The organism is Streptomyces sp. NPDC052101 (assembly GCF_040680235.1).
Classification (GTDB): Bacteria; Actinomycetota; Actinomycetes; order Streptomycetales; family Streptomycetaceae; genus Streptomyces.
In genome coordinates this window covers 282,427-337,597 of the sequence record NZ_JBFAWH010000005.1, presented here as the reverse complement: position 1 = coordinate 337,597, position 55,171 = coordinate 282,427, and the positions used below count along the sequence as shown (strand labels likewise).

The 55,171-nt window shown below is 71.9% G+C and carries 56 protein-coding genes and 1 pseudogene (2 of these 57 running past the window's edge); 25 read left to right on the top strand and 32 right to left on the bottom strand.

Annotated features, from left to right (window positions below; all coding sequences use genetic code 11):
• Together AB0L75_RS13340 and AB0L75_RS13335 are read left to right on the top strand one after the other, a co-directional pair.
• Positions 1 to 504, top strand: the 3' portion of a protein-coding gene (locus tag AB0L75_RS13340) for a YbhB/YbcL family Raf kinase inhibitor-like protein (RefSeq protein WP_365179795.1). 36 nt of this gene lie to the left of the window's left edge; the window shows 504 of its 540 coding nt (coding positions 37-540); its start codon lies off the left edge, out of view; it ends in the stop codon at positions 502 to 504.
• Positions 505 to 672: 168 nt separating this feature from the next.
• Positions 673 to 1,179, top strand: a complete 507-nt coding sequence (locus AB0L75_RS13335; protein ID WP_365179792.1) for an HNH endonuclease — start codon at positions 673 to 675, stop codon at positions 1,177 to 1,179.
• Between the two features lie 110 nt (positions 1,180 to 1,289).
• On the opposite strand, the gene AB0L75_RS13330 is transcribed toward AB0L75_RS13335, so the two are convergent.
• The 3 genes from AB0L75_RS13330 to AB0L75_RS13320 form a co-directional block, all read right to left on the bottom strand.
• Positions 1,290 to 2,249: an SPFH domain-containing protein gene (locus AB0L75_RS13330; protein ID WP_365179789.1), complete on the bottom strand. Its 960-nt coding sequence runs from the start codon at positions 2,247 to 2,249 to the stop codon at positions 1,290 to 1,292.
• A 133-nt stretch (positions 2,250 to 2,382) separates the two neighbouring features.
• Entirely contained in the window at positions 2,383 to 2,814 is a 432-nt protein-coding gene (locus tag AB0L75_RS13325; protein ID WP_365179786.1) for an NfeD family protein, read from the bottom strand.
• 60 nt (positions 2,815 to 2,874) lie between these two features.
• The gene (locus AB0L75_RS13320) at positions 2,875 to 3,666 is read right to left on the bottom strand and encodes an ABC transporter ATP-binding protein (RefSeq protein ID WP_365179783.1); all 792 of its coding nucleotides are present in this window, start codon (positions 3,664 to 3,666) and stop codon (positions 2,875 to 2,877) included.
• A gap of 150 nt (positions 3,667 to 3,816) precedes the next feature.
• Between AB0L75_RS13320 and AB0L75_RS13315 the strand changes: the two genes are divergently transcribed.
• A complete protein-coding gene (locus tag AB0L75_RS13315) occupies positions 3,817 to 4,605 on the top strand; it encodes a hypothetical protein (protein ID WP_365179780.1) in 789 nt (262 codons plus the stop codon).
• 141 nt (positions 4,606 to 4,746) lie between these two features.
• Here the strand turns inward: AB0L75_RS13315 and AB0L75_RS13310 are convergent, their stop codons facing one another.
• The 3 genes from AB0L75_RS13310 to AB0L75_RS13300 form a co-directional block, all read right to left on the bottom strand.
• Positions 4,747 to 4,992 (bottom strand): chaplin, encoded by a 246-nt coding sequence (locus AB0L75_RS13310; RefSeq protein ID WP_365179777.1) that lies wholly within the window; start codon positions 4,990 to 4,992, stop codon positions 4,747 to 4,749.
• 160 nt (positions 4,993 to 5,152) lie between these two features.
• Positions 5,153 to 5,794: a response regulator transcription factor gene (locus AB0L75_RS13305; RefSeq protein WP_365179775.1), complete on the bottom strand. Its 642-nt coding sequence runs from the start codon at positions 5,792 to 5,794 to the stop codon at positions 5,153 to 5,155.
• Positions 5,787 to 6,932, bottom strand: a complete 1,146-nt coding sequence (locus tag AB0L75_RS13300; RefSeq protein WP_365179773.1) for a GAF domain-containing sensor histidine kinase — start codon at positions 6,930 to 6,932, stop codon at positions 5,787 to 5,789. The genes AB0L75_RS13305 and AB0L75_RS13300 overlap by 8 nt, the downstream gene beginning before the upstream one ends.
• A 229-nt stretch (positions 6,933 to 7,161) precedes the next feature.
• Between AB0L75_RS13300 and AB0L75_RS13295 the strand changes: the two genes are divergently transcribed.
• From AB0L75_RS13295 to AB0L75_RS13285, 3 genes are all read left to right on the top strand, one after another.
• Positions 7,162 to 7,857 carry an SDR family oxidoreductase gene (locus AB0L75_RS13295; protein ID WP_365179770.1) on the top strand — a complete coding sequence of 232 codons (696 nt, stop codon included), beginning with the start codon at positions 7,162 to 7,164 and terminating at the stop codon, positions 7,855 to 7,857.
• A complete protein-coding gene (locus tag AB0L75_RS13290) occupies positions 7,854 to 9,014 on the top strand; it encodes an S-adenosylmethionine:tRNA ribosyltransferase-isomerase (protein WP_365179767.1) in 1,161 nt (386 codons plus the stop codon). Before AB0L75_RS13295 ends, AB0L75_RS13290 begins: the two co-directional genes overlap by 4 nt.
• Before the next feature lie 300 nt (positions 9,015 to 9,314).
• Entirely contained in the window at positions 9,315 to 10,067 is a 753-nt protein-coding gene (locus tag AB0L75_RS13285; RefSeq protein ID WP_365179764.1) for a transglycosylase SLT domain-containing protein, read from the top strand.
• Positions 10,068 to 10,153: 86 nt separating this feature from the next.
• Here AB0L75_RS13285 and AB0L75_RS13280 read toward each other — a convergent pair whose 3' ends face one another.
• Entirely contained in the window at positions 10,154 to 12,736 is a 2,583-nt protein-coding gene (locus AB0L75_RS13280; RefSeq protein ID WP_365179761.1) for an FHA domain-containing protein, read from the bottom strand.
• Positions 12,737 to 12,998: 262 nt separating this feature from the next.
• On the opposite strand from AB0L75_RS13280, the pseudogene AB0L75_RS13275 reads away from it, so the two are divergent.
• Together AB0L75_RS13275 and serB are read left to right on the top strand one after the other, a co-directional pair.
• Positions 12,999 to 14,809, top strand: a pseudogene (locus tag AB0L75_RS13275) (streptophobe family protein).
• Between the two features lie 276 nt (positions 14,810 to 15,085).
• Entirely contained in the window at positions 15,086 to 16,309 is a 1,224-nt protein-coding gene (gene serB, locus AB0L75_RS13270) for a phosphoserine phosphatase SerB (protein ID WP_365179758.1), read from the top strand.
• A gap of 71 nt (positions 16,310 to 16,380) precedes the next feature.
• On the opposite strand, the gene AB0L75_RS13265 is transcribed toward serB, so the two are convergent.
• The 4 genes from AB0L75_RS13265 to AB0L75_RS13250 form a co-directional block, all read right to left on the bottom strand.
• The gene (locus tag AB0L75_RS13265; RefSeq protein WP_365179755.1) at positions 16,381 to 16,899 is read right to left on the bottom strand and encodes a histidine phosphatase family protein; all 519 of its coding nucleotides are present in this window, start codon (positions 16,897 to 16,899) and stop codon (positions 16,381 to 16,383) included.
• A 78-nt stretch (positions 16,900 to 16,977) separates the two neighbouring features.
• Positions 16,978 to 17,184 (bottom strand): hypothetical protein, encoded by a 207-nt coding sequence (locus AB0L75_RS13260; protein ID WP_365179753.1) that lies wholly within the window; start codon positions 17,182 to 17,184, stop codon positions 16,978 to 16,980.
• A 184-nt stretch (positions 17,185 to 17,368) separates the two neighbouring features.
• The gene (locus tag AB0L75_RS13255; RefSeq protein ID WP_365179750.1) at positions 17,369 to 17,488 is read right to left on the bottom strand and encodes an SGM_5486 family transporter-associated protein; all 120 of its coding nucleotides are present in this window, start codon (positions 17,486 to 17,488) and stop codon (positions 17,369 to 17,371) included.
• Positions 17,489 to 17,580: 92 nt separating this feature from the next.
• Positions 17,581 to 18,930, bottom strand: a complete 1,350-nt coding sequence (locus tag AB0L75_RS13250) for an MFS transporter (protein ID WP_365179747.1) — start codon at positions 18,928 to 18,930, stop codon at positions 17,581 to 17,583.
• An 81-nt stretch (positions 18,931 to 19,011) separates the two neighbouring features.
• Between AB0L75_RS13250 and AB0L75_RS13245 the strand changes: the two genes are divergently transcribed.
• Entirely contained in the window at positions 19,012 to 19,704 is a 693-nt protein-coding gene (locus AB0L75_RS13245) for a FadR/GntR family transcriptional regulator (RefSeq protein ID WP_365179745.1), read from the top strand.
• On the opposite strand, the gene AB0L75_RS13240 is transcribed toward AB0L75_RS13245, so the two are convergent.
• The 3 genes from AB0L75_RS13240 to fabG all read right to left on the bottom strand — a co-directional run bounded on the left by AB0L75_RS13240 (position 19,682) and on the right by fabG (position 21,666).
• Positions 19,682 to 20,032 carry a hypothetical protein gene (locus tag AB0L75_RS13240; RefSeq protein WP_365179742.1) on the bottom strand — a complete coding sequence of 117 codons (351 nt, stop codon included), beginning with the start codon at positions 20,030 to 20,032 and terminating at the stop codon, positions 19,682 to 19,684. The genes AB0L75_RS13245 and AB0L75_RS13240 overlap by 23 nt on opposite strands.
• 156 nt (positions 20,033 to 20,188) lie before the next feature.
• A complete protein-coding gene (fabI, locus tag AB0L75_RS13235) occupies positions 20,189 to 20,956 on the bottom strand; it encodes an enoyl-ACP reductase FabI (protein ID WP_365179739.1) in 768 nt (255 codons plus the stop codon).
• Between the two features lie 5 nt (positions 20,957 to 20,961).
• Entirely contained in the window at positions 20,962 to 21,666 is a 705-nt protein-coding gene (fabG, locus tag AB0L75_RS13230) for a 3-oxoacyl-[acyl-carrier-protein] reductase (protein WP_365179736.1), read from the bottom strand.
• A 250-nt stretch (positions 21,667 to 21,916) separates the two neighbouring features.
• Between fabG and AB0L75_RS13225 the strand changes: the two genes are divergently transcribed.
• From AB0L75_RS13225 to tyrS, 3 genes are read left to right on the top strand one after another with little or no spacing between them, the layout of a single operon-like run.
• Positions 21,917 to 23,440 (top strand): TldD/PmbA family protein, encoded by a 1,524-nt coding sequence (locus AB0L75_RS13225; RefSeq protein WP_365179734.1) that lies wholly within the window; start codon positions 21,917 to 21,919, stop codon positions 23,438 to 23,440.
• Entirely contained in the window at positions 23,437 to 24,831 is a 1,395-nt protein-coding gene (locus AB0L75_RS13220) for a TldD/PmbA family protein (protein ID WP_365179731.1), read from the top strand. The genes AB0L75_RS13225 and AB0L75_RS13220 overlap by 4 nt, the downstream gene beginning before the upstream one ends.
• Before the next feature lie 56 nt (positions 24,832 to 24,887).
• Positions 24,888 to 26,156 (top strand): tyrosine--tRNA ligase, encoded by a 1,269-nt coding sequence (gene tyrS / locus AB0L75_RS13215; protein WP_365179728.1) that lies wholly within the window; start codon positions 24,888 to 24,890, stop codon positions 26,154 to 26,156.
• Between the two features lie 134 nt (positions 26,157 to 26,290).
• Here the strand turns inward: tyrS and AB0L75_RS13210 are convergent, their stop codons facing one another.
• Complete coding sequence (locus tag AB0L75_RS13210; protein ID WP_365179725.1) at positions 26,291 to 26,578, bottom strand: GlsB/YeaQ/YmgE family stress response membrane protein; 288 nt, start codon at positions 26,576 to 26,578, stop codon at positions 26,291 to 26,293.
• Positions 26,579 to 26,821: 243 nt separating this feature from the next.
• Here AB0L75_RS13210 and AB0L75_RS13205 point away from each other — a divergent pair, with 243 nt between their 5' ends.
• Complete coding sequence (locus tag AB0L75_RS13205) at positions 26,822 to 27,214, top strand: DUF3099 domain-containing protein (RefSeq protein ID WP_365179723.1); 393 nt, start codon at positions 26,822 to 26,824, stop codon at positions 27,212 to 27,214.
• Positions 27,215 to 27,430: 216 nt separating this feature from the next.
• A complete protein-coding gene (locus AB0L75_RS13200; RefSeq protein WP_365179720.1) occupies positions 27,431 to 27,649 on the top strand; it encodes a hypothetical protein in 219 nt (72 codons plus the stop codon).
• Between the two features lie 193 nt (positions 27,650 to 27,842).
• Here the strand turns inward: AB0L75_RS13200 and moaA are convergent, their stop codons facing one another.
• The 3 genes from moaA to AB0L75_RS13185 form a co-directional block, all read right to left on the bottom strand.
• Complete coding sequence (gene moaA, locus AB0L75_RS13195) at positions 27,843 to 28,832, bottom strand: GTP 3',8-cyclase MoaA (protein WP_365179717.1); 990 nt, start codon at positions 28,830 to 28,832, stop codon at positions 27,843 to 27,845.
• Between the two features lie 171 nt (positions 28,833 to 29,003).
• Positions 29,004 to 30,629, bottom strand: a complete 1,626-nt coding sequence (locus AB0L75_RS13190; protein WP_365179714.1) for a cation acetate symporter — start codon at positions 30,627 to 30,629, stop codon at positions 29,004 to 29,006.
• Positions 30,626 to 30,982: a DUF485 domain-containing protein gene (locus AB0L75_RS13185; RefSeq protein WP_365179711.1), complete on the bottom strand. Its 357-nt coding sequence runs from the start codon at positions 30,980 to 30,982 to the stop codon at positions 30,626 to 30,628. The genes AB0L75_RS13190 and AB0L75_RS13185 overlap by 4 nt, the downstream gene beginning before the upstream one ends.
• 259 nt (positions 30,983 to 31,241) lie before the next feature.
• Here AB0L75_RS13185 and AB0L75_RS13180 point away from each other — a divergent pair, with 259 nt between their 5' ends.
• From AB0L75_RS13180 to AB0L75_RS13165, 4 genes are all read left to right on the top strand, one after another.
• Positions 31,242 to 32,771, top strand: a complete 1,530-nt coding sequence (locus tag AB0L75_RS13180) for a S8 family serine peptidase (RefSeq protein ID WP_365179709.1) — start codon at positions 31,242 to 31,244, stop codon at positions 32,769 to 32,771.
• A 74-nt stretch (positions 32,772 to 32,845) separates the two neighbouring features.
• A complete protein-coding gene (locus tag AB0L75_RS13175) occupies positions 32,846 to 34,369 on the top strand; it encodes a S8 family serine peptidase (RefSeq protein ID WP_365179706.1) in 1,524 nt (507 codons plus the stop codon).
• A 67-nt stretch (positions 34,370 to 34,436) separates the two neighbouring features.
• Positions 34,437 to 35,813: a CoA transferase gene (locus tag AB0L75_RS13170; protein ID WP_365179703.1), complete on the top strand. Its 1,377-nt coding sequence runs from the start codon at positions 34,437 to 34,439 to the stop codon at positions 35,811 to 35,813.
• A 99-nt stretch (positions 35,814 to 35,912) separates the two neighbouring features.
• Complete coding sequence (locus AB0L75_RS13165) at positions 35,913 to 36,923, top strand: CopD family protein (protein WP_365179700.1); 1,011 nt, start codon at positions 35,913 to 35,915, stop codon at positions 36,921 to 36,923.
• A 21-nt stretch (positions 36,924 to 36,944) separates the two neighbouring features.
• Here AB0L75_RS13165 and AB0L75_RS13160 read toward each other — a convergent pair whose 3' ends face one another.
• Positions 36,945 to 37,991: a zinc-dependent alcohol dehydrogenase family protein gene (locus AB0L75_RS13160; protein ID WP_365179698.1), complete on the bottom strand. Its 1,047-nt coding sequence runs from the start codon at positions 37,989 to 37,991 to the stop codon at positions 36,945 to 36,947.
• 171 nt (positions 37,992 to 38,162) lie between these two features.
• Entirely contained in the window at positions 38,163 to 38,873 is a 711-nt protein-coding gene (locus tag AB0L75_RS13155) for a VIT family protein (protein WP_365179695.1), read from the bottom strand.
• A gap of 324 nt (positions 38,874 to 39,197) precedes the next feature.
• Between AB0L75_RS13155 and AB0L75_RS13150 the strand changes: the two genes are divergently transcribed.
• The 5 genes from AB0L75_RS13150 (at position 39,198) to AB0L75_RS13130 (ending at position 43,975) form a co-directional block, all read left to right on the top strand.
• A complete protein-coding gene (locus AB0L75_RS13150; RefSeq protein WP_365179693.1) occupies positions 39,198 to 40,190 on the top strand; it encodes a DEDDh family exonuclease in 993 nt (330 codons plus the stop codon).
• A 79-nt stretch (positions 40,191 to 40,269) separates the two neighbouring features.
• Complete coding sequence (locus AB0L75_RS13145; protein ID WP_365179690.1) at positions 40,270 to 40,503, top strand: hypothetical protein; 234 nt, start codon at positions 40,270 to 40,272, stop codon at positions 40,501 to 40,503.
• Positions 40,504 to 40,519: 16 nt separating this feature from the next.
• Positions 40,520 to 41,344, top strand: a complete 825-nt coding sequence (locus tag AB0L75_RS13140) for an SURF1 family protein (RefSeq protein WP_365179687.1) — start codon at positions 40,520 to 40,522, stop codon at positions 41,342 to 41,344.
• An 85-nt stretch (positions 41,345 to 41,429) separates the two neighbouring features.
• A complete protein-coding gene (locus tag AB0L75_RS13135; protein WP_365179684.1) occupies positions 41,430 to 43,214 on the top strand; it encodes a glycoside hydrolase family 15 protein in 1,785 nt (594 codons plus the stop codon).
• Positions 43,215 to 43,219: 5 nt separating this feature from the next.
• Positions 43,220 to 43,975, top strand: a complete 756-nt coding sequence (locus tag AB0L75_RS13130) for an SDR family oxidoreductase (RefSeq protein WP_365179681.1) — start codon at positions 43,220 to 43,222, stop codon at positions 43,973 to 43,975.
• A 15-nt stretch (positions 43,976 to 43,990) separates the two neighbouring features.
• Here the strand turns inward: AB0L75_RS13130 and amaP are convergent, their stop codons facing one another.
• From amaP to AB0L75_RS13105, 5 genes are read right to left on the bottom strand one after another with little or no spacing between them, the layout of a single operon-like run.
• Positions 43,991 to 44,572 (bottom strand): alkaline shock response membrane anchor protein AmaP, encoded by a 582-nt coding sequence (gene amaP, locus AB0L75_RS13125; RefSeq protein ID WP_365179678.1) that lies wholly within the window; start codon positions 44,570 to 44,572, stop codon positions 43,991 to 43,993.
• A 5-nt stretch (positions 44,573 to 44,577) separates the two neighbouring features.
• Positions 44,578 to 45,189 carry a DUF6286 domain-containing protein gene (locus AB0L75_RS13120; RefSeq protein ID WP_365179675.1) on the bottom strand — a complete coding sequence of 204 codons (612 nt, stop codon included), beginning with the start codon at positions 45,187 to 45,189 and terminating at the stop codon, positions 44,578 to 44,580.
• A complete protein-coding gene (locus AB0L75_RS13115) occupies positions 45,189 to 45,545 on the bottom strand; it encodes a hypothetical protein (RefSeq protein WP_365179673.1) in 357 nt (118 codons plus the stop codon). Before AB0L75_RS13115 ends, AB0L75_RS13120 begins: the two co-directional genes overlap by 1 nt.
• Before the next feature lie 6 nt (positions 45,546 to 45,551).
• The gene (locus tag AB0L75_RS13110; RefSeq protein ID WP_365179670.1) at positions 45,552 to 45,746 is read right to left on the bottom strand and encodes a hypothetical protein; all 195 of its coding nucleotides are present in this window, start codon (positions 45,744 to 45,746) and stop codon (positions 45,552 to 45,554) included.
• A 48-nt stretch (positions 45,747 to 45,794) separates the two neighbouring features.
• Positions 45,795 to 46,268, bottom strand: a complete 474-nt coding sequence (locus AB0L75_RS13105; protein WP_365179668.1) for an Asp23/Gls24 family envelope stress response protein — start codon at positions 46,266 to 46,268, stop codon at positions 45,795 to 45,797.
• A gap of 109 nt (positions 46,269 to 46,377) precedes the next feature.
• Between AB0L75_RS13105 and AB0L75_RS13100 the strand changes: the two genes are divergently transcribed.
• Entirely contained in the window at positions 46,378 to 47,100 is a 723-nt protein-coding gene (locus AB0L75_RS13100) for a nucleopolyhedrovirus P10 family protein (RefSeq protein WP_365179665.1), read from the top strand.
• Positions 47,101 to 47,127: 27 nt separating this feature from the next.
• On the opposite strand, the gene AB0L75_RS13095 is transcribed toward AB0L75_RS13100, so the two are convergent.
• The 4 genes from AB0L75_RS13095 to AB0L75_RS13080 form a co-directional block, all read right to left on the bottom strand.
• Positions 47,128 to 47,931 carry an enoyl-CoA hydratase/isomerase family protein gene (locus AB0L75_RS13095; protein WP_365179662.1) on the bottom strand — a complete coding sequence of 268 codons (804 nt, stop codon included), beginning with the start codon at positions 47,929 to 47,931 and terminating at the stop codon, positions 47,128 to 47,130.
• Positions 47,932 to 48,048: 117 nt separating this feature from the next.
• Positions 48,049 to 48,270, bottom strand: a complete 222-nt coding sequence (locus tag AB0L75_RS13090) for a helix-turn-helix domain-containing protein (protein WP_023551707.1) — start codon at positions 48,268 to 48,270, stop codon at positions 48,049 to 48,051.
• Between the two features lie 348 nt (positions 48,271 to 48,618).
• The gene (locus AB0L75_RS13085; RefSeq protein ID WP_365179659.1) at positions 48,619 to 50,217 is read right to left on the bottom strand and encodes an ABC-F family ATP-binding cassette domain-containing protein; all 1,599 of its coding nucleotides are present in this window, start codon (positions 50,215 to 50,217) and stop codon (positions 48,619 to 48,621) included.
• A gap of 117 nt (positions 50,218 to 50,334) precedes the next feature.
• Positions 50,335 to 51,159, bottom strand: a complete 825-nt coding sequence (locus tag AB0L75_RS13080) for a hypothetical protein (protein ID WP_365179656.1) — start codon at positions 51,157 to 51,159, stop codon at positions 50,335 to 50,337.
• A gap of 305 nt (positions 51,160 to 51,464) precedes the next feature.
• Here AB0L75_RS13080 and AB0L75_RS13075 point away from each other — a divergent pair, with 305 nt between their 5' ends.
• On the top strand, positions 51,465 to 51,878 hold the full coding sequence (locus tag AB0L75_RS13075) for a VOC family protein (protein ID WP_365179653.1): 414 nt from the start codon (positions 51,465 to 51,467) through the stop codon (positions 51,876 to 51,878).
• A gap of 16 nt (positions 51,879 to 51,894) precedes the next feature.
• On the opposite strand, the gene AB0L75_RS13070 is transcribed toward AB0L75_RS13075, so the two are convergent.
• From AB0L75_RS13070 to AB0L75_RS13060, 3 genes are all read right to left on the bottom strand, one after another.
• Positions 51,895 to 53,355 (bottom strand): hypothetical protein, encoded by a 1,461-nt coding sequence (locus AB0L75_RS13070; protein ID WP_365179650.1) that lies wholly within the window; start codon positions 53,353 to 53,355, stop codon positions 51,895 to 51,897.
• Positions 53,356 to 53,598: 243 nt separating this feature from the next.
• The gene (locus AB0L75_RS13065) at positions 53,599 to 54,726 is read right to left on the bottom strand and encodes an alpha/beta fold hydrolase (protein WP_365179647.1); all 1,128 of its coding nucleotides are present in this window, start codon (positions 54,724 to 54,726) and stop codon (positions 53,599 to 53,601) included.
• A gap of 114 nt (positions 54,727 to 54,840) precedes the next feature.
• Positions 54,841 to 55,171, bottom strand: partial view of a class II aldolase/adducin family protein gene (locus tag AB0L75_RS13060; RefSeq protein ID WP_365179644.1) — the final stretch only. 332 nt of this gene lie beyond the right edge of the window; 331 of the gene's 663 nt are visible here — the last part of the coding sequence; its start codon lies beyond the right edge, outside the window — the gene reads right to left on this strand; it ends in the stop codon at positions 54,841 to 54,843.

Here is a 55,171-nt window from a genome sequence, read left to right as displayed (position 1 = left end):
TTCCATCCGCCCGTGCCGTCGTTCACGGTGACGAGCGCGGACATCGAGGAGGGGGCGACGCTCAAGAGCGCCCAGGTCTATGCGGAGGGCAACACCTCTCCGCAGCTGCGCTGGGAGGGCTTCCCGCCGCAGACCAAGAGCTTCGCCGTGACCTGCTACGACCCCGATGCGCCGACCGGCAGCGGGTTCTGGCACTGGGTCCTGTTCGACATCCCGGCCTCCGTGACGGAGCTGCCGGCGGGTGCGGGCAGCGGCAAGTTCGAGGGCCTGCCCGACGGCGCGGTGCATGTGCGCAACGACTACGGGGCGAAGGACTTCGGCGGTGCCGCGCCGCCGCCCGGGGACGGGCCGCACCGGTACGTCTTCACGGTGTACGCGGTGGACCAGGAGAAGCTGGGTCCGGGTGCCGATGTCTCGCCCGCCGTGGTCGGCTTCAATCTGCGGTTCCACGCGATCGCGCGGGCTCAGCTCATCGGTGAGTACGAGAACCCCGCGCGCGGCTGACGGCATAGTACGGATTCAGCCGAGCGTTCATTGAACGTTTGCCCGCCTCCGGTCTTGGAAGTGATCGGGGGCGGGCATTTTTTATTGCGTTGTCCATCTCGGCGCGCCCGTCCAGAGTTGATCCAAGCCCGCCGGGGGGTGGGCAGGTGCGCACAGGAGGTGGGCTGGATGCGGGACACGCTGGTGCTGAACGCGAGCTTCGAGCCGCTGTCGACGGTGACGCTGAATCGAGCCGTCGTTCTGGTGCTGCAGGACAAGGCCGTCGTCGAGCAGGCCCATCCCGAACTGCGTATGCGCGGTGCCGATCTGGACATACCGGCGCCCCGGGTGATCAGGCTGTGCAGATACGTACGGGTGCCGTTCCGAAGACAAGCGCCGTGGTCGAGGCGGGGTGTGCTGGTCCGGGACCGGCACCGGTGCGCGTACTGCGGGCGCAGGGCCACGACCGTGGACCATGTGGTCCCTCGGGCGCAGGGCGGTGCGGACGCGTGGCTGAATACCGTCGCCTCGTGCGCGGAGGACAACCATCGCAAGGCGGACCGGACTCCGGAGCAGGCGGGTATGCCGTTGCTCCGGCAGCCGTTCGAGCCGACGCCGCAGGACGCGATGCTGCTGGCGCTGGGTGCCGATGAGTTCGAGGCGCTTCCGGAGTGGCTGTCACAGAGCGCCGCGTAGCTGATACGGGCGTGGCTGATACGGCGTAGCTGATACAGGCGTAGCTGATAGGTGCAGGGGCTCGCCTTCCGAGGAAGGCGAGCCCCTGTCTGTGTCCACGTCCAAGGACGTCAGTCGATCTGCGGCTTCTCTCGGCGCTCCGATCCCCCGCCGTTGCCGTTGGACGATGAGCCGTTGTTGCCCGAACCGCCGCCCAGGGGGCCGAAGTTGCCCATGGCGCCGGAGAGGCCCTTGAGGGCGTCGCCGATCTCGCTGGGGACGATCCAGAGCTTGTTGGCGTCGCCCTCGGCGATCTTCGGGAGCATCTGGAGGTACTGGTAGGAGAGAAGCTTCTGGTCCGGGTCGCCGGCGTGGATCGCCTCGAAGACCGTGCGGACCGCCTGGGCTTCGCCTTCCGCGCGGAGGGCCGCCGCCTTGGCCTCACCCTCGGCGCGCAGGATCTGGGACTGCTTCTCGCCCTCCGCGGTGAGGATGGCGGCCTGGCGCGTGCCTTCGGCGGTGAGGATCGCGGCGCGCTTGTCACGGTCGGCGCGCATCTGCTTCTCCATCGAGTCCTGGATGGAGGTCGGGGGCTCGATGGCCTTCAGCTCGACGCGGTTGACGCGGATGCCCCACTTGCCCGTCGCCTCGTCGAGGACGCCGCGCAGGGCCGCGTTGATCTCCTCGCGGGAGGTCAGGGTGCGTTCCAGGTCCATGCCGCCGATGATGTTGCGGAGCGTGGTGACCGTCAGCTGCTCGATCGCCTGGATGTAGCTGGCGACCTCGTAGGTGGCCGCGCGGGCGTCGGTCACCTGGTAGTAGATGACCGTGTCGATGTTGACCACCAGGTTGTCCTGGGTGATCACCGGCTGGGGCGGGAACGGCACGACCTGTTCACGCAGGTCGATGCGGTTGCGGATGGTGTCGATGAACGGGACCACGATGTTGAGGCCCGCGTTCAGGGTGCGTGTGTAGCGGCCGAAGCGCTCGACGATGGCGGCGCTGGCCTGTGGGATGACCTGGATGGTCTTGATCAGGGCGATGAAGACCAACACCACCAGAATGACCAGGACGATGATGACCGGTTCCATCGTGTTCCCCGTACCCCTCTCCGCCTCGGCGCCTTCGGCAGATCTCGTGCCTGTAGAAGATCTTGCTGGTCGAGTCTGACAGACCTTCGCCCCGCTCGTGGGCCGGATGCACCCAACTCATGGGCCGGATGCCTCAGATGACGATGGCGGTGGCCCCTTCGATCTCCACGACGTCCACCTCCTGGCCCACTTCGTAGGCGCTGTCGGTGTCGAGGGAGCGGGCCGACCAGATCTCTCCGGCGAGCTTGATACGGCCGCCGGAGCCGTCGACGCGCTCCAGGACGACCGCCTGCCTGCCCTTCAGGGCGTCGACACCGGTGACGAGTCGGGGGCGTTGTCTGCTGTGCCGGGCCGCGATGGGGCGGACCACGGCGATGAGTGCGACGGAGACGACGACGAACGCGAGGACCTGGATCACGGTGTTGAGGCCGAGTCCCGCCACGATCGCGGCCGCGACGGCTCCCACCGCGAGCATGCCGAACTCCGGCAGGGCGGTGACCACGAGCGGGATTCCGAGCGCCGCCGCGCCGACGAGCCACCACACCCATGCGTCGATGTCGTTCACATGGTCATGGTAGGGCCGGGGCCGGTCGGCGGACAGGGCGCGAAGGTGAAGCGCGCAGGGTCAGGACAGGGGGAGGCCCTGGGCGGTCCAGCGGTCGCCGACCTGCTCGACGACGAGCGGGAGACCGAAGCAGCGGGAGAGGTTGCGGGAGGTCAGTTCCAGCTCGATCGGGCCGGCGGCGAGGACCTTGCCCTGGCGGATCATGAGGACGTGGGTGAAGCCCGGGGCGATCTCCTCGACATGGTGGGTGACCATGATCATCGAGGGGGCGATGGGGTCGCGGGCGAGCCGGCCGAGGCGGCGGACGAGGTCCTCGCGGCCGCCGAGGTCGAGACCGGCGGCGGGCTCGTCGAGCAGGAGCAGCTCGGGGTCGGTCATCAGGGCGCGGGCGATCAGGGTGCGCTTGCGCTCGCCCTCGGAGAGGGTGCCGAAGTTCCGGTCGAGGTAGTCGCTCATGCCGAGGCGGTCGAGGAAGGCGCGGGCGCGCTGCTCGTCGACGTCCTCGTACTCCTCCTGCCAGCCGGCGGTCATGCCGTAGGCGGCGGTGAGGACCGTCTGCAGGACCGTCTGGCGCTTGGGGAGCTTCTCGGCCAGGGCGATGCCGGCCACGCCGATGCGGGGGCGCAGCTCGAAGACGTCGACCCTGCCGAGGGTGTCGCCGAGGACGGTGGCGGTGCCCTTGCTGGGGAAGAGGTAGCTGGAGGCGACGTTCAGGAGGGTGGTCTTGCCGGCGCCGTTGGGGCCGAGGATGACCCAGCGCTCGCCCTCCTTCACCGACCAGGAGACCTGGTCCACCAGAGCCCGGCCCTCGCGGACCACGGATACGTCCTGAAGCTCCAGAACATCGCTCATGAGCGCGTTGTCTCCCCTTGCAGTGTGGCCGGTCTCGGCTGTCGCGTACGCCTGTGGCTCGGTCCGCCGCGCCGATGGGCGCAGCCCTTATGAAATCTACGCCACGAGTGCCCGGCTCCATTCCATCGGTCCGGTCCTTAGGGTGGGGGCATGCTCTCGGAACCGCGTTCAGGACGCCTTGCCGCTTGGGGAAATGCCCTTTTGGCCGGACTTGTCTCGCCGGATGACGCCGTGCTCGCCATTGTGGGCGAGGACACGGTGCACCGGGTGGAAGGGCTGCCCGGGGAGTCCGCGCCGGTCGGCCTCACGCTCGCGCTGGGGCGGCTGCGGACGCTGGGGGTGACCGGCCTGCGGGTGGCGCTGCCCGCGCCGGGGCATCCGCTGGGTCTGAGCGGGCCGCCGGAGTTCAACGCGCGGGCTCTGGAGGCCGAGGAGGCGGTGGTCTGCTTCGGGGCCGCGTTCGGGCTGGTGCCTGAGGTGTACGAGGCCGGGCCCGAGGGTGATGTACATGCCGAGGTGGTCTGGCGTGTGCTGCCCGTACGGGAGGCGCCGCCGGCGGACGTGCCGTCGCTGGGCGAGGCCGAGCGGGAGCTGGCGGAGGCCTTGCGGGAGGCGACCGTCCTGCTGTCGAAGCTGGACGTCGCCGGGTCGGGCCCGGTGGCGGAGGCGGCGATCGACGCGTACCGGGCGCGGGCCGAGCGCGGGCGGGAGGTGCTGGCGCCGGGATACCCGCCGCGTGCGGTGCGGGTGTTGGAGCTGGCGCAGCGGGTGGCCCTGCTGGTTTCGCTGGCGCACGGCAACGGGCACGGGGCGGCGGTCACCTCCGCGGAGATGGCTGCTCGGTCCGAGGCGCTGCGGCCTGTGGAGCGGACGGCCCGGCGGGCGCAGGTCGCGGCGTACAACTCCATTGTGGAGGAGCGGGAGCGGGGCGTTCGGTGAGCGTTGGCCGTCCGGTCCCGCTGCCGACACGGGCGCGCCTGGGGGCCGCGGCCCCCAGACCCCCTCATCGGCCCTGAACGGGCCTCGTCCTCAAACGCCGGACGGGTTGTTCTCTGCCCGACCGGCGCCGAGACGCGGACCTCAGTAGTTGATGCCGCTGTTGCCGAAGGCCGGGTTCAGCAGGCCGATCACGTTCACGCTGTTGCCGACCACGTTCACCGGGACGTGCACCGGGGCCTGGATGACGTTGCCCGAGACGACGCCCGGGGAGCCCACGGCGTTACCGCAGGCGTGGGCGCCCTCCGTGGCGGAGGCCATCCCCGCACCGGCGGCCACCAGGCCACCGGCCACCAGCGTCACGGCCGCGGCCTTCTTCAGGTTCTTCACTTTCCAACCCCTCCTAGACGTTCACCGCGACGGTTCGCCGCAGCACGCACTGGAGAACGGCGGATATCGTCGGATGGATACGCCATCCGGGTTACATTCCCACGACGGTATGAATCTCAGCCTGGGCGGTTGCCGTGGGTGAGGCGCTGGGGAGGGCGTTTCAGCCGGTCACACCATGACGAACGGCCCACAGCGCGGCCTGCGTGCGATCGGCGAGGTCGAGTTTCATGAGGATGTTGGAGACGTGTGTCTTGACGGTCTTCTCGGACAGGACGAGGGCGCGGGCGATCTCCCGGTTGGAGCGGCCGTCCGCGATCAGCCCGAGCACCTCGCGTTCCCGTTCGGTGAGCGAACCTCCTCTGCCCTGAGTGGAGTTGGCCTCCTCCTGTGAGAGCAGGGCGCCCGCGACCTCCGCCTGGAGCAGGATGTGGCCGGCGTGCACGGAGCGGATGGCCCCGGCGAGGGCGTCGGGGTCCACGTCCTTGTAGACGTATCCGGCGGCGCCCGCGCGCAGGGCCGGTACGACCGTGCGCTGCTCGGTGAAGCTGGTGACGATCAGCACGCGCGCGGGGTTGTCGAGTTCGCGCAGCCGGCGCAGGGCGTCGACGCCGTCCATGCCCGGCATCTTGACGTCCATCAGCACGACGTCCGGGCGCAGTTCCTCGGCGCGGGCGACGCCCTCGGTGCCGTCGGCGGCCTCTCCGACGACCTCGATGTCGTCCTGTACCTCCAGGAAGGTGCGCAGACCCCGGCGGACGACCTGGTGGTCGTCGACCAGCAGCACCCTGATCGCGTCAGCCACCGGGGACCTCCATCTCGATCGTGGTGCCCTTGCCGGGCACCGATTCCACGGTCAGCGTGCCGCCGGCGCCGCTCGCGCGGTCCCGCATCGAGACCAGGCCCAGATGCCGTCCGGCACGGCGGACCGCCGTCGGGTCGAAGCCGCCCCCGTCGTCGGTGACGCGCAGCACGGCTCCGCTGCCGTGCCGCTCCACGCTCACGTCGACGTGTTCGGCGCCGGAGTGGCGCAGTGCGTTGTGCAGGGCCTCCTGGGCGACCCTGAGCAGGGCTTCCTCCTGGACGGCGGGCAGGGCGCGAAAGCCGCTGCTGGTGAAGGTCACGCGCGCGGTGTGGGCGCGGTCGAGCACCTGGGTCTGGGTGCGCAGGGTGGCGATCAGGCCGTCCTCGTCCAGAGCGGCGGGGCGCAACTCCACGACGGCGGCGCGCAGTTCGTCGGCGGCCTCGGCGGCGAGCGCGGCGACCTGGTGCAGTTCGCCCTTGGCGCGGGTGGGGTCGCGGTCGACGAGGGCCGCCGCGGCCTGCGCGGTCAGGCGCAGCGAGAAGAGCTTCTGGCTGACCGCGTCGTGCAGTTCGTGGGCGAGGCGGGAGCGCTCCTCGGCGATGGTCAGTTCGCGGCTGCGTTCGTAGAGCCGGGCGTTGGTGAGGGCGATGGCGGCGTGCTGGGCGAGGATGCCGAGCAGTTCCTCGTCCTCGGCGGTGAAGCCGCAGCTCCCCTCCGGCTTTTGACAGTTCTTGTTGGCGAGGAACAGGGCGCCGATGACCTCGTCGCCGTCGCGGATGGGCAGGCCCAGGAAGTCGGCCAGGTCCGGGTGCGCGGCCGGCCAGCCCTCGAAGCGGGGGTCCTTGCGCACGTCGGCGAGGCGCTCGGGGCGGGCCTCGTGCAGCATCGCGGCGAGGATGCCGTGCTGCCGGGGCAGCGGGCCGATCGCCTTCCACTGGGCGTCGCTGACGCCGTCGACGACGAACTGGGCGAAGCCGCCGTGGTCGTCGGGGACGCCGAGGGCGGCGTACTGCGCGTCGAGCAGCTCGCGGGCGGAGGCGACGATCGTCTTGAGGACGTCGCGCACCTCCAGATGCCTGCTCATGGCCAGCAGCGCGGAACTGACCGCGGCGAGGCCGGACCGGGGGCCTTGACTCATGTCCTCACGGTACCGGCGGGGTGTGACAGCGCGGATCGGGCCGGTGACGGCCGGGCCCGGTCCGCTGGTCCTAGGGCCGCCGGTGTAGGTCCCCGGGCCCGGGGCATGCGGTGTACGCCCAAGGGCCCCTCCGGTTTGCGGCCCGCGTCCGAGGCGGCCGGGGCGGTGCCGTTCCTACGTTGTGGTCACCGTCCGACGGTGGGCGGTGGACGACGAGGGGACGGTAGTCATGCCGGTGGCGATCATCACGGGGGCCTCGAAGGGGCTGGGGCGGGCGCTGGCCGAGGCGCTGGCCGCGCGGGGCTGGGACCTGGTGCTGGACGCGCGGGGCGCCGCGGCGCTGAAGGAGGCCGCGGAGAGCGTCGCCGGGCACGGCACGCGCGTGGAGGCGCTGGCGGGCGATGTGACGGATGCCGGGCACCGGACCGCGCTGGTGGCGGCCGCGCGCCGGCTGGGCGGTGTGGACCTGCTGGTGAGCAATGCGAGCGCGCTGGGCGCCGAGCCGCTGGTCCGGCTGGCCGAGCTGCCGCTGGAGGGGCTGCGGCGGGCGCTGGAGGTGAATGTGGTGGCCGCGCTGGGCCTGGTCCGGGAGGCGCTGCCGCTGCTGCGCCGGGCGCCGGCCGGGGCGGTGGTCGCGGTCAGCTCGGACGCGGCGGCCGAGGCGTACGGGACATGGGGCGGCTACGGCGCCTCGAAGGCGGCCCTGGACCAGCTCGCGGCGGTGCTGGCGGTGGAGGAGCCCGGCCTGCGGGTGTGGGCGGTGGATCCCGGGGACATGGCGACGGAGCTGTACGCGGCGGCCGTACCCGACGACGACGCTCCGCGTCCGGCGCCGGCCGGGGTCGTACCGGCGTTCCTGCGGTTGCTGCGGGAACGGCCGGCCAGCGGGCGGTATGCGGCGCCGGCGCTGCTGGAGGGGGAATGAGGACGGGCACGGGGGTCCCCCCGCGCGAGGGGATTCGAGCGTGGGGCAGGGTGCCGGAGGCGCTGTCCGCGCGCGTGCCCGCCGAGCAGCGCGGGCCGGGGCTGGACCGGGACGCCGTACGGCTGCTGGTGTCACGCGGTACGGAGGTGACGCATCACGCGTTCGGCGAGCTGCCGCGGCTGCTGCGGGCCGGGGACCTGCTGGTGGTGAACACCTCGCCCACGCTGGCGGCGGCGGTGGACGGACGGATCGGGCACGCGCGCGTGGTGGTGCATTTCTCCACGCGCGGGGACGACGGCCGGTGGGCGGTCGAGCTGCGGAAACCGGACGGGCGGGGCACCACGCGCGCGTGTGCGGGCACGCGTGCGGGTACAGAGGTGGTGCTGCCGGGGGCGGGACGGCTGGTGCTGGAGGAGCGGCTGAGTCCGCGTGGGGAGCGGCTGAGTCCGCGTGGGGAGCGGCTGAGTCCGCGTGGGGAGCGGCTGTGGTGGGCTCGGGCGGCCGGGGACGTCCTTGAGGTGCTGCGCGCGTACGGGCGGCCCATTCGTTACTCCTATACAGAGCGGGACCAGCCGCTCTCGGCGTACCAGACGGTGTTCGCGCTCCCGTCGCCGGACGGGTCGGGCAGTGCGGAGATGCCGAGTGCGGCGCGGCCGTTCACGGCGCGGCTGGTGGCGGAGCTGGTGAGCCGGGGGGTGCTGTTCGCGCCGATCACGCTGCACACGGGGGTGGCGTCGGCGGAGGCGCACGAGCCGCCGTATCCGGAGCGGTTCGCGGTGCCGGCGGCCTCGGCGGGGCTGATCAACGCGGCCAGGGCGGGCGGCGGGCGAGTCGTCGCGGTCGGTACGACGGCCGTGCGGGCCGTGGAGTCGGCGGCCGGGCCGGACGGGGCGGTGCGACCGGCCGAGGGGTGGACGGATCTGGTGGTGACGCCGGAGCGCGGGGTGCGGGTGGTGGACGGGCTGCTGACCGGGCTGCACGAGCCGGAGGCCTCGCATCTGCTGATGCTGGAGGCGGTCGCGGGGCGGAGGGGGATCGACCGGGCGTACGAGGAGGCGGTCCGTGGGCTCTACCTGTGGCACGAGTTCGGCGACGTCCATCTCATCCTCCCGGAGGAGGGCCCTCACTCAGAGCGTTGCGTCGGCAACTCCTGGTGAAACTGTTACGTGTCCGATGTGAGCCCGCACATAGGGTCCACATCACGTACGAACGGGCATAGGAGATAAACCATCCCCGCATGAACGGGGCAGACGGCCCAGTCTGTCCCGTTTTGCCCTTCCCGGCTCCACTACCGGGGATCGTAGGTCACACCTTTGCCTGGGCATTTTGCGCCCGCTAAGAATTGCTCCCGTCGCTCAACGCCGCGGGTCTTCGGACCACGGCGTTCGTGTGGGAGGAGCCGATTCCCCCGGCGGACGCAGGAGCGACCTCCGCGCCAACGAAGAGGTCCATCAGCCATGCCCAAGAACATCCTCGACCGTGCTCATAGCCGTGCCCTGAGCAAGCAGTACAAGGTCGCCATCGCCGGTGTCGCCGCTCTCGGTACCGCCGCCCTGGCCTTCTCGGCCGTCCCCAGCAACGCGGAGACCGTCACGACCGGTGCCCCCGCCACTGCCGCCCAGGTCGCCGCCGGCACGACGCTGAAGAACGTCAAGGGCACGGTCACCGACCAGCTCGCCACCCAGTCGGTCAAGCTCGACGCGTTCGCCACGCAGAAGAAGGCCGCCGACGAGGCCGCCGCGAAGCTGGACGCGGTCAAGCAGGCCGCGGCGAAGAAGGCCGCCGCCGACGCCGCCGCCAAGAAGGCCGCGCAGGACCGCGCCGCCAAGGAGGCCGCGAGCCGCTCGACCCAGCGTGTCGACATGCAGCCGGTCGCCGCGAAGACCTACGCGAACAACCTCGACGGCTGGATCCGGCAGGCGCTGGACATCATGCAGCAGCACAACATCCCGGGCTCCTACAGCGGCCTGCACCGCAACATCATCCGTGAGTCCTCGGGCAACCCGATGGCCATCAACAACTGGGACATCAACGCCGCCAACGGCATCCCGTCCAAGGGCCTGCTCCAGGTCATCCAGCCGACCTTCAACTCGTACCACGTGTCCGGCACGTCGTGGAACATCTACGACCCGGTCGCCAACATCACCGCCGCCGCCAACTACGCGGCCCACCGGTACGGCTCGATGGACAACGTCAACAGCGCGTACTGAGGTCGGCGCGGACCTCTGACGTACGCGAAAAGGGCGGCACCCCGTTGCGGGGTGCCGCCCTTTCACGTTGCGGCGCGGTGCGCAGGCTACTTGCGCATGACCTCCGGCTCGTGGCGGCGCAGGAAGCGGGCCACGAAGAAGCCGCAGACCACACCGAGGGCGAGCAGGATGATCATGTCCATGCCCCAGGCACCGGCCGTGTGGTTCCACAGCGGGTCGGTGCTGCCCGGGTCATCGGTGTTCGGGGCGATGTTGTTGAAGTCCAGCGTGGTGCCGGCGGCGGCCACACCCCAGCGCGACGGCATCAGGTACGAGACCTCGTTCACACCGAGCGTGCCGTGCAGGGTGAAGAGGCAGCCGGTGAAGACGACCTGGATGATCGCGAACATCACCAGCAGCGGCATGGTCTTCTCGGCGGTCTTCACCAGCGAGGAGATCACCAGGCCGACCATCATCGAGGTGAAGCCGAGCGCCATGATCGGCAGGCACAGCTCCAGCAGGGTGGAGGCGCCGAGGACGAGCCCCTGGTCGGGGACGGCGCGGCTGGAGAAGCCGATCACGCCGACCAGCAGTCCCTGCAGCACGGTGACGGCACCGAGCACGACCACCTTGGACATCAGGTACGCCGACCGGGACAGGCCGGTCGCCCGCTCCCGCTCGTAGATCACCCGTTCCTTGATCAGCTCACGCACGGAGTTCGCGGCACCCGCGAAGCACGCGCCGACCGCGAGGATCAGCAGGACCGTGGTGGCCGTGCCGTTCGGGACGTGCAGGCCGGTCTGCGGGTTGATCGCCGCGTTGACCTTCAGGCCGCGGTTGTGCTGGATCGGCAGGCTGACCGCGCCGAGGACCGCCGGCAGGACCACCGACAGCAGCAGGAAGCCCCGGTCGGAGGCGATGACCGACACATAGCGCCGGATCAGCGTCAGCAGCTGCGAGCCCCAGGCCTGCGGCTTGGGCGGCCTGATGGCCTGCGGCGGAGGCATGTGGTGGACGGACTGCGGAGCGCCGGAGTCAACGTCCGCGGCATACATCTGGTAGTGCTGCGAGCCCTTCCAGCGGCCCGCCCAGTCGTAGTCGCGGTAGTTCTCGAAGGCGGAGAAGACATCGGCCCAGCTGTCGTAGCCGAAGAAGTTCAGCGCCTCCTCCGGCGGGCCGAAGTAGGCCACCGAGCCGCCCGGGGCCATCACCAGCAGCTTGTCGCACAGCGCCAGCTCCGCCACCGAGTGGGTGACCACGAGGACCGTACGGCCGTCGTCGGCGAGGCCGCGCAGCAGCTGCATGACATCGCGGTCCATGCCCGGGTCGAGACCGGACGTCGGCTCGTCCAGGAAGATCAGCGACGGCTTGGTGAGCAGCTCCAGGGCCACCGAGACACGCTTGCGCTGGCCGCCGGAGAGGGAGGTGACCCTCTTGTCCTTGTGGATGTCGAGCTTCAGCTCGCGCAGCACCTCGTCGATGCGGGCGTCGCGCTCCTGGGCCGTGGTGTCGGCGGGGAAGCGCAGCTTGGCCGCGTACTTCAGGGCCTTCTTGACGGTCAGTTCCTTGTGCAGGATGTCGTCCTGCGGGACCAGACCGATGCGCTGGCGCAGCTCCGCGAACTGCTTGTACAGGTTGCGGTTGTCGTAGAGCACCTCGCCCTGGTTGGCGGGCCGGTAGCCGGTGAGCGCCTTGAGCAGGGTGGACTTGCCGGAGCCGGACGGGCCGATGACCGCGATCAGGGACTTCTCCGGCACGCCGAAGGAGACGTCCTTCAGGATCTGCTTGCCGCCGTCGACCGTGACGGTCAGGTGGCGCGCGGAGAAGGAGACCTCACCGGTGTCGACGAACTCCTCGAGACGGTCGCCGACGATACGGAAGGTGGAGTGGCCGACGCCGACGATGTCGGCCGGGCCGAGCTGCACCGAGCCGCCCTTGGGGACCGGGTGGCCGTTGACGTACGTGCCGTTGTGCGAGCCGAGGTCGCGGATCTCGAAGCGGCCGTCCGGCGTCGAGTGGAACTCGGCGTGGTTCCGGGAGACCTGCAGGTCGGAGACGACCAGCTCGTTCTCCAGGGCACGGCCGATGCGCATCACGCGGCCGAGCGCGAACTGGTAGAACGTGGTCGGGCTGCGGTCGCCGTGGACCGGCGGGGCCCCCGCGCCACCACCGGGTGCCGACTGCTGCTGCGGAAACGCGGGCGCCTGCTGCTGCCAGCCCGGCTGCGGGGCCTGCGGCTGCCCGGGCGCCTGCGGAGGCGCGGCCTGCTGCGGTACGGCCTGCTGAGGGGCCGGTGCCTGTGGCTGTGCTGCGGCGGCCTGCTGCGGTGCCTGCTGGGCCCAGCCCGGTGCGCCGGCGCCCTGCGCGGCGTACGGCGTCGGCTGCTGCTGGCCGACCGCGGCTCCCGACAGGTTCAGCTGCGGTCCGTCGGTCGCGTTGCCGAGGTGCAACACCGCGCCCGGCCCGATCTCCACCTGCTGGATCCGCCGGCCCTGCACGAAGGTGCCGTTGGTGCTGCCATGGTCCTCGATGACCCAACTGCGGCCGTTGAAGCTGACCGTGGCGTGTCGCCAGGACACCCTGGCGTCGTCGAAGACGATGTCACCCTGCGGATCGCGACCGAGGGTGTAAGGCCTGGACGGATCGAGCGTCCAGGTCTGTCCGTTTGTTTCCAGTACGAGTTCCGGCACTCCATGCCCCACTGAGTTGTCCCCCGAGTTACCCCCATCACGGGGAGTCTAGGGATGTCGAACATCGTGGGGAACTATTTCAGGCTCCGCCCTCTGACCGAAAGCCGGGCCTTGTCACGAGCGCCCGCGCACGCTCCAACTCGCCCTGTCGACGGGGTTGAAACCGGGCCGGAGGGTGGTAATCCCGGCGAGGGGGACAGGCGTGGCCGCGGTGCCGCGCCGCGGATCGGCGTCCGCCGCGCAGACGGATCGGGGGGCCGCCATGAAATCCGGGGCGGGTGGTTGGCTCACGCCGTCGGGCGATGTGTCCGCCTTCGGACCGAAGGGCGCCGAGTCCCACACGGCCGTCGAAATCACGCCACTCGGGGCGAGCCTGGTAGGTGCCCTGCTGTTGCCGTGGCTGTTACTGGTTGTTCCTACGGTCCCTGCGCACGGCCCCCGTTGCCGTCTCCCCCGCCCAACTCCTCGTCCGCGCGGGCACGATGGGGGTGCTCTTCGTGGCGATGCCGGGGGTCTCGCCCGGGCCGGTCACGATGTCATCACCATCGCCGGCGGCTCACTCGGGCCGGGCGGTCCGCTGCCGGGCCGGTTCGGGAACCTGATCCGTGCCAAGGCCGCGGCCGGCTTCACCGTGGACACGGCGGCCACACTCCTGGGCGGCGCGGCCTGGTGTGCCGACGCCCTGCTCGCCTCCCGGCGCGCTCCCCGGCCGTGCACCGGGTGGTACGTCCGACGGTCTCGGCGCTCGTCACCGTGCTGCCGGTGGCCGTGGCAGCGGGGCTCGCGGCAGCGGCGTACGCGGAGATCGGCGACGACCGTCCGGGGCGGGTCGCCGACGCGGTGTGGCGCCGCTCGGCACGCCGGACGGCGTCTGGACCGGCCGCCTCCCTCTTGGTCTGTTCGTCCCCTGGTACGGCCACGCCGCGGGCGTCCTCACCGGGTTCCTCCCCCACCGCTGGACCGGCTCCTCGGCGCGCGGTCCGACCGCCCGTGACGCTGGGCCGACTGGACGAGCTGGACGGGTCGGGTTGGCTGCCGGCCGTGGCGGCGGCACTGGTGATGCTGCCGGCCGGTGTCCTGACGGCGGTGCACACGCCGGTGGTACGACCGCACAACAGCGTTCTCGGCCTCGCCGCCCGGTGCGCGCTGGGCCTCGGCATCACCACCGCGCTCGCCCTGCCCCTGCTCGCCCACCTGACGAACGTCTCCCTGACCGCCTCCCTGTCCGTCCTCGGCGTCAACACCTCCGCCACAAGCCTCGCCCTGCACGGCCACCTCGCGCCGGCCTCACTCCTCGGCGCGGCGTGGGGTGCGGGCGCGGGGGGGGGCGCTCGGTGCGGTGGGGGCTTGGGCTGGCGGGGCGGTGGGGGTGGGGTGGGGTTCGGTGGGGCGGGGGCTACGGGGCGGGGCCGGGCGGTGGGGGCGGGGCTGCGTGCGGGGGGGCGAGGTTCGGTGCGGAGGAGGCGACGGGGTCAGGCCGGGCGACGGGGTCAGGCCGGGCGACGGGGTCAGGCCGGGCGATGGGGGCACGGGCGGAGTACGACGGGTCCGGTGCGCGGAAGGCGGCTGAGCCGGGTGGGGCGATGGGAGCGGGGCAGGCAGCGATGCTCCGCAGACGGCGGGGCAGGGCAGCCCCACGGCCGCACAGCCGGGGCGCGACGCGCCGCAGGCGGCAAGAGCACCGACAGGGTGCGCGAGACACGATCCGCGGGACACCACGGAGCAGGGCCGACCGACAGGGGCGGGGGCAGGGCAGCGATGCGCCACAGACTGCGGGGCAGGGCAGACCGCCAGCCACACAGGCGGGGCACAATGCGCCGCAGGCGGCAAGAGCACCGGCAGGGTGCGCGAGACACGACGCGCCACGGAGCGGGGCCGGGCGATGGGGGTGGGGGTGAGGAGCGGTGTGGCCGAGGGGGTGGAGCGGGGGGAGTCGGTTCGTGTTGCGGTACTGGTGTCGGGGACTGCGGGTGTTCCGGGCGGGGCGTGGTCTTGGGCCGTACGTGGCGAGTGCGCCGTATCGTCCGCCGAACCCGGACACGAACCCTGTCTCCAGGTGCCGGAGCACGTTGATGGCCCGCAGGGCCGCCGCCACCCTCGTGACATGGTGGGCATCCCGCCACTACGACGTGGCCGGCCCCCTGCGACGCGATGGGACCCGTCCCCCGGCCCTGCCTCGCCGGGCATCTCGTGGCACAGTCGTGGTGGAGCCCGGCGCCGCTGTGTGGGCCGCGCGGGATGTCTCCCGGTGGCAAGATCCCTGACACCGGCGCGACATCCATTGTTCCGTGTCCGTCAGGCGGACCTCGGCGGCGCACGGCACTGGGTGCCGGATACGGTGGAGACACCATGAGCGCTTCGCAGACCTCTGCCTCACAGACCCCCGAGGTCCCCACCCTCCTCGTCAAGATCTTCGGCAAGGACAGGCCGGGCATCACGGCGGGCCTCTTCGACACCCTCGCCGCCTACCTCGTCGACGTGGTCGACATCGAGCAGGTCGTCACCCGGGGCCGCCTGGTGCTGTGCGCGCTGGTGACCCAGCCGCCGGCCGGTCTGGAGGGCGATCTTCGGGCCACCGTGCACAGCTGGGCCGAGTCGATGAAGATGCAGGCCGAGATCATCTCGGGGCACGGCGACAACCGGCCTCGTGGCCTCGGACGCTCGCTGGTGACCGTCCTCGGCCATCCGCTGACCGCCGAGTCGACGGCCGCCATCGCCGCCCGGATCGCGAAGACCGGCGGCAACATCGACCGTATCTTCCGCCTCGCCAAGTACCCGGTGACGGCGGTGGAGTTCGCCGTGTCCGGCGTGGAGACCGAGCCGCTGCGCACCGCGCTCGCCTCCGACGCGGCGGCACTGGGTGTCGATGTGGCCGTGGTGTCGGCGGGGCTGCACCGGCGCGCTCAGCGGCTCGTGGTGATGGACGTGGACTCGACCCTGATCCAGGACGAGGTCATCGAGCTGTTCGCGGCGCACGCCGGCTGCGAGGACAAGGTCGCCGAGGTGACGGCGGCGGCGATGCGCGGGGAGCTGGACTTCGAGCAGTCGCTGCACGCACGCGTGGCGCTGCTGAAGGGGCTGGACGCCTCGGTGGTGGAGAAGGTGCGCAGCGAGGTCCGGCTGACGCCGGGTGCGCGCACCCTGATCCGCACGCTGAAGCGGCTCGGCTACCAAGTCGGGGTCGTCTCCGGTGGCTTCACCCAGGTCACGGACGATCTGCAGGAACGCTTGGGCCTGGACTTCGCGCAGGCCAACACATTGGAGATCGTCGACGGCAAGCTCACCGGGCGGGTCACCGGCGAGATCGTGGACCGCGCGGGCAAGGCGCGGCTGCTGCGCCGGTTCGCCGCGGAGGCCGGGGTGCCGCTCGCACAGACGGTGGCGATCGGTGACGGCGCCAATGACCTGGACATGCTGAATGCGGCCGGTCTGGGCGTCGCCTTCAACGCCAAGCCGGTGGTCCGCGAGGCGGCGCACACGGCGGTGAACTTCCCCTTCCTCGACACGGTCCTGTATCTGCTGGGCGTCACCCGCGAAGAGGTCGAGGCGGCCGACACGCACGACGAGGGCTGAGCCGGTCCGTCCGGCCCGGCCGCGCGGGGCCCCGCGCGGCGGAGATGCCGGGCCCTCGCGCACGGGTGCGGTCACTCGGCGGGCGCCCAGTAGTCCATGAGCGTGGCCACCCCCGGCTCCAGGCCCTTCCAGGGGCCGTCGAACGACAGCAGCGCGAAGCCGGCCGCCGGGAAGCCGCGGCGGTTCATCCGCTCACGGGCGTCGTCCTCGGACTCACCGGACAGGATGTCGGCGAGGCCGTGGACGCCCGGGTTGTGGCCGATCAGGATCACGTTCCGCACGTCGTCGGGGGTCTCGTTGAGCACGGCGATCAGCTCGCCGGGCGAGGCCTCGTAGACCCGCTCCTCGTAGACGGTCTTCGGCCGGTGCGCCAGTTCGTGGACGGCGAGCTTCCAGGTCTCGCGGGTCCGGGTCGCGGTGGAGCACAGGGCCAGGTCGAAGGTGATACCGGTGTCGGCGAGCTTGCGTCCGGCGACCGCGGCGTCCTTGCGGCCCCGCTCGGCGAGGGGGCGCTCATGGTCGGACATCTGGGGCCAGTCGGCTTTCGCATGCCGGAAGAGGACGATCCTGCGAGGTTCTGCGGAGCTCATGGGACCCAGCTTCGCATGAAACGCACCATGCGGCGCAGGGAGTTGACATGCGGATTCACCGCGTGCGGAGGCTCTGGGTCAGCGCGTGAGGAGCTGGTGGGCGCGCTCGAAGAGGTGCGTGATCGCCGGGTCGCTGCTCGCCGCGTGCGCGTCCGACGGGTTCAGTATCAGCGCGAGGAGCGCGATGAAGGCGAGCGCGGGCAGGGCGAGGGCCCACCAGGGCAGCCGGATGTCGACGCCGCCCGTGGTCGCCGGGTGGGGCCGGGAGTGGGTGCGGGCCGGCATGATCGCCTCCGTGGGTCTTCGAACGGGTCCGTGACCGCGTCGTGCGGTCACATCTCGAAGCTACGGAATCCGGGGCCGCCAACCCATCCGGAGTTCCACCCAGTTGACCCTGACCCTTACCCCCTAGGGGATGGTGGGGTTAGCCCCACCATCCGCCGGCGGAGGCGGTCCGGGGACGCCTTCGTCACGGGGAGGCGATGGTCGCGATGACGGCGATGATCACGAAGATGGCGAAGAACGAGCCGAAGACGAGCAGCATCTTCTTCTGGCTGTTCTGCGGGTTCGGGTCGAGCACAGGCTGCATGCGCCCAGTCTCGCACCCTCCCTCCGGCCCCCGCCTGCGGGGGGTCTGCGCGTCGCGCCGTTCCGGACCCGTGCGGGTGCCGCCCCCAGGGGTCAGTGCGCGGCCACCTCGTCCTCCACCGTGCGGTCGCGGCCCGCCAGGAAGCCGACCACGATCTGCGGCACCATCAGGGTCGCCATGAGGGCGATCGGCAGTCCCCAGCCGCCGCTCTGCTGGTAGAGCACGCCGACCAGCAGCGGGCCGGGGATGGAGATGAGATAGCCGGTGCTCTGCGCGAACGCGGACAGCTGGGCCACGCCCGCCCCGCTGCGGGCCCGCATCCCGACCATCGTCAGGGCCAGCGGGAAGGCGCAGTTGGAGACACCGAGCAGCAGGGCCCAGGCCCAGGCGCCCGCGGCGGGCGCGACGTACAGGCCGGTGTAACCGGCGAGGCCGCAGACGCCCAGGACCAGCACGATGGGCCCCTGGTGGGGCAGCCGGGTGGCCACCCGCGGGATGACGAACGCCAGCGGCACGCCCATCACCATGGTGACGGCGAGCAGTACGCCCGCGGTGCCGGCCGGGACGCCGGCGTCCCGGAAGATCTGCGGCATCCAGCCCATGGTGACGTAGGCGGCGGTGGCCTGGAGGCCGAAGAAGACGGCGAGCGCCCAGGCGGTGCGGCTGCGGGTGATGCGCAGGGGCGCGTGCTGTGCCGCCGGCGCCTGCCGCGCCACGCGCGCGTGCTGTTCCTTCGCCGGGCGCTGCTGCGGAGGTGCGGGTGCGGTGCCGCGGTCCCGTACGAGCGGCAGCCAGGGCAGGACGGCGGTGGCCGCGATGACGGCCCACACGGCGAGGCCGGAGCGCCAGCCGCCGCCCATGGCGTCGGTGAGGGGCACGGTGACCGCGGCGGCGAGGGAGGTGCCGAGGGCGAGGGCCATCGAGTACAGGCCGGTCATGGAGCCGACCCGGTCGGGGAACCAGCGCTTGACGATGACCGGCATGAGGACGTTGCTGACGGCGATGCCCATCAGGGCGAGCGCGCTGGCGGCCAGGAAGCCGGGCGTGCCGCCCGCGAACGGGCGTATCAGCAGGCCCGCGGTGATGGCGACCATGCCCGCGCACACCACGGCGGCGGGCCCGAAGCGGCGGGCCAGCCGGGGGGCGGTGACGCCGAAGACCGCGAAGCAGAGCGGGGGCACGGAGGTGAGCAGGCCCGCCACGCTGCCGCTCATGCCGAGCCCGTCGCGGACCTCCTCCAGGAGCGCGCCGAGGCTGGTGATGGCCGGGCGGAGGTTCAGCGCGGACAGCACGATGCCCACGACGACCAGGCGGGTCGCCCACGCGCGCGTGCGGCCCGCGCCGGATGTCGTGTCGGGGGTGCTCGTCTCGGCGGCCGTACCGCGCTCGGTCGATGTCATCGCCGTACGTGTCTCCACTGTCCGGGTCTCCTCATGCGCCATGAGTCCATCATAGAATCATGGGATGATTGGTTGTCCATCCCCGGTGCGCCCAGGCCCGGGACTGTCGTGCGAAGGTGTGCCATGCCCCTGAGCCACCCGCGCCGTTCGGCGCTGTCCGAGCAGGTCATCGCCGCACTGCGAGGCCAGATCACCTCCGGTGAGTGGCCGGTCGGCTCGCGCATCCCGACCGAGCCGGAACTGGTCGAGCAGCTCGGCGTCGCCCGTAACACCGTCCGCGAGGCCGTCCGGGCGCTCGCGCACAACGGTCTGCTGGACATCCGGCAGGGCTCCGGCACGTATGTGGTGGCGACGAGCGAGCTGGCCGGTGTGATGCACCGCCGGTTCGCCGATGCCGACCCCCGGCACATCGCCGAGCTGCGCGCGGCTCTGGAGTCGGCCGCCGCGAAGCTGGCCGCACAGCGGCGCACCGAGAAGGACCTCAAGCAGCTGGACGCGCTCATGGAGCGGCGCGAGGGGGCCTGGGAGACGGGCGACGCGGAGGCCTTCGTGGCGGCCGACGCCACCTTCCACCTGGCCGTCGTGGCCGCCTCCCACAACGACGTGATGACGGCGATGTACGCCGATCTGGGCGAGGTGCTGCGGGACTGGCTGCGCGCGGACGTGGGCGCCGAGCTGACCCCGGAGACCCACATGGATCACGCGCGCCTGGTGGACGCGATCCGCACCCGGGACGCGGAGGCCGCGGCGACCGAGGCCGCCAGCTATCCGTTCCTGTGCCGGCCGGACCGGTTCAGTGCTCGTTCTGGTGGCTGATCCAGACGGAGCCGACTTCCTTCCAGCACCGTCCCGTGAGCCGTACGGTCATGGCCGGCCCGGCGTCCACCGGCGCGCTGTCGGTATCGATGTCCCACCAGCGTGTGCACTCGATGTGCAGACGTACGCGATCGGCGTCGACATAGGGATTGTGGCAGTAGGCCACCACATGGGAGCCGCGGACGCTCGTACGGCAGGCGGCACCGAAGAGACTCGGCGCGGGGGGATTTCCGTCGTCCACGCGCGCGTAGGGCATCGCGTCGTACGGCAGCAAGAGCACGAGGGCCGCGGCCAGGGTCACCGGGGCCAGGCTGCGGGGCAGGCGCACAAGGGAACCTCCTCGGCCGGGCTGCGAGGGGCGCGTGGGGGAACGCGTAATCCAGGGTGCGCCACCCGGACAGGTGGGCGCCCGGCCGGTGAACCGAACGAGTGACGCCTCGGTTCCCGCTGCGGGAACCGAGGCGTCATCTGTGTTCTACGAAGATCAGGCTCCGATGGCGTGCAGACCGCCGTCGACGTGGATGATCTCGCCGGTGGTCTTCGGGAACCAGTCGCTGAGCAGGGCGACGATGCCGCGGCCGGCCGGCTCCGGGTCCTTCAGGTCCCACTCCAGCGGAGAGCGGCTGTCCCACACCGAGGCCAGGTCGGCGAAGCCCGGGATGGACTTGGCGGCCATGGAGCCGATCGGGCCGGCGGAGATGAGGTTGCAGCGGATGTTCTGCTTGCCCAGGTCGCGCGCCATGTAGCGGTTGGTCGCCTCCAGGGCGGCCTTGGCCGGGCCCATCCAGTCGTACTGCGGCCAGGCGTACTGCGCGTCGAAGGTGAGGCCGACGACCGAGCCGCCGTTCTGCATCAGCGGCAGGCAGGCCATGGTCAGCGACTTCAGGGAGAAGGCCGAGACGTGCATGGCGGTGGCCACGGACTCGAACGGGGTGTTGAGGAAGTTGCCGCCGAGCGCGTCCTGCGGCGCGAAGCCGATGGAGTGCACGACGCCGTCGAGGCCGCCCAGCTCCTCGCCGACCAGGTCGGCCAGGCGCCCGAGGTGCTCGTCGTTGGTGACGTCCAGCTCGATGACCTTGGTGGGCTTCGGCAGCTTCCTGGCGATGCGCTCGGTGAGCGTGGGCCGCGGGAACGCGGTCAGGATGATCTCCGCGCCCTGCTCCTGCGCCAGCTTGGCCGCGTGGAAGGCGATGGAGGACTCCATCAGCACGCCGGTGATCAGGACGCGCTTGCCCTCGAGGATTCCGCTCATGGTGATCAGTGACCCATTCCCAGTCCGCCGTCAACGGGGATGACGGCTCCAGTGATGTACGAGGCGTCGTCCGAGGCGAGGAACCGCACCGTCGCGGCGATCTCCTCCGGCTGCGCGTAACGGCCGAGCGGCACCTGCGACACGATGTTCTGGCGCTGCTCGTCGGTGAGCACCTTGGTCATGTCGGTGTCGACGAAACCGGGCGCGACGACGTTGAAGGTGATGTTGCGCGAGCCCAGCTCACGGGCGAGGGAGCGCGCGAAGCCGACCAGGGCGGCCTTGGAGGCGGCGTAGTTCGCCTGCCCCGCGGAGCCGAGCAGGCCGACCACGGACGAGATCAGGATGACGCGGCCCTTCTTGGCCCGCAGCATGCCGCGGTTGGCCCGCTTCACGACACGGAAGGTGCCGGTGAGGTTGGTGTCGATGACCGAGGTGAACTCGTCCTCCGACATGCGCATCAGGAGCTGGTCCTTGGTCACGCCGGCGTTGGCGATCAGGACCTCGACCGGACCGTGCTGGTCCTCGATCTCCTTGTAGGCCTGCTCCACCTGCTCCGGGTCGGTGATGTCGCACTTGACGGCCAGGAAGCCGGCCGGCGGTTCACCCGAGCGGTATGTGATCGCGACCTTGTCGCCGGCGTCGGCGAATGCGCGGGCGATGGCGAGGCCGATGCCCCGGTTGCCTCCGGTGACGAGAACCGAGCGGCTCAACGGATCACCCTTTCGATAGCGGTCTGCAGATGTCCGACAACCCGCCCGAAAACCTGGATGACAGGCGGCTTCATCGGAAACCTATCGGTACGGCCGCGCCCGTGGGCAATCGGGCACCGACAGTGGCGGGCAGGAGTCACTGTGGGGTCCCTACAGAAACGCCGCCGGTCGGGGTGGGAAACGTGTGGTCCGCCGGGCCGCCGCCGCGACATGATCGGACCTGACAGGCCACGACAGCAGGGAGACCTCCGTGCCTCATTCCATCGACGAAGCCTTCACGGCGCTTCCCCTACGGTCCCTCGCCGACGCCGCGCTGGCACGCGCGCGTGCGCTCGGGGCCGAGCACGCGGACTTCCGGTTCGAGCGGGTGCGCAGCGCGTCCTGGCGGCTGCGGGACGCCAAGCCCGCCGGGTCGTCGGACACCACCGACCTCGGGTACGCGGTCAGGGTCGTGCACGGCGGTACATGGGGCTTCGCCTCCGGTGTGGATCTGACCATGGACGCGGCCGCCCGGGTGGCCGCGCAGGCGGTGGCCATGGCCAAGCTGTCCGCGCAGGTCATCAAGGCGGCCGGATCCCAGGAGCGCGTCGAGCTGGCCGACGAGCCGGTGCACACGGACCGGACGTGGGTGTCTTCGTACGAGATCGATCCCTTCTCGGTGCCCGACGCGGAGAAGGCCGCGCTGCTGGCGGACTGGAGCACCCGGCTGCTGGCCGCGAACGGCGTCAGCCACGTGGACGCCTCGCTGCTCACCGTGCACGAGAACAAGTTCTACGCCGACACCGCCGGAACCGTGACGACCCAGCAGCGGGTGCGGCTGCATCCGGAGCTGACCGCGGTGTCGGTGGACGAGTCCAGCGGCGAGTTCGACTCGATGCGCACCCTCGCGCCGCCGGCCGGGCGGGGCTGGGAGTACCTGACCGGCACCGGCTGGGACTGGGACGGCGAGCTGGAGCGGATCCCGGAGCTGCTCGCCGAGAAGATGCGGGCGCCGAGCGTGGAGGCGGGCCTGTACGACCTGGTGGTCGATCCGTCCAACCTGTGGCTGACCATCCACGAGTCCATCGGCCACGCCACCGAGCTGGACCGCGCGCTCGGCTACGAGGCCGCCTACGCCGGCACCTCCTTCGCCACCTTCGACCAGCTGGGCATGCTCCGTTACGGCTCCGAGCTGATGAACGTCACCGGTGACCGCACCGCCGAGCACGGCCTCGCGACCATCGGGTACGACGACGAGGGCGTCGAGGGGCAGTCCTGGGACCTGGTGAAGGACGGCACACTGGTCGGCTACCAGCTGGACCGGCGGATCGCGCGGCTCACCGGCTTCGACCGCTCCAACGGCTGTGCGTACGCCGACTCCCCCGCGCATGTGCCGGTGCAGCGCATGGCCAACGTCTCGCTCCGGCCGGACCCGGCGGGGCTGTCCACCGAGGACCTGATCGGCGGGGTCGACCGGGGCATCTACGTGGTCGGTGACCGGTCCTGGTCGATCGATATGCAGCGGTACAACTTCCAATTCACGGGACAGCGCTTCTTCAAGATCGAGAACGGGCGGATCACCGGGCAGCTGAAGGACGTCGCCTACCAGGCGACCACGACGGACTTCTGGGGCTCGATGGCCGCTGTGGGCGGTCCGCAGACCTATGTCCTCGGCGGCGCCTTCAACTGCGGCAAGGCCCAGCCGGGCCAGGTGGCCGCCGTGTCGCACGGGTGCCCGTCCGCCCTGTTCAAGGGCGTCAACATTCTCAACACCACCCAGGAGGCCGGTCGATGAGCGCCCGTACGAACAAGCCGCACGAGATCGTCGAGCAGGCGCTGGCGCTGTCCCGGGCCGACGGCTGTGTCGTCATCGCCGACGAGCACTCCACCGCCAACCTGCGCTGGGCGCGCAACGCGCTCACCACGAACGGTGTGACCCGCGGTCGTACGCTCACCGTGATCGCGACCGTGGACGGCAAGGAGGGCACCGCCTCCGGTGTCGTGTCGCGCTCGGCGGTCACCGCGGACGAGCTGGAGCCGCTGGTGCGGGCCGCCGAGACCGCCGCGCGCGGTGCCGGGCCCGCCGAGGACGCGCAGCCGCTGGTCGGCGACGTTCCGGCGTCGCCGGACTTCACGGACCTGCCGGCCGAGACCTCCTCCGCCGTGTTCGCCGACTTCGCGCCGGCGCTCGGCGACGCGTTCGCACGCGCGCGTGCGGGCGGCCGTGAGCTGTACGGCTTCGCCAACCACGAGCTGGTCTCGACGTATCTGGGGACGTCGACCGGACTGCGCCTGCGGCACGACCAGCCCACCGGCACGCTGGAGCTGAACGCCAAGTCTCCCGACGGCACGCGCTCGGCGTGGGCGGGCCGCTCCACGCGGGACTTCAAGGACATCGACGCGGGCGCGCTCGACGCCGAGCTGGCCGTACGGCTCGGCTGGGCCGAGCGGCGGGTGGAGCTGCCCGCGGGCCGCTACGAGACGCTGCTGCCGCCCACGGCCGTGGCGGACCTGCTGATCTACCAGCTGTGGTCGGCCTCGGGCCGGGACGCGGCCGAGGGCCGCACGGTGTTCTCCAGGCCGGGCGGCGGCACGCGCGTGGGCGAGAAGCTCTCCGAGCTGCCGCTGACCCTGCGCAGCGACCCGAACGAGCCGGGCCTGGAGTGCGCGCCGTTCGTGATGGCCCACTCCTCGGGCGGCGACCAGTCCGTGTTCGACAACGGCCTGCCGGCCCACGCCACCGACTGGATCGGCCAGGGCGTGCTGAAGAACCTGACCACCACCCGGCACAGCGCCGCCCTGACCGGGCTGCCGGTGGCCCCGGCGCTCGGGAACCTGATCCTGGACGGCGGGGACGACCGCTCGCTTCAGGACATGGTCGCGGACACCGAACGCGGGCTGCTGCTGACCTGCCTGTGGTACATCCGCGAGGTCGACCCGGCGACACTGCTGCTCACGGGCCTGACCCGGGACGGCGTCTACCTCGTGGAGAACGGCGAGGTGACCGGGCAGGTGAACAACTTCCGGTTCAACGAGTCGCCGGTGGGGCTGCTGCGGCGGGCCACGGAGGCGGGGCGTACGGAGAAGACGCTGCCGCGCGAGTGGAGCGACTGGTTCACCCGGGCCGCGATGCCCGCGCTGCGGATCCCGGATTTCAACATGAGCTCTGTCAGTCAGGGCGTATAACCTCGTAGACGGCTGTCACCCGACCGCCCCGAGATCACCGAGGAGACACGAGAACCGTGACGGACATCGTCGACGAACTGAAGTGGCGCGGGCTCATCGCCCTCTCCACCGACGAGGACGCACTGCGCAAGGCGTTCGCGGACGGTCCCGTCACGTTCTATTGCGGCTTCGACCCGACCGCGCCCAGTCTGCACCTCGGCAACCTGGTGCAGATCCTGACGATGCGCCGCATCCAGCAGGCGGGCCACCGCCCGCTGGGCCTGGTCGGGGGTGCCACCGGTCTGATCGGTGACCCGAAGCCCACCGCGGAGCGCACGCTGAACGCGCCGGAGATCGTCGCCCAGTGGGTGGAGCGGCTGCGCGCGCAGATCGAGCCGCTGCTGGACTTCGAGGGTCCGAACGCCGCGGTCATGGTCAACAACCTGGACTGGACCCAGGGCCTGTCGGCCATCGAGTTCCTGCGGGACATCGGCAAGCACTTCCGGGTCAACAAGATGATCGCCAAGGAGGCCGTCTCCCGGCGGCTCAACTCCGACGCGGGCATCAGCTACACCGAGTTCAGCTACCAGATCCTGCAGGGCATGGACTTCCTGGAGCTGTACCGGCGGTACGGCTGCACGCTGCAGACCGGCGGCAGCGACCAGTGGGGCAACCTGACCTCCGGCACCGACCTGATCCACCGGGTCGAGCCGGACGCCGTGGTGCACGCGCTGGGCACCCCGCTGATCACCAAGGCGGACGGCACCAAGTTCGGCAAGACCGAGTCCGGCACGGTGTGGCTCGACCCCGAGATGACCACGCCGTACGCGTTCTACCAGTTCTGGGTCAACGCCGACGACCGGGACGTCTCCAAGTTCCTGCGCATCTTCAGCTTCAAGTCCCACGAGGAGATCGAGGAGTTGGAGCGGCAGACCGAGGAGCGGCCGCAGGCCCGCGCCGCGCAGCGTGCGCTCGCCGAGGAGCTGACGACGCTGGTGCACGGCGCCGACCAGACGGCCGCCGTGATCGCCGCGTCCAAGGCCCTCTTCGGCCAGGGCGAGCTGGCGGAGCTGGACGCGCGGACGCTGGCTGCGGCGCTGTCCGAGGTGCCGCACATCCAGGTCGCCGAGCTGGGTCCGGTGGTCGACCTGTTCGCCGAGGTCGGTCTGGTGGCCAGCAAGTCCGCCGCGCGGCGGACCGTGAAGGAGGGCGGGGCCTACGTGAACAACGTGAAGGTCGCCGCGGAGGACGCGGTGCCGGCGACCGAGGATCTGCTGGACGGGCGGTGGCTGGTGCTGCGGCGCGGGAAGAAGAACCTTGCGGCTGTGGAGGTCACGACCGCCTGAGTGCCGTAGGGGGGCGTGTGTGGACTGGCGACTGCGGCTCGTCCGTGGTTCTCGCGCCCACGCGCGGCGGGGCCGTATGTCGATGCGGCCCCGCGCCCCTTTCGGGCGTTCCCCCTCAGCGTGTCAGCGTGCTTTCAAGCCCCGACTCGCTGCTGCTTCCTCTTACCCAGCGTCGCCATGTAGAGGGCGTCCACGGCCGCGACGATGATGATCGCGGCCACCAGTTGGAAGACGTGCCGGCTCCAGTCGATGCCGCGGGTCGCCGCGACGCCCACGGCGCGGGCGATCGCGTTGCCCACGATGGCGCCGAGCATGCCGCAGATGGTGGTCAGCCACAGTGGGCTGTGCTGCTTGCCGGGGATGACCGCCTTGGCGATGAGGCCCAGTACGAATCCCACGATGATCGCCCACAACCAGCCCATGGCTGCCTCCTCGTACGGCTCGACGTGAGCATTACGGCCAGTGTGGGTCGGTGGGCCGTACGGCGCATGTCGGGGTCCCCTGTGCGCGGCGGGGCCGGAGGCATTACCGCAGGCAGCGGGCGACCCGGTCTCGTACCCGTCGCAGCCGCGGCGTAACGTGGGAGATGTCCCGGCCGGTTCCCCACCGGGGGTGGGGCGACGGCGGGCCAGGGAGAGTCCGATGCGGGCGGATGGTGGAATGTGATGCGGAAACAGCACGGTGGCGGCGCCCAGGTGTTCCGGATCACCGGGGCCCGGACGGGACTCGCTGAGGATGTGCGGGGCCGGCAGCGGCGGTACGTCATCTCGATGACGATCCGCACGGCGTCGGTGATCCTCGCTGTCGCGCTGTGGAATGTCGAGCGGTACGTCGCCTTCGTCGCGCTTGTGGCCGGTGCGCTGCTTCCCTATGTGGCCGTGGTGATCGCGAACGCGGGCCGGGAGCGGCCGCCTTCGCTGCCTTCGACGTTCGGCATCGCGCCGACGCGGCTGATGATCACGCCGCCGCGTGCGGAGGGGGCACAAGCGGAATCCGTTCCGGAGGACGCTGCAGCTCATCCGGCGGGGGCACATGGTGAGCGGCCCGACCCCACGTGAAGGCGGCGGGCGCGGTGGATGCGGAATGCGACCTCCCGTCAAGCTCAAGAAAAGCTCAGATCAATCGTGTAGTTCCAGTGCCGGGCGGCGGGGTACCCGTGACATACTGCGTACGCGCTCCGCATCCCCCGTCGGAGCGACGGACCGACGCCGGGCAGCTCCCCCCGTGGCTGCTCGGCGTCGCCTTGTCCGGGCCTCTTTCTGTGGGACGAACCTGTGAGTGACGAGACCCCGATCTGCTCCGCCAAGGGCTGCCGCGCCACTGCCGTGTGGGTGCTGGCGTGGAACAACCCGAAGATCCATACGCCGGAGCGGCGCAAGACATGGCTCGCGTGCGAGGAGCATCGCGAGCATCTGTCGCAGTTCCTCGGGGTCAGGGGGTTCCTGAAGGACGTGGTGAAGTTCGCGGACTGGCAGGATCCCGAAGGGGCCTAGGGCTGTCCCAGGCCCTGTCGTTTGGATCATCCCGGCGTCGCAGGGTCTTGCACGCACATCTGCCGCGTTGTCGTCACTCGCCGACGCTCCGCGTCGGCTCCCTCCTCCGCCTTGCAGCTGCACGCACCAGACCCTGCTCGGGTCGACTGGAAGGCACCACACCTCATAGCCGGCCCGATCCAAACGACAGGGCCTAGCCGCCGATCGCCGACATCGGCCGGTCCGGCTGGACGAACGACGGGTCGTCCAGGCCTGCTCCCGCCTTCTTCCCCCACATCGCCAGCTTCCAGATGCGGGCGATCTCCTCGTCCGGGGCGGCGGAGCGCAAGGCTGCGCGGAGATCGGTTTCCTCGGTCGCGAAGAGGCAGGTGCGTATCTGGCCGTCGGCCGTGAGGCGGGTGCGGTCGCAGGCGGCGCAGAAGGGGCGGGTGACCGAGGCGATGACGCCGACCCGGTGCGGGCCGCCGTCGACCAGCCAGCGCTCCGCCGGTGCCGAGCCGCGCTCGTCGGCGCCCTCGGGGGTGAGGTCGAAGCGGGTACGCAGGGAGGCGAGGATGTCTCCGGCGGTGACCATGCCCTCGCGCTTCCAGCCGTGCTGGGCGTCCAGGGGCATCTGCTCGATGATCCGCAGCTCGTAGTCGTGCTTGATCGCCCAGGCCAGCAGGTCGGGGGCCTCGTTCTCGTTCAGGCCCGGCATCAGGACCGAGTTGATCTTGACGGGGGTGAGGCCGGCCGCGTGGGCGGCTTCCAGGCCCTCGATGACGTCCTTGTGGCGGTCGCGGCGGGTCAGGGTCTTGAAGACGTCCGGGCGGAGGGTGTCCAGGGAGACGTTGACCCGGTCCAGGCCGGCGGCCTTCAGGGCGGTCGCGGTGCGCTTCAGGCCGATGCCGTTGGTGGTGAGGGACATCTGGGGGCGCGGGGCGAGAGCGGCGACGCGCTCGACGATGCCGACCAGGCCCGGGCGCAGCAGGGGCTCACCGCCGGTGAAGCGGACCTCCTCGATGCCGAGCAGGCGCACGGCGATGTCGATGAGGCGGACGATCTCATCGTCCGTGAGCAGGTCGGGCTTGGCCAGCCACTGCAGTCCCTCCTCGGGCATGCAGTACGTGCAGCGCAGATTGCAGCGGTCGGTCAGCGAGACCCTCAGGTCGGTGGCCACTCGGCCGTAGGTGTCGATGAGCACGTGGGCCCCCTCCCTCTCGCTCCGCTCATTTTCCGTCACGGGTGAGCCGTCCGTCATCAATGAGCCTACGTGACACCACTGACATCGACAGCGGCCCGATCCCACGAGGTGCGCGGCGGCCGCGTCGTAGGACCGTACAGTCCCGGGCGACGCGGCCGTCGTACGAAGGTGTCAGTGCGCTCCGGTGCCGGTCAGGGACCGCACCTCCAGTTCGGCGTACTTGCCGGCGTCTGGGGCCTCCTTCGACAGCAGGGTGCCCAGGGCGCCGAGCAGGAAGCCGACGGGGATGGAGATGATGCCGGGGTTCTCCAGCGGGAACCAGTGGAAGTCGACGTCGGGGAACATCGAGGCCGGGCTGCCGGAGACCACCGGGGAGAACAGCACCAGGCCGACCGCGGTGACCAGGCCGCCGTAGATCGACCACAGGGCGCCCTGGGTGGTGAACCGCTTCCAGAACAGGCTGTAGAGGATGGTCGGCAGGTTGGCGGAGGCCGCGACCGCGAAGGCGAGGGCGACGAGGCCGGCCACGTTGAGGTCGCGGGCCAGGGCGCCGAGGACGATCGAGACCGCGCCGATGCCGACGGTCGCCCAGCGGGCCGCGCCCAGCTCCTGTTCCTCGGTGGCCTGCCCCTTCTTGATGACGTTGGCGTAGATGTCGTGCGCGAAGGACGACGAGGAGGCCAGGGTGAGGCCCGCGACGACCGCGAGGATCGTCGCGAAGGCGACCGCCGAGATGGTCGCGAGCAGGATCGCGCCCCAGTCGGAGTCGACACCGCCCAGGTGCAGCGCCAGGAGTGGCGCCGCGGTGTTGCCCGCCTTGTTGGAGGCGATGATCTCGGCCGGCTTGATGAGGGCCGCCGCGCCGAAGCCGAGGGCGAGGGTCATCAGATAGAAGGCGCCGATCAGGCCGATCGCCCAGATGACCGACTTCCGCGCGGCCTTGGCCGTCGGGACGGTGTAGAAGCGGATCAGGATGTGCGGCAGGCCCGCGGTGCCGAGGACCAGGGCGATGCCGAGCGAGATGAAGTCCAGCTTGGTGGTGCCGGTGGCGCCGTACTTCAGGCCGGGCTCCAGGAAGGCCGTGCCCTTGCCGCTGTTGTCGGCGGCCCTGCCGAGCAGATCGGAGATGTTGAAGTGGAACTTCAGCAGGACCAGGAAGGTCAGCAGCAGAGCGCCGGCGATCAGCAGCACCGCCTTGACCATCTGGACCCAGGTGGTGCCCTTCATGCCGCCGATGGTGACGTACACGATCATCAGGACGCCGACCAGGGCGACGATGCCGATCTTGCCGCCGTCGCTGGTGATGCCGAGCAGGAGCGAGACGAGGACGCCGGCGCCGGCCATCTGCGCGAGCAGGTAGAAGATCGAGACGACGATCGTGGAGGTGCCGGCGGCCGTGCGAACGGGCCGCTGGCGCATCCGGTACGCCAGCACGTCGCCCATCGTGTAGCGGCCGGAGTTGCGCAGCGGCTCGGCGACCAGGAGCAGGGCGACGAGCCAGGCGACGAGGAAGCCGATGGAGTACAGGAAGCCGTCGTAGCCGAAGAGGGCGATGGCGCCCGCGATGCCGAGGAAGGACGCGGCGGACATGTAGTCGCCCGACACGGCGAGTCCGTTCTGGAAACCGGTGAACTGCCGTCCGCCGGCGTAGAAGTCGGCCGCGTCCCTGGTCTGCCGGCCCGCCCAGACCGTGATGACGAGGGTCGCGGCGACGAACACCGCGAACAGGGTGATGATCAGCGTCCGGTGCTGGCTCGCCTCGCCGGCGGCCAGCAGGGTGTGTGCTGCGGGGCTCATGCGCCGCCCTCCATCCGGGACTTGATGGCCTCGGCCTTGGGGTCGAGGTTCGCGGCGGCGTGCCGGGCGTACCACCAGGCGATGAGGAAGGTGGTGAGGAACTGGGCGAGACCGAGGACGAGGGCGACGTTGATGTTGCCGGCGACCTTGGTGCCCATGAAACCGCCCGCGTAGTTGGAGAGCAGCACGTACAGGAGGTACCACGCGGTGAAGGCGATGGTCAGCGGGAAGGCGAAGGAGCGGTGGGCGCGGCGCAGTTCACCGAACTCCGCGCTCTGCTGCACCTCGGTGAACTCCTCGGTGGAGGGAAGGGGGGTCCCCGGTGTGGCGGGGGGCGGTGTCTCGGTGGCCACGGAATCTCCTCGCGTTACGGGTGCGGTGACGGACGGGGGGATCGATCGTGCTCGCGCTCCCTGTCCAAGGTCCACGGCGCCACGCGAGGGCCGGTTCAAGTCCTATGAGTTCTTTCGCAAGCGGTCTGGGCAAGCCATTGCCAAGACATTGCTGTCCGACGAGCCGTGGGGATAGCTTCTGCCTGCACCACTCGTCATGTACCTGCCCGAGCGCCACCGTGTCTCGGGCTGTTTCGTATCCGGATGATGTGGAGATCCCATGGCTCATCTGCGTTCCAGACGCCGGCTCGCGCTCGCCGTGCCCGTCGTGCTGTCGCTGACCGCCTCGCTCGGGTTCCTGCCGGCGGCGGCCTCGGCGGCGCCCTCCGTCGCCCCGGCGGCGCGGGCGGCGGACGGACCAAACCTCGCGTACGTGGTCAACACCCGTACGGACCACCGCACGATCGAGTCCGTGCAGCGCGCGATCGGCGACAACGGCGGCTCCGTGGTGGCCAGTTACGACAGGATCGGCGTGATCGTCGCCCACTCCGCGAACCCGGACTTCTCCGCGCGGATGCGTGCGGTGCGCGGGGTGGACTCGGCGGGCGCCACACGCACCGCGCCGCTGAGTGCCGCGGAGACGACCGACGAGGGCGCGGTGCAGGTCCTGTCGAAGGCGGAGGCCGAGAGGCTCACCGAGAGCGCGGCGCCGGGCGAGGAGCCGTACGAGGCGGACCAGTGGGATCTGCGGGCGATCGGCGCCGACAAGGCCGCGCGGATCGACCCGGGCAGCAGCAGCGTGACCGTCGGTGTCATCGACACCGGCGTCGACGACACCCACCCGGACATCGCCCCGAACTTCTCCGCCTCCCAGTCGGCGAACTGCGTGAGCGGCAAGGCGGACACGACGTACGGCGCGTGGCGCCCGGTGGACGCCGACCACCACTTCCACGGCACCCATGTGGCCGGCGAGATAGCCGCGGCCCGCAACGGCATAGGCGTGGCCGGCGTGGCGCCGGGCGTGAAGGTCGCGAGCATCACGGTGGCCCAGCCGGACGCGACCTCGCTGTTCTACCCGGAGAGCGTGGTCTGCGCCTTCGTGTTCGCCGCCGACCACGGCATCCAGATAACCAACAACAGCTACTACGTTGATCCATGGATGTACAACTGCATGGACGACCCCGATCAACGTGCCATCGTCGACGCGGTCAACAGGGCCCAGCTGTACGCACAGCGCAAGGGCACGCTCAATGTGGCCTCGGCGGGCAACTCCAACCACGACCTGGACGCGGACGCGATCACGGACACCTCCAGCCCCGACGACTCCACCGCCACGACCCGCACGGTCGACCCGCACGAGTGCTTCGACGTGCCGACCCAGCTGCCCGGCGTGGTGACCGTGAGCGCGGTGGGCGTCAAGGGCGCCAAGTCGTACTACTCCAGCTACGGCCAGGGCGTGATCGACGTGGCGGGGCCGGGCGGCGACAAGTACCAGATCCCGGACACGCCGTCGAAGAACGGCCGCATCCTGTCCACCCTGCCGAACAACCAGTACGGCTTCCTCCAGGGCACCTCGATGGCCTCGCCGCACGTGGCCGCCGTCGCCGCGCTGCTGAAGTCGGCGCATCCGCACGCCACTCCGGCCCAGTTGCAGGCCCTTCTGAAGGCCGAGGCGGACAACCCGGGCTGCCCGAGCGGCCCCTACGACGGCAACGGGGACGGGGTCGTGGACGCGACCTGCGTCGGCAACGCCCGCGTCAACGGCTTCTACGGCTGGGGTGTGGTGGACGCGCTGCGCGCGGTCGAGTAGTCAAGTAGCCGCATTCCTCCCGGACTTCCCGCACGGCACGCTCGTACCGCGAACGAACTGGAGTGAACCGACCCATGACAGCGCCCAAGCCGCACTTCCGCCGCGCCCTCGCCATCCCGGCCGGGATGGCCCTGGCCACGGCACTCGCGTTCCTGCCGAACGTCACCGCGTCGGCGGCGGACCACACCCGGGCGGCCACCGCCGACGGGCCCCTGCTCAGCTATGTCGTCAACATCCGCCCCGGGCACGGCGTTTCGGCGCACGTGCAGCAGGCGATCACCGAGGCCGGCGGCTCGGTCGTGATCGCGTACGACCAGATCGGCGTGATCGTCGCCCACTCCGCCGACCCGGACTTCGCCAAGGAGATCCGTACGGTGCGCGGGGTGAACTCGGCGGGTGCCACGCGCAACGCGCCGCTGCCCGCCCAGTCCACCACCGACGAGGGCGCCCCGAAGGCGCTCAGTGCGCAGGAGATCGCCGCGGCCGGCGCGCAGGCGACGGCGGGGCAGGATCCGCTGGAGCCGCTGCAGTGGGACCTGCCGGCCATCAAGGCGGACAAGGCGCACGAGAAGACCCTCGGCAGCCCGGACGTCACGGTCGCCGTCATCGACACCGGCGTGGACGACACCCACCCGGACATCGCACCCAACTTCGACCGCGCCGCCTCCGTCAACTGCGTCTCCGGCAAGCCCGACACGACGGACGGCGCCTGGCGGCCGAGCGCGTCGGAGAGCCCGCACGGCACGCACGTCGCGGGGGAGATCGCGGGGGCGAAGAACGGCGTCGGCATCACGGGCGTGGCGCCGGGCGTCAAGGTGGCCGGCATCAAGGCCGGCAACCCGAAGGGGTACTTCTACACCGAGGCCGTGGTCTGCGGCTTCGTGTGGGCGGCCGAGCACCACGTCGACGTGACCAACAACAGCTATTACACGGACCCGTGGTACTTCAACTGCACCACCGACCCGGATCAGAAGGCGCTGGTCGACGCCGTCACCCGGGCCTCGCGGTACGCGCAGGACAAGGGCACGGTCAATGTCGCGGCGGCGGGCAACGAGAACTACGACCTCGCCTCCGACTCGATCACCGACCCGGCCTCCCCGAACGACGGCACCCCGGCGGACCGTGTGATCGACCCGCACACGTGCTACGACATACCGACCCAGCTGCCGGGGGTCGTGACGGTCGCGGCCACGGGCGCGAAGGGCCTGAAGTCGTCCTTCTCCAACTACGGCCTCGGCGTCATCGACATCGCGGCGCCCGGCGGCGACTCGACCGCCTACCAGAAGCCGGAGCCCCCGGCGATCAGCGGACAGATCCTGGGCCCGCTGCCGGGCGGCAAGTGGGGCTACATGGCCGGTACGTCGATGGCGACCCCGCATGTCGCGGGTGTTGCCGCATTGATCAAGTCAACCCATCCACACGCCCCGGCCTCGCTGGTCAAGGCACTGCTCTACGCGGAGGCCAACGCGACGCCGTGCACGGACCCGTACGACATCAACGGTGACGGCAAGGTCGACGCGGTGTGCGAGGGGATGAAGAACTACAACGGCTTCTACGGCTTCGGCATGGCGGACGCGTTGGCCGCGGTGACCAGATAGACCGGATAGACCAGGTCTAACCAAGGGCCTCAATATATTGATTGCATCAATACTGCATAGTGCAGTCATGACTGCAATCAAGTACGCCTGGTCCGCTCTGGGCGGCGATCCCGCCCATCTGGCACGGCTCACCACCGCGACGCGGGAAGGCGCGCTCGAAGCGCGCCTTCCCGTACGAGAACTGGCCCGTGCCTGTGTCGGCACCTGTGCCCTGGCCGCAGCGGAACTGGCGGCCCGCCGGGCCGGGCTCGCCGAGGTGCCCGGCGTCCGGGTCGACGACGGCGCCGTGGCGGCCGCCTTCCACAGTGAACGGCATCTGCTGCTCGACGGGCGGGCCCCGGTCGTCTTCGCGCCGCTGTCGCGGTTCTGGCGGACCGCCGACGGCTGGGTGCGCACCCACGCCAACTACCCGCACCACCGGGCCCGGTTGCTCGGCGCGCTGGATCTGCCGGCGGACGCGTCGGTGGAGGCGGTGGCCGCCCGGCTCGCCGAGCGCTCCGCGCTGGAGATCGAGGAGGCCGCCTACGGCGCCGGCGGCCTCGCCGTGGCCCTGCGTACCCCCAAGGAGTGGCGGGCGCACGAGCAGGCCGCCGCTGTGGCCGCACGACCGCTGGTGGAGCGCGAGCGGCCGGCCGCGGCGCCCGCGCGCGTGCTCGCGCCGCTGGACCCGGCCGCCGCTCCGCTGCTGCCTGCCGCAGGGTTGCGCGTGCTGGACCTGACCCGGGTCCTCGCCGGCCCGGTCGCCACCCGCACCCTCGCCCTGCTGGGCGCGGACGTGCTCCGCGTGGACGCCCCCTGGCTGCCCGAACTCCCCGACCAGCACGCGGACACGGGCTTCGGGAAGCGGTCCGCCACGCTCGATCTGAGCGCCGACCCCGGCGCCTTCGAGGAGCTGCTGGCCTCGGCCGACGTCGTCGTCACGGGCTACCGGCCGGGCGCCCTCGACCGGTTCGGGCTCTCCCCCGAGGCGCTCTTCGCGCGGCGGCCCGGCCTGGTCGTGGCGCAGGTCTCGGCATGGGGCGCGTACGGCTCCTGGTGCGGGCGGCGCGGCTTCGACAGCCTGGTGCAGGTCGCGACCGGCATCGCCGCGACCGAGGGCTCGGCCGAGCAGCCGGGCGCGCTGCCCGCGCAGGCGCTGGACCACGGCACCGGCTATCTGCTCGCGGCGGCCGTCCTGCGGGCGCTGACCGAGCAGTCGTACGACGGGGGCGGCCGGCTGGTGCGGCTGGCGCTGGCCCGCACCGCGCGCTGGCTGACGGACGGGACCCGGCCGGGTGCCGCCACGGCTGCGCCGTACGCGGGGCCCGAGGCCTGGCTGACCGAGACGGACGGCCCGCTGGGGCGGCTGCGGCACGCGCGGCCGCCGGTGGCCTTCGTCGGCGGCCCCGCCGACTGGGCGCGGCCCCCGGTGCCCTGGGGGTCGGACAGCGCCCGCTGGCGGTGAGGACGCGGGCGGCCGGAAACATACGTATGCGTGGAATGCCGTACCCCTGTTTGTTTTCCGGCACTTGCCCGATTCTGCGGCGGCTGGCGAAGATCAGGGGTGCGCTTGATACGACCGACCGCCGAGGTGACCGACAGCAGCGGCGCCGCCCGGCGGCCCGGCAGCGGACGGGCCGTCGCCCTGCTGGTCCTGGTGGCGCTGGGCGCCCTGATCCCCCTGCTCGGGCCGTCGGCCGCGCTGCACGGCACCGGCGAGGCCGCCGCGCCGGGGGTCGGCGGCATCGGGCTGCTGCGCGCGGTGCTGTTCGCCGCCGTGAGCGTGCCCCTCGGCGAGCTGTTCGCGCACCGGCTCGCCCGGCGCCTGCCCGGCGTACCGCCCGAACGGCCGCGCAGCTGGGCGCCGTTCGCCACCGCCGCCGGTTTCGTGGCCGCGCTGGCGCTCGCCTCGGTCGTGTCCGCAGGCAATCTGATCCCGCACCGCCTCGACCAGATCGACGTCGGCGGCCTGTACGGCTCCAGCGACGGAAAGCTGGCGCTGCTGGAGGTCAACGGCTTTCTGCTGGCGGCCCTGTGCGCGTTCTCCCGGCGCCCGGCGGCACAGGTGTGGCCGCTGGCCGCCGTGGTGGTCGCGGAGGCGCTGCGCGCGCATCCCACGACCGAGCAGAGCCCGCTGGCCGGCTCGGGTCTGACACTGGTGCACCTGACGTGCGCGGCGCTGTGGACCGGCGGTCTGCTGCACACCCTGCGGCTGCTCCGGCTCTGGCGCGGCGACCCGGCCGGGGCCGCGCTGCTCGCCCTCTACGCGCGCGTGGCGGCCGTCCTGCTGGCGGCCATCACCGCGACGGGCGTGTGCAGTTCGCTGCGCCGTATGCCGTCGGCCACGATCCTGGACCAGCTGACGACGACGGCGTACGGACGCACCCTGCTGGCCAAGGTGATCCTGGTCGCCGCCGTCGCGCTGCTCGCCCTGTGGGCACGGATCCGGCTGGGCCGCGCCGCCGACCCGCTGACCGCCTGCGCGCCCGCGCGGGCCGAGGTGGTCGCCCTGGGTACGGTCGTCGCGGTCTCAGGCCTGCTCACGGCGCTGCCCGTGCCGATCCGCTGGTCCTAGCGGGGATCCAGTGCCCCGGCACTAGCCGTTGGTGACGAGCACCTTGAGGGCGGTGCGCTCGTCCATCGCCTTGTAGCCCTCGGGCACGCCCTCGATGCCGACGGTCATGTCGAACACGGGCGAGGGGTCGATCGTGCCGTCCAGGACGTCGGGCAGCAGGTCGGGGATGTAGGCGCGGACCGGGGCCACACCGCCGCGCAGGGCGATGTTCCGGTCGAACATGACGCCGAGGTCGAGGCCGGTGCCGCTGCCGTGCGGCACGCCCACGAAGCCGATCGCGCCGCCGTCGCGGGTGATGTTGACCGCGGTACGCATGGACTGCTCCGTACCGACGGCTTCGACAACGGCGTGCGCGCCCTGGCCACGGGTGAGTTCCCGGACGGCCTCGACGGCCGCGTCCCCGCGCTCGGCGACGACGTCGGTGGCGCCGAAGCGGCGCGCGATGTCGGTACGGACCTCGTGCCGGCCGAGCGCGATGATCTGCTCGGCGCCGAGCCGCTTGGCGGCCAGGACGGCGCACAGGCCGACCGCGCCGTCACCGACGACGGCGACCGTGGCGCCGGGCCGGGCGCCCGCGCCGAGGGCCGCGTGGTGGCCGGTGCCGAGGACGTCGGAGAGGGTCAGCAGGGCGGACAGCAGGTGGTCGTCGCCGGCCGCGTCCTTCGGCAGCTGGACGAGGGTGCCGTCGGCGAACGGGACGCGCACGGCCTCGCCCTGGCCGCCGTCGTAGCCGACGGAGCCCCAGAAGCCGCCGTGCTCGCAGGACGTCGTCAGGCCCTCGCGGCAGTAGTCGCAGACGCCGTCGGACCACATGAAGGGCGCCACCACGAGATCGCCGCGCTTGACCGTGCTCACCTCGGAGCCGGTCTCCTCGACGACGCCGAGGAACTCGTGCCCGATCCGCTGGCCCGGCTGCCGGGCCGCCTCACCGCGGTAGGCCCACAGGTCGCTGCCGCAGATGCACGCGCGCAGCACCCGCACCACGGCGTCGCTGGGCAGCTGCACCACGGGCTCGGGCACGTCCTCCACGCGCATGTCGTACGGGGCGTGGATGGTGGTGGCGCGCATGGCGAGGGTCCTTCTCGTGCGGGATCGTGCGGTGCGCTCAGGGGGTGGTCGAGCGCACCTCACCGTACGCCGAGGCAGGCGGGGGCCGCTCGGCGAGGGTGCCGTCGGGCAGGGCGCGGGGCATGACAGGGCCAAGGGCGCGGTGCCGACAGGGTCGGTCCTCATGCGCGGTCAGACGCCCGCGGCGCCCAGCAGGCTGCCGGCCGCGTAGGTGACCCCCATGGCCAGCGCTCCGCCCACCACGTTGCGCAGCACCGCGCGTCCCGGGTCCGCCGCGCCGAGCCGGGCGCTGGTCCAGCCGGTGAGGACGAGCGCGGCCAGGACGGAGACGACGGTCACGGGCAGCCGCCAGGCGGCCGGGGGCAGGACGATGGCCAGCAGCGGCAGCAGCGCGCCCACGGTGAAGGCCAGGAAGCTCGCCCAGGCCGCGTGCCAGGGGTTGGCCAGCTCGTCGGGGTCGATTCCGAGTTCCACGCGCGCGTGCGCCCGCAGCGCGTCCCGCGCGGTGAGCTGTTCGGCGGCCTCCCGGGCCACCTCGTGGGACAGGCCGCGCTCCTGGAGCATGGTGGTCAGCTCCAGCAGCTCGGCCTCCGGCTGCTCCCTCAGTTCCCGTTTCTCCACGGCCAGCGCGGCCACCTCGGAGTCACGCTGGGTGGAGACGGAGACGTACTCGCCGGCCGCCATTGACATCGACCCGGCGAGCAGGCCGGCCAGTCCGGCGGTGAGCAGGGCGGACCGGCTCCCGGTCGCGCCCGCCACGCCGACGACGATGCCCGCGGTGGAGACGATGCCGTCGTTCGCGCCGAGCACGGCGGCCCGCAGCCAGTTCAGCCGCGAGCCGAGCGCGCCCCCGTGGGCCTCTTCGTGGGTGGGTTCCGTCACAGCAGGGAGGATCGCACCCCAAGGACCACGCACACCGCACCGACGCTCCCCGGCCATCGACACCAGCGGCGCCCAACGCTCCGTCCACCGCGGGAAGGAACTTCATGGAGAAGTCGGTCTTCTGGCGCGCCCATCCCTGACAGACCGTCACTTATGACGCAGGTGCAGCCGGGCACACGTCCGAGCAGCGGTCCCCGGTGCGGCACCCCGGCGGGGCACCGGTACGCACGCGCGTGCGGTGGCCGAGCGGCTGGGCGGAAACCGGCGGGGCCATCGGCACCTGAAGGTCAGGACTGTCAGTCGTGGCCCGTATCCTCAGTGACCATGCTCGAAGACCGTGCGACCGCAGTGTCCTCCGCCACCCAGTGGCCGACCGTGTATCCGAAGGGATACGCGGTCGTTGACGTGGAGACCACCGGCCTGGCCCGGGACGACCGCATCATCTCGGCGGCCGTCTACCGGCTGGACGAGCGCGGCGAGGTCGAGGACCACTGGTACACGCTGGTCAACCCGGAGCGCGATCCGGGACCCGTGTGGATACACGGTCTGACGACCGAGGTGCTCGAAGGGGCGCCGCTCTTCGCGGACATCGCCGAGGAGTTCACGGCCCGGCTGGAGGGCCGGGTGCTGGTCGCGCACAACGCCGCCTTCGACTGGCAGATGATCGCGCGGGAGTACGCGCGCGCGCAGCGCGAGGCGCCGGTGCGTCAGCGGCTGTGCACCATCGCGCTGTCGAAGGAGCTGGGCCTGCCGCTGCCCAACTTCAAGCTGGAGTCCCTGGCGGCGCACTACGGCGTCGTACAGCAGCGGGCGCACCACGCGCTGGACGACGCGCGCGTGCTGGCGGAGGCGTTCCGGCCCAGTCTGCGGGCCGCCGCCGCGGGCGGTGTACGGCTGCCGCTGCTGGAGTGCCGGCCGCTGACGGAGTGGTCCGACCGCGCGGTGCCCCGGCAGTCGGGCGGCGGACAGGGCGGCTACGGCGGCTACCGGTCCGGCAGTTGGCGCCCCTCCCGCAAGAGGCCCGCATGCCCCTACCCCAATCCGGGTCGCTACGAAGACGGCAAACGCCTCAAACAGGGCATGCGGGTGGCGTTCTCCGGTGACACCTCCGTCGACCGCGACCTGCTGGAGGACCGGGTCACCGAGGCCGGTCTGCATGTGGCGTCCAGCATCTCGCGGCTGACCAGCCTGCTGGTGACCAACGACCCCGACTCGGGCACGTCGAAGGTGGCCAAGGCGCGGCAGTTCGGCACGCCGGTCGTCGACGAGGCCGCGTTCGGGCAGCTGCTGCGGGACGTCGAGCCCGCCGACGAGTGATCGTACGAATGGGTGATAGGCATACGACTCACCCGGAACCCGCTCGCCCTGATCCCGGCGACGGCCCACCCTGTGGCACATGGCTAAATGTGAAGTTTGCGGCAATGACTATGGAATGACCTTTGAGGTCCATGCCCAGGGCGCAGTTCATGTGTTCGACTGCTTCTCCTGTGCGATCCACCGGATGGCTCCCCTCTGCGAGCACTGCCGGGTGCAGATCATCGGCCAGGGCGTGGAGGCCGACGACAAGTGGTACTGCGGCGCGCACTGCGCCCGTGCGGAAGGGAAGACGGGAATCGTCGACCGGGTGTGACCCGGTACCCGCCTGAATGCACCCCACGGCACGGAGGTACCGTCGTGGGGTGCATCGCTACCGCTTCCTGTTGTCCCGCCAGTGGGTGATCCTCACCATCGTCGCGATCGCGCTGATCCCGACGATGATCAGGCTGGGTTTCTGGCAGAAGCACCGGTACGAGGAGCGCACCGCGCGCAACGACCTGGTCTCCTCGGCGCTGCACGCGGGGCCGGTCCCGGTCGAGCGGCTGTCCTCCCCCGGGCACACCGTGACCCGCACCGAGAAGTACCGCACGGTCACCGCGACCGGCACCTTCGACACCGCCAAGGAGGTCGTGGTCCGGCGCCGGACCAACTCCGACAACGAGGTCGGCTTCCATGTGCTCACGCCGTTCGTCCTCAGCGACGGCAAGGTGGTGCTCGTCAACCGCGGCTGGATCCCGGCCGACGGAGCCCAGACCGCGTTCCCGAAGGTCCCCGCCCCGCCGTCCGGCCGGACCACCATCACCGGGCGGCTGATGGCCGACGAGACCACCGCGGCGAGCGGCATCAAGAACGTCCAGGGCCTCCCCGACCGGCAGATCATGCTGATCAACAGTGCGGAGGAGGCGCACCGGCTCGGCGCTTCGGTGCTCGGCGGCTACATCGAGCAGACGGGGCCCCAGACCGACTCCCCGGAACAGATCTCCGACCCGGGCAGCGAGGACGCCCCGCTGAACTACGCGTACATGATCCAGTGGTGGCTGTTCGCCGCGGGCGTGCCGGTCGGCTGGTGGTTCCTGGTCCGGCGGGAGATCCGCGACCTGGAGGAGGCCGGCGCGCAGGCGCAGCAGGAGGAGACGGAACCGGCCGTCGTATAGCCGCGCGAAAGCGTCCCTCGCGGGGACGTCACTCCCCCGGCGCACCACCTGATTGGCCCTCTGGCCCGCCGGGAAACCGGTTCCCGTGAACGCGCGCATCGAGGACTACGCCCTCATCGGCGACGAGCAGACCGCCGCCCTGGTCGGCCGGGACGGCTCGATCGACTGGCTGTGCCTGCCCCGCTTCGACTCCGGCGCCTGCTTCGCCCGGCTGCTGGGCGACGAGGACCACGGATACTGGCGGATCGCCCCCGAGGGAGCGCGCACCTGCACCCGCCGCGCCTACCGGCCCGACACCCTCGTCCTCGACACCGAGTGGGACACCCGCGAGGGCACGGTCCGCGTCACCGACCTGATGCCGCAGCGCGACCGTGCCCCCGACGTCGTACGCGTCGTCGAAGGCGTCAGCGGCCGGGTCACCGTGCACAGCACCCTCCGTCTGCGCTTCGACTACGGCTCGATCGTGCCGTGGATGCGCCGCTCGGACGGGCACCGGGTGGCCGTCGCGGGGCCGGACTCGGTCTGGCTGCGCTCGGAACCGGCCGTGCGCACCTGGGGCGAGGACTTCAGCACCCACTCGGAGTTCACCGTCGCCGAGGGCGAGCGGGTCGCGTTCGTGCTCACCTGGCATCCCTCGCACGAGCGCCGCCCACCGCTCGTCGACCCCTACGAGGCGCTGACCAGCAGCGTCCGGGGCTGGCGGCGCTGGGCGTCCCGCTGCCGCTACGACGGGCCGTACCGGGACGCCGTCGTACGGTCCCTGATCACCCTCAAGGCGCTCACCTACGCCCCGACGGGCGGGATCGTCGCCGCGGCCACCACCTCGCTGCCCGAGGAGCTGGGGGGCGTGCGCAACTGGGATTACCGCTACTGCTGGCTGCGCGACTCGACCCTCACCCTCGGCGCCATGCTGGCCGCGGGCTATCACAAGGAGGCCGAGGCCTGGCGCGACTGGCTGGTGCGCGCGGTGGCGGGCGACCCGGCCGACCTGCAGATCATGTACGGCCTGGCGGGCGAGCGGCGGCTGCCGGAATGGGAGCTGCCCTGGCTGCCCGGCTTCGCCGGCTCCGCGCCCGTGCGCGTCGGCAACGGCGCCGTCGACCAGCTCCAGCTGGACGTGTACGGCGAGGTCATGGACTCGCTGTCGTTGGCGCGCGGCGCGGGCCTGCCCACCAAGCCGCACATGTGGGCGTTGCAGCGCTCGCTGATGACGTTCCTGCAGTCGTCCTGGCGGCAGCCCGACGAGGGCCTGTGGGAGGTGCGCGGCGGCCGGCGCCAGTTCGTGCACTCGAAGGTGATGGTGTGGGTGGCCGCCGACCGCGCCGTACGGACGCTGGAGAAGCACCCGGAGCTGGCGGGCGATGCGGACGGCTGGCGGGCGATGCGCGACGAGGTGCACCGGGAGGTGTGCGAGCGGGGCTACGACCCCCGGCGCGGAACCTTCACCCAGTACTACGGCTCGCGCGAACTGGACGCCGCCCTGCTGCTGATCCCCCGGGTCGGCTTCCTGCCGCCCGACGACCCCCGGGTGATCGGCACGGTCGACGCGATCCGCGCGGACCTGGGCCACGGCGGCTTCGTGCGCCGTTACGACACCGACGCGGTGGGCGTGGACGGCATGCCCGGGGGCGAGGGCGCGTTCCTCGCCTGCTCGTTCTGGCTCGCGGACGCCCTGCACATGACGGGCCGCCAGAAGGAGGCCCGGGACCTGTTCGAGAGGCTGCTGGGTCTGGTCAACGACGTGGGGCTGCTGGCGGAGGAGTACGACCCCCAGCAGGGCCGCCAGGTGGGCAACTTCCCGCAGGCCTTCAGTCATATCGCCCTGGTGAACACCGCGCTCACGCTCTTCGGGGACGACCGGGCAGGATAGGGGCCATGGATCTTGGACTGAAGGACCGGGTGTACGTCGTCACGGGCGCGACCCGCGGGCTGGGCAACGCGGCCGCGCGCGAGCTGGTCGCCGACGGGGCGAAGGTCGTCATCAGCGGACGGGACGAGAAGCGGGTCGCGGAGGCGGCCGCGGAACTGGGCCCGAACGCGGTGGGTGTCGCCGTCGACAACTCCGACGCGCAGGCTCCCGAGCGGCTCGTCGCGGCTGCCCGTGAGCACTTCGGCGGCTTCCACGGGGTGCTCGTGAGCGTGGGCGGGCCGGCGCCCGGTTTCGTCGCGGACAACACCGACGAGCAGTGGCGGAACGCGTTCGAGTCGGTGTTCCTCGGAGCGGTGCGGCTCGCGCGGGCGGCGGCGGCCGAGCTGGAGCCGGGCGGGGTGATCGGGTTCGTGCTGTCGGCGTCGGTGCACGAGCCGATCGGGGGACTGACCATCTCCAACGGGCTGCGGCCCGGGCTCGCCGGATTCGCCAAGTCCCTCGCGGACGAGCTGGGGCCACGGGGGATCCGGGTGCTGGGGCTGCTGCCGTCGCGCATCGACACGGACCGCGTGCGCGAGCTGGACGGGTTGTCCGCTGACCCTGAGGCCACTCGGGCTGCGAACGAGTCCCGGATTCCGTTGCGTCGGTACGGGGCGCCGGAGGAGTTCGGCCGGGTCGCGGCGTTCTTGCTGTCTCCGGCCGCGTCCTATCTGACCGGGATCATGTTGCCTGTCGACGGGGGAATGAGGCACGGGTTCTGACGGTCGCCGCTTGCCTCAAGTGACCCTCTCCGCACGGTGCTTGACCGCCCTCAGCCGCACCTGGGCCGGCAGGGACACCAGCCGCGCCGATGCGCGGGCACGGGTCAGGGCCTGGGCCGTGAAGTCGTTCAGGGCGGTCGACGGGTCGACATACGGCTCCAGTTGGAGCCAGACCCTGGCCGTGGGGGTCGTACGACGGCCCCGGAGCTGGATCTCGGCGTGGGCCACGCCCTCCTGCTGGACGGCCTCCTGGGCCAGGGCCGACTCCAGGGCCCGGCCGCGCAGGAGGGCGGACTCGCCGTCGCCGGTGTCGATGAGGATCTCGGTCAGCCGGCGGCGGCGCAGGATGGTGGTCAGCCACCACAGGGCGAGCAGGACGACGATCGCCAGGCCGGCGAGGACGGCCGGCCACCACCAGCCGGTGCCGCGCCAGTGGGTGCGTTCGGCCCGGGTGAGCAGGACGTCGTGCGGGCCGGTGTGGATCCACCAGGAGGGCGGCGGCGCGCCCAGGCCGACGGCCAGCACCGAACCGCCGAGCGCGAACAGGAGCAGGCCGACGAGAGCCAGCAGGACGCGGTGGAGTCCGCCCCGGCGCATCGCCGTCACCTCTTCCGTCCGGGCCGTGTCACATGGACGGACAGCGTGGGCGGCCGGCTCAGGCCGAGGCCCCGGATCGCCTCCCTGAGGACGGTGTCCAGGTCGGTCTGTACGTCGTCCAGGTCACGGAAGTGCGAGACGGCACGGACGTCGGCCTTCCGGCGGCGCATCCGCACCCGGACCGACCGCACGCCGGTCACGTCGATGGCCCGGTCGCGCAGCAGCAGTGCCGCCGCCTCGCGGCTGAGCGCGGCGCGGACATCGGGGTGCGGCCGCCGCATGGGCAGCAGGGCGCGGAGGCCGGGTGTGGCCGCGAGGACGATCAGCCAGAGGCCGAGGGCGGCGGCGACGGCCGCGCCGGTCAGCACCCAGGTGTCGTCCAGGGGCCGTTCGGCCAGCTGCCGGGCCAGTGCGCGGCGCCAGCGCATCGCGGGGTGATGGGCGCGTACGGCGGCGATGTCGTACAGCAGGAGACCGGCGCCGGCCAGCAGCAGGGCCGCGACGACGGCGGCCGGCACGCGGCGCGGTGACCAGAGGCGACCGCTGCCCTCGGCGGCCGGCGGTGTGGGGGCGGGATCCTTGTCGAGGGTCGGGGCGGTCGTCCGCGGCTCGCTCATCATGCCCTCCCGTGCGGTGCCGGGTGCAGCCGTTCGACCTGGACGGCGACCTCGGCCACCGCCATGTCCACCAACGCGCCTACCCGCTCGGCGACTTGGCGACGCACGGCGGCACAGTGGGCGCCGATGTCGCAGGGGTAGCCGAGTTCGACGTGGACGCGTACGCGGGCGGACTCCTGGTTCACGACGACCGTGGCGTGCGGGACGGCCGCGCCGGCGGGCAGCGGCGGCAGCGCCTCGCGGGCGGCCTGCGCGGCGATCTTCGCGACGACCCGGTCGGCGATCCGGGTGGCACCGCGCGCGCCCGGCGGCACGGGGGCCGACGGCGGGCTCGCCGCGCCGGGCTCGGCGGTCACCGCCGGTCACCGCCGCCGGTCGCGCCGGTCGTCGCGGGTGCGGAAGAACTCACCCGGTTCCAGGTCGCCCTCCGCGAACCGGCCGATGACGAACCCGATCGCGCCCAGCGCCGCCACCAGCAGGAAGGCACCGAAACCGCCGAAGTACCCGGCGAAACCCAGCGCCATTCCGGCGATCATGCCGACCACGGCCATGCTCATGCAGCACTCCTCAGCTCGTCGGATGTGCGGTGTCGGGTCGCCGGTGCGTCACTGGATGCGCGGCGGCTCGGGCTCCTCGTCCTCTTCCTCGGGCAGCTTCACGTCGCTGACCGCGATGTTGACCTCGACCACCTCAAGGCCGGTCATGCGTTCCACTGCGGCGATCACGTTCTCCCGCACGGCGCGGGCCACATCGGCGATCGCGACGCCGTAGTCCACGACGATCTCCAGGTCGAGCGCGGTCTGCACCTCGCCCACCTCGGCCTTCACGCCCCGTGTCACCGACCTGGAGCCGCCGGGCACCCGGTCGCGCACGGCGCCGAAGGTGCGGGCCAGGCCGCTGCCCATGGCATGGACGCCGACCACGTCCCGGGCCGCGAGGCCCGCGATCTTCTCCACGACGCCGTCGGCGATGGTCGTCCGCCCGCGGGCCGCCGGATCTCCGCCGCCGCGCCGGGTGGTCTTGCGGGTCGACACCTGCGGCTCGTGCTCGCCCTCGGGGGTCGTCGTCATGTCGGTCATCGCCGTACGTCCCTTTCGGTCGTCGTCCCCTTCGAACGCTTCGATCGTCCTTTGCCCACCGTAAGCAAGGTTCCCCGGACGCGCGCCGGTGATACGGCAGGCTGGAGGAATGACGGCGGACCGGTGGACACGGGAAGTGCGGCGCCAGGTGGGGCTCGGCAGGCTGCTGCCGCTCGGCGGGCCGAGCGACGGCGCGTGGATCGCGGAGGCCGCTGCGGCGGCGGTGCTGGGACATGCGGCGGCGGACGGGGTGCCGGGGGTGCGGCTGGGCACGCTGCGGCTCGCGCTCGCCGATCCGGACGAGGCGCACGAGCCCGCAGTACCGGCTCCGCCGAGCGCGTTGCCGCCGGGCGCGCTGCGGCTGACGGCGGACTTCGCCGCGACGGCCGCCGAGCCACTGCCGGCGGTCGCGTCCCGGCTGCGGCGGGCGCTGGCGACGGCCGCGGCGCAGCGGCTCGGGCTCACGGTGTCCGAGGTGGACCTGCGGGTGACCGACCTGCTGGACACGGAGGAGCCGCGGGCGCAGGTACGCGCGCCGCGGCCGGTCCCGGCTCGGGAGCCCGCGGACCCGGACGAGACCCGGGTGGCCGCGGCCGCGCTGGCCGTCCCCGGCGTGAGCGGTCTCACGGGTTCGCTCGGCGGCCTCGGCCGTGCGGTGCACCTGGAAGAACGCATGGCCGATACAGCCCTGCCGCATCGGCACGTGCGCGTGGAGCTTTCGACGCGCACGGACCACCGGGCCGTCGACGTGGCCCGGAAAGTCCGCGCGGCCGTACGGGAGGCGCTGGAGGACAGACCGACGGTGGCGGTGCTGGTGACGGCGGTGGACTGACCGACCGTCTCGCCTCCGGCGCAGGGGTCACTCGCCGATGCCGGCCAGGTCCCGAAGCCGGCGCGCCTGAGCGGCCCGCTCCGCCGCCCGCTGCTCGTCGTACGTACGGTCCACCGCGCCCCGCAGCAACGCCTTGGTCTCCACGACGGCGTCCCGTGGCGCGGCCACCAGCGCCGCGGCCAAGTCGCCCACAGCCGCGTCGAGTTCAGCCGCCGGCACGGCCACGTTGGCCAGTCCGCACGCCACCGACTCCTCCGCGCCGACGAACCTTCCGGTGGCGCAGATCTCGAGCGCGCGGGCGTACCCGACGAGACCGACCAGCGGATGCGTGCCGGTCAGGTCGGGTACGAGGCCGAGGCTGGTCTCGCGCATGGCGAACTGCACGTCGTCGGCGACGACCCGCAGGTCGCAGGCGAGCGCGAGCTGGAAGCCGGCCCCGATAGCGTGTCCCTGGACGGCGGCGATGGACACGATGTCGTTCCGCCGCCACCAGGTGAACGCCTCCTGGAACTCGGCGATGCTCGCGTCGAGCCCGGCGTCGTCACGGCGCGCGAGATCGATGAAGGTCGGCTCGCCCGGGATCCCCTCCGGCGTGAACATCTGCCGGTCCAGCCCGGCGGAGAAGGACCTGCCCTCGCCACGCAGCACCACGACACGGACGGTGCCCGGCAGCAGCCGCCCGGCCTCGGTGAGCGCCCGCCACAGGGCGGGGCTCTGCGCGTTGCGCTTGGCCGGGTTGGCCAGCGTCACCGTGGCGAGCGCGTCGTCGACGGTGAGCCGTACGCCGTCCTTGTCGAGTACAGGAGCGAGGTCCTGGTCGGGCGAAGCCATGGGGCGCCTCCGATGGGTGCGGTCAGCAGAGCAGAGCTAAGTGACTGCACAGTAACCACCCGGTCGATCACTTTGTCGACCGGGTGGCCACCATCGAAGCCGATGGACCGCCCGGAGTCAGACCGATGCGGCTTTCTTGCCCCGGGTCGCTCCGCCACGCCCACGCAGGACGACGCCCGACTCGGTGAGCATCCGGTGCACAAAGCCATACGAGCGGCCGGTCTCCTCGGCCAGCGCCCGGATGCTCGCACCGGAGTCGTACTTCTTCTTCAGGTCTGCCGCGAGCTTGTCGCGCGCGGCGCCGGTCACCCGGCTGCCCTTCTTCAGAGTCTCGGCCACCCGTGCCTCCTCATGGGAAGTGCGCTCTGGTCTCCTCATGATCACCCCTCTTGGGCGTGATGGCCACCCATTCGGCAAGGTCCGTGAGACATCGTTGTGACGACAGGAGTCGATCCCCACAAGCGGAATGCTTGATTCCATAGCGTGGTGTCCCCTGGCCCGAACGGGTGGATTCGCGAAGTGCCAGGTCAGGGACGCGAAGCGGCCGATCCCTTGGCAGCGAAGGGATCGGCCGGAAAATCCGTGTACGACACACCCCGATACGAGGAGATCTCACACAGATGATGGATCACGGATAAGCCGAATGATCCATACTCAATGGATCAACTCAGTGGATCAGTCTTTCGATCACGCCAGGGCGACGAGATCCGCGTAGTCGGCGCCCCACAGGTCCTCGACGCCGTCCGGCAGCAGGATGATCCGCTCGGGCTGAAGCGCCTCGACGGCGCCCTCGTCGTGGGTGACGAGGACGACCGCGCCCTTGTAGGTGCGCAGGGCGCCGAGGATCTCCTCGCGGCTGGCGGGGTCGAGGTTGTTGGTCGGCTCGTCGAGGAGGAGGACGTTCGCCGAGGAGACGACCAGGGTCGCCAGGGCGAGCCGGGTCTTCTCACCACCGGAGAGGACACCGGCGGGCTTGTCCACGTCGTCGCCGGAGAAGAGGAACGAGCCCAGCACCTTGCGGACCTCGACCAGGTCCATGTCGGGGGCGGACGAGCGCATGTTCTCCAGGACCGTGCGCTCGGGGTCGAGGGTCTCGTGCTCCTGCGCGTAGTAGCCGAGCTTGAGGCCGTGACCGGGGACGACCTCGCCGGTGTCGGGCTTCTCGACCCCGCCGAGCAGGCGCAGCAGGGTGGTCTTGCCGGCGCCGTTGAGGCCGAGGATGACGACCCGCGAGCCCTTGTCGATGGCGAGGTCGACGTCGGTGAAGATCTCCAGCGAGCCGTACGACTTCGACAGGCCCTCGGCCGTCAGCGGAGTCTTGCCGCACGGGGCGGGCTCGGGGAAGCGCAGCTTGGCGACCTTGTCCGACTGGCGGACGGCCTCCAGACCGGCGAGGAGCTTGTCGGCCCGGCGGGCCATGTTCTGCGCGGCGACCGTCTTGGTGGCCTTGGCGCGCATCTTGTCGGCCTGGGCGTTGAGGGCGGCGGCCTTCTTCTCGGCGTTGGCGCGCTCGCGCTTGCGGCGCTTCTCGTCGGCCTCGCGCTGCTGCTGGTAGAGCTTCCAGCCCATGTTGTAGACGTCGATCTGGGCGCGGTTGGCGTCCAGGTAGAAGACCTTGTTGACGACCGTCTCGACCAGGTCCACGTCGTGGCTGATGACGATGAAGCCGCCGCGGTACGTCTTCAGGTAGTCCCGCAGCCAGATGATCGAGTCGGCGTCGAGGTGGTTGGTCGGCTCGTCGAGCAGCAGGGTGTCGGCGTCCGAGAAGAGGATCCGGGCCAGCTCGATACGGCGGCGCTGACCACCGGAGAGGGTGTGCAGCGGCTGGCCGAGGACGCGGTCGGGCAGGTTCAGCGCGGCGGCGATGGTGGCGGCCTCGGCCTCGGCGGAGTACCCGCCCTTGGTGAGGAACTCCGTCTCCTGGCGCTCGTACTGCTTGAGGGCCTTCTCGCGGGTGCCGCCCTTGCCGTTCGCGATGCGCTCCTCGTTCTCGCGCATCTTGCGGATCAGTATGTCGAGGCCGCGGGCGGAGAGGATGCGGTCGCGGGCGAGGACGTCGAGGTCGCCGGTGCGGGGGTCCTGCGGCAGGTAGCCGACCTCGCCGGAGCGGGCGATCTGGCCGGCGGCCGGGATGCCTTCGCCCGCCAGGCACTTGGTGAGAGTGGTCTTGCCGGCGCCGTTACGGCCGACGAGGCCGATGCGGTCGCCCTTGGCGACACGGAAGGTGGCGTTCTCGATGAGGACGCGCGCACCGGCGCGCAGCTCGATACCGGAGGCGGAGATCACGGACAGACTCCAGGGCGTACAGGGATTGGCGGGTGGGCGGCTGAGGCGATCCCGCCGTCTAATGCGCGAGGAGAATGGCCATAGGAGAAGTCTAACGGGGGTGTGCAAGCTGTTTTTCTACGCCCGTGCGTTCGGTCCGCGCCCCTGAAGATCGTTGCCGAGGAGGGTGCGGTCCGGGGTGAACGCGCGGCCTGGGCCGGCGGGCAGCACCCAGCGCAGATCGCCGTCGGCGATGCGGTACGCGGTGACGCGGGGCGGGGCCACGACGGCGAGCATGCCGTGGCCCAGGGGGCGCAGCACGCCGGTGCCGCCCCGGGCGGGGAGCCACTCGGCCGCGTCGGGCAGAGCCCGGTGCCAGCGGACCGACCGGCCGTCGGTGTCGGTCAGCAGCCCGTCGTCCCACAACGCGATCACCTCCCCGCGCACGGTCAGCACCACGGCGGGCCGATGACCCACGCGCGCGTACCGCCAGTGCGGCGCACCGGTCGCGGTGTCGTAGCCGACCACGGCGCCGCCCTGTGCCCGTGACGCCCATGCTTCGGCGTGCGGGTGCCGCTCCACGCGCGCGAAATGGACGAGACGGTCTCCGTACGGGACGGGCCGCACTTGGTGGGCCAGTCCGCGGAGCCCGACGGCGAGGAGGACGCCGCCGAGGACGAGGAGCGGGCGGAGAGCGGGCGGAACGCGGAGAAGGAGGGGGACGCGGAGGGGCACGTGGCGCATGCGTGCGTTACGGCTGTGAGGGGTGGTGGGGCGTCGTTCGCCGGGGCCGGAGTGGGGTGCGGGGGCGGGGGCCTGGGCCGCGACGCCGGTGGTGGGGTGGGCCGAGCCAGGGGGTGCCGGGGGCGGCGGGCCCTGCGGGGCGTGGTGGGACGGCCCCGCTGGCGCGGGGTCCGGTGAGGCGGTGAGGGTGGTGCGCGTGGTGGGTGGTGGGGTGGCCACGTCTGCCCCCTCCGTGTCCTCGGCCGCGGATCGGGCGCCGAGCGTAGCCGTGGACGGTGGGCGGGGCGGGGTGCCGTGGGCGGGTGCGGGCGGGAAGTCGCCCGATCGGGCGTCCGTCCGGCGGTGGGGCGGCGCGGCGGGGAGGGATGCGCCAGGCTCCGGACGACCGGCGCGGCGAACCTCGGCACGGCAGCAGCGGCGGCGGCAGAAGCAGAAGCAGTGCGACACGTTGCTGAGGCGTTGTCAGTGGTGGCTGCAACACTGAACGGGACGCCACAGGACCGGCGCACGGAGGAGTGATCGCCATGGCGGGCATGAGCGGTGGACGGCCGAGCATCTATCCCTCGCTGCTGTACGCGGACGCGAACGCGGCGATCAGACAGCTGACGGAGGCCCTCGGCTTCACCGAGCTGTCGGTGTACGAGACGGCGGACGGCAAGGTGATGCACGCCGAGCTGGTCCAGGGCAACGGCGCGGTGATGATCGGCTCCAAGGGCCGGGGCGGCCGTTTCGACACGGCGATGAAGGATGCCGGGCCCACCGGGGTGTACATCGTCGTGGACGACGTGGACGCCCACCACCAGCGGGCCCTGGAGCACGGCGTGGAGATCCTGATGCCCCCGACGGACCAGGACTACGGCTCGCGGGACTACATGGCCCGTGACGTCGAGGGCAACATCTGGAGCTTCGGGACGTACGCCCCGGAGATCGGCGCCTGAGCGATCCCCGAGCCGCTCATCCCCCGGTGTGCACCTGGAAGGCGGCCCGGCGCACGGCCTTGGCCAGGGCCGGGTCGGGGTGTGCGGCGGCGAGCGCGACCAGCACCTGCACGGTGCGCGGATGGCCGACGGCGCGGACCTCGTCGAGCAGCCGGGGAACCGTGGGCTGCACCGCGGACTCCAGATGCCGGACCAGCATCGGCGCCTCGCCGTGGTCGGCGACGGCCGCGGCGGTGTCCACCCACAGCCAGGTCGCCTCTTCCCGGGTGAGGACCTCGTGGGCGTCCTCCGGGTCGACCCCGTCGTGCTCGGCGAGCCACAGCAGGGCGTACGGCCGCAGGGCGGGCTCGTCCACGACGGCGCGTACGTCGGGTTCGGCGGGGGCGCCGACGACGCGCAGCGCTTCGAAGGCCAGGCCGCGCAGTAGGGCGTCCTCGCCGCGCGCGGCGTGGATCAGCTCGGTGACGGCGCTGCCGACGGGGCGGGCGGCGAGCCAGGCGCGGTATTCGGCGCGGGCGGCGTTGGGGCGGAGCTGGGCGCAGCCGCGGAGCATGTCCTCGGCGGACTGCTCGATGTTGCCGGCCGGACTCTGCGCGGCCACGCAGATCTGCTCCAGCTTGACCCACACCGCCCAGCTGCCCAGCGGGGTGAGGGTGGCCTGGCCGTCGCCGTAGGTCAGCGCGCCGACGTAGCCGAGGGCCTGCAGCACCCAGTCGAGGAGCGGGGCGAGCGGGGTGTCGTCGGCGGGCGCGAGGTCGGGGTCGGGACCGGCCTCCGCCGGGGCCGGGGCGGCGGCCGCCGGGCGGGCGGGCCCGGACTCGGGCCGCTCGACGCCGGGCTCGTAGGGGACCTCGCAGCGCTCGGTGCGCAGTTCGGTGACCCGCTGCTGGAGCAGGTCGAGCAGCTGCTCGACCGGGACGGGACCGGCGGACAGCTGGAGGAAGGAGAGCACCTGGGGCATGGCGGAGACGACCTCGGCGACCGCGGCCGGCCCGTGCTCCTCGGGTTCCGGGGAGGCGAGCGACCAGGCGTCGAAGAGGGCGACCCAGCCGCGCAGCACGGCGCTGTCGTCGCGGTCCCAGGCGCGCAGCCGCCAGCCGGGGCGCGCGCTGTCGCCGTGCACCTCGACGAGTCCGGCGAGGCGTGCCGTGTCCCAGTCGGCGCGGACCTGAGCTGTGCTCAGGCCCAGGTCGGCGGCGGCTCGTTCGGCGGTGGCGGCGGAGAGGGTGGCCTTGCCGTCGGCGGTGGCGCCGTCGCTGCCGGGGCCGAGTGCGGTGTCGGCCCAGCGGGCGACCCGGACCGGACCGGCCAGCCCGGCGCGGGCCAATCCGGCCAGCTCCGCGGGGGCCGGGGTGCCCTCCGGCGGCCGGGGTGCGGGGCGGCGCGGGCGCCGCTGGTTCACAGCTCTGGGGGCGGCGGCCAGGGGTCGCGGTCGGACGATTCGGAGCCTGGAGTCGCGCGGGATACGGGACGTCACGGGTGCAGTCTTCCGGTTGACGGTCCGAAAACCCAAACGGAATGTCACGGCGGGCGACGGGGCTGGCCAAGGCACGGGGGTCGGCGCGGGGCGAGGAGACATGATCAGGCCAGTCGTACGACCTTAAACGGAATGTCCGGCACCGGCGCGGTCCGAGGCCGCCCGCGGCCGCGTCGGCGGAGCCGGGCGACCGCCGGACCAGCGGGATCGGGACGCCGCCGCACCAGCGGGACCAGGAAGCCGTCACACCAGCGGGGTCAGGAAGCGGCGCAGCCGTTCCTCGTACTCCTTCGGATCGGCGTTCCACATCGCCGCGTGCGGGGCCTGCGGCACGGTGTGCAGGGTGACCAGATCGGCGCGGCGGCGGGCGAGGCGGCGGGAGAACTCCCAGGGGGCCACCTGGTCGTCGGGGCCGTGGAAGATCAGCGTCGGCACGGTGAGCCGGGCGGGGTCGGTGATCTCGGCGACCCCGTCGGCGTGCAGGCCGGCCCGGCCCTGCGCGGCCCGTACGGCGAGCGGCAGCAGCGGCTGCGGGGTGTGGCGGGCCCGGGCGAGGGCGCGCAGCGTGGCCTCCCAGCTGAGCACCGGGGAGTCGAGGACCAGCCCGGTGATGCGCTCGCGCACCGGGGAGCGCTCGGCGGCGCGCAGGGCCATGGTGGCGCCGGTGGACCAGCCGAGCAGGACGACCCGGCGGGCGCCGTAGCGGACGGCGTAGCGGATCGCCGCGTCCAGGTCGCGCCACTCGGTCTCGCCGAGGTGGTTCAGTCCGTCGTGCGGGCGCGGGGCGCCGAGGTCGCCGCGGTAGGCGAGCGCGAGGACCGGCACCCTGCGGGCGTGCAGCGGGGCCATGAGGTTCATGGCCTGTTCCCGGGTGGTGCCGAGGCCGTGCACGGCGATCACCCAGGTGTCCCGGGCCCCGGGCACGAACCAGGCGGGCAGTTCGCCGAGTTCGCCGGGCACGTCGATGTCGGCGTGGTCGAGGCCGAGGGCGGCGGCCGGATTGCCGATGTGGAGGTTCGGGGTGAGCCACACCGCGTCCCCGGGGGCGAGGGTGCCGTGTGTGACGCGCTCCAGGCGGCGTACGACGGTGTCGGCCGCGTGCCGGGCCGCCTCCAGGACGGGGCCGACGATCGCGTGGGAGCCGTCGCCGGCGAGGCCGTAGGTGCCGGGGCGCAGCGAGGCCAGATCGCGGGTGAGCGTGATCCGGCCGGCGGCCGTGCCGTGCACGGTGAGGCGGGGTTCGGTGGGCAGGGGACGGCCGGCGGGTGCCTTCAGCGCGGCGTCGCTGGCGAACCGGCCGGCGGCGACGGATGCGATCCCTGCGGCGAGGACCGCGGTGGCTGCGGTGGCGGTCGCTTTTACGGTGCCCACGGCTCCAGTGTCGTGGGGGTTGCCGTCACCGGCCAGCGGAGCGGCGGGACGGTCCGCGTCGTGGCTGGGCGCCATCGCGGCGGGTCACGGTGAGCGGGAGGCGGGAAGCGGTGGTCACGTCCGCTGGCCGTACCCCTTCAGGCGGTCCCCCACCTCCTTCAGCTGTGCCTCCGTCAGCAGGGACGGGGGCACGCCCGGTATGGAGGACGCCGTCAGCCACAGGCGGCACATCCACTCCAGCTGGGCGGTGCGGTCGTAGGCCTGGTCGAGGGTGGCGCCGTAGGTGATGGTGCCGTGGTTCTGCAGCAGGCAGCCGGAGCGGTCGGTCAGGGCGCGGAGCATGTGCTCGGCGAGTTCGTCGGTGCCGTAGGTGGCGTAGGGGGCGACGCGGACGGGGCCGCCGAGGGCGGCGGCCATGTAGTGGACCAGCGGCAGCTCGGGCACG

What these genes read in the sequence shown, in the direction of transcription:
- AB0L75_RS13335 (WP_365179792.1), top strand. Translation starts at nt 673, where the DNA reads ATGCGGGACACGCTGGTGCTGAACGCGAGCTTCGAGCCGCTGTCGACG.
- AB0L75_RS13330 (WP_365179789.1), bottom strand. Translation starts at nt 2,249, where the DNA reads ATGGAACCGGTCATCATCGTCCTGGTCATTCTGGTGGTGTTGGTCTTC.
- AB0L75_RS13320 (WP_365179783.1), bottom strand. Translation starts at nt 3,666, where the DNA reads ATGAGCGATGTTCTGGAGCTTCAGGACGTATCCGTGGTCCGCGAGGGC.
- AB0L75_RS13315 (WP_365179780.1), top strand. Translation starts at nt 3,817, where the DNA reads ATGCTCTCGGAACCGCGTTCAGGACGCCTTGCCGCTTGGGGAAATGCC.
- AB0L75_RS13300 (WP_365179773.1), bottom strand. Translation starts at nt 6,932, where the DNA reads ATGAGTCAAGGCCCCCGGTCCGGCCTCGCCGCGGTCAGTTCCGCGCTG.
- AB0L75_RS13295 (WP_365179770.1), top strand. Translation starts at nt 7,162, where the DNA reads ATGCCGGTGGCGATCATCACGGGGGCCTCGAAGGGGCTGGGGCGGGCG.
- AB0L75_RS13290 (WP_365179767.1), top strand. Translation starts at nt 7,854, where the DNA reads ATGAGGACGGGCACGGGGGTCCCCCCGCGCGAGGGGATTCGAGCGTGG.
- AB0L75_RS13285 (WP_365179764.1), top strand. Translation starts at nt 9,315, where the DNA reads ATGCCCAAGAACATCCTCGACCGTGCTCATAGCCGTGCCCTGAGCAAG.
- serB (WP_365179758.1), top strand. Translation starts at nt 15,086, where the DNA reads ATGAGCGCTTCGCAGACCTCTGCCTCACAGACCCCCGAGGTCCCCACC.
- AB0L75_RS13265 (WP_365179755.1), bottom strand. Translation starts at nt 16,899, where the DNA reads ATGAGCTCCGCAGAACCTCGCAGGATCGTCCTCTTCCGGCATGCGAAA.
- AB0L75_RS13260 (WP_365179753.1), bottom strand. Translation starts at nt 17,184, where the DNA reads ATGCCGGCCCGCACCCACTCCCGGCCCCACCCGGCGACCACGGGCGGC.
- AB0L75_RS13255 (WP_365179750.1), bottom strand. Translation starts at nt 17,488, where the DNA reads ATGCAGCCTGTGCTCGACCCGAACCCGCAGAACAGCCAGAAGAAGATG.
- AB0L75_RS13250 (WP_365179747.1), bottom strand. Translation starts at nt 18,930, where the DNA reads ATGGCGCATGAGGAGACCCGGACAGTGGAGACACGTACGGCGATGACA.
- AB0L75_RS13245 (WP_365179745.1), top strand. Translation starts at nt 19,012, where the DNA reads ATGCCCCTGAGCCACCCGCGCCGTTCGGCGCTGTCCGAGCAGGTCATC.
- fabI (WP_365179739.1), bottom strand. Translation starts at nt 20,956, where the DNA reads ATGAGCGGAATCCTCGAGGGCAAGCGCGTCCTGATCACCGGCGTGCTG.
- AB0L75_RS13220 (WP_365179731.1), top strand. Translation starts at nt 23,437, where the DNA reads ATGAGCGCCCGTACGAACAAGCCGCACGAGATCGTCGAGCAGGCGCTG.
- AB0L75_RS13210 (WP_365179725.1), bottom strand. Translation starts at nt 26,578, where the DNA reads ATGGGCTGGTTGTGGGCGATCATCGTGGGATTCGTACTGGGCCTCATC.
- AB0L75_RS13205 (WP_365179723.1), top strand. Translation starts at nt 26,822, where the DNA reads ATGCGGAAACAGCACGGTGGCGGCGCCCAGGTGTTCCGGATCACCGGG.
- AB0L75_RS13190 (WP_365179714.1), bottom strand. Translation starts at nt 30,629, where the DNA reads ATGAGCCCCGCAGCACACACCCTGCTGGCCGCCGGCGAGGCGAGCCAG.
- AB0L75_RS13180 (WP_365179709.1), top strand. Translation starts at nt 31,242, where the DNA reads ATGGCTCATCTGCGTTCCAGACGCCGGCTCGCGCTCGCCGTGCCCGTC.
- AB0L75_RS13175 (WP_365179706.1), top strand. Translation starts at nt 32,846, where the DNA reads ATGACAGCGCCCAAGCCGCACTTCCGCCGCGCCCTCGCCATCCCGGCC.
- AB0L75_RS13170 (WP_365179703.1), top strand. Translation starts at nt 34,437, where the DNA reads ATGACTGCAATCAAGTACGCCTGGTCCGCTCTGGGCGGCGATCCCGCC.
- AB0L75_RS13160 (WP_365179698.1), bottom strand. Translation starts at nt 37,991, where the DNA reads ATGCGCGCCACCACCATCCACGCCCCGTACGACATGCGCGTGGAGGAC.
- AB0L75_RS13150 (WP_365179693.1), top strand. Translation starts at nt 39,198, where the DNA reads ATGCTCGAAGACCGTGCGACCGCAGTGTCCTCCGCCACCCAGTGGCCG.
- AB0L75_RS13145 (WP_365179690.1), top strand. Translation starts at nt 40,270, where the DNA reads ATGGCTAAATGTGAAGTTTGCGGCAATGACTATGGAATGACCTTTGAG.
- AB0L75_RS13140 (WP_365179687.1), top strand. Translation starts at nt 40,520, where the DNA reads ATGCACCCCACGGCACGGAGGTACCGTCGTGGGGTGCATCGCTACCGC.
- AB0L75_RS13130 (WP_365179681.1), top strand. Translation starts at nt 43,220, where the DNA reads ATGGATCTTGGACTGAAGGACCGGGTGTACGTCGTCACGGGCGCGACC.
- amaP (WP_365179678.1), bottom strand. Translation starts at nt 44,572, where the DNA reads ATGCGCCGGGGCGGACTCCACCGCGTCCTGCTGGCTCTCGTCGGCCTG.
- AB0L75_RS13120 (WP_365179675.1), bottom strand. Translation starts at nt 45,189, where the DNA reads ATGAGCGAGCCGCGGACGACCGCCCCGACCCTCGACAAGGATCCCGCC.
- AB0L75_RS13110 (WP_365179670.1), bottom strand. Translation starts at nt 45,746, where the DNA reads ATGAGCATGGCCGTGGTCGGCATGATCGCCGGAATGGCGCTGGGTTTC.
- AB0L75_RS13105 (WP_365179668.1), bottom strand. Translation starts at nt 46,268, where the DNA reads ATGACCGACATGACGACGACCCCCGAGGGCGAGCACGAGCCGCAGGTG.
- AB0L75_RS13100 (WP_365179665.1), top strand. Translation starts at nt 46,378, where the DNA reads ATGACGGCGGACCGGTGGACACGGGAAGTGCGGCGCCAGGTGGGGCTC.
- AB0L75_RS13095 (WP_365179662.1), bottom strand. Translation starts at nt 47,931, where the DNA reads ATGGCTTCGCCCGACCAGGACCTCGCTCCTGTACTCGACAAGGACGGC.
- AB0L75_RS13075 (WP_365179653.1), top strand. Translation starts at nt 51,465, where the DNA reads ATGGCGGGCATGAGCGGTGGACGGCCGAGCATCTATCCCTCGCTGCTG.